The sequence below is a fragment of the Pantoea wallisii genome (genome assembly GCF_002095485.1).
Lineage (GTDB): Bacteria > Pseudomonadota > Gammaproteobacteria > Enterobacterales > Enterobacteriaceae > Pantoea > Pantoea wallisii.
Genome location: NZ_MLFS01000013.1, coordinates 1 through 57,671, shown reverse-complemented (window position 1 = coordinate 57,671; position 57,671 = coordinate 1). Strand labels below are relative to the sequence as shown.

Below are 57,671 nucleotides of genomic sequence, written 5' to 3'. Positions count from 1 at the left end.
GCGGTCTCGTAGCTGCCCGACCAGTCGCGCAGCGCCTCATTACAGGCATCTTTCAGGGTGGCAGAGCCACTGTGTACCGGAATCACCTCTGCACCCATCAGGCGCATACGGAATACGTTCGGCGACTGGCGCTCCACGTCTTTCGCGCCCATATAGATACGGCACTTCATGCCGAGCAGCGCACAGGCAAGGGCGGACGCCACACCGTGCTGACCGGCGCCGGTCTCGGCGATGATCTCATTTTTGCCCATGCGTTTAGCCAGCAGCGCCTGGCCCAGAACCTGGTTGGTTTTGTGCGCGCCGCCGTGCAGCAAATCTTCACGCTTCAGGTAGAGGCGGGTTTTCGTCCCTTTAGTCAGGTTGCTGCACAGGGTCAGCGCGGTTGGGCGACCGGCATAGTTCTTCAGCAAATCGGTAAATTCAGCCTGAAACTCAGGGTCACGCTGGGCTTCGACAAACGCCGCTTCCAGCTGGCGCAGTGCCGGCATCAGGATCTGCGGCACATACTGGCCGCCAAACTCACCAAAATAAGGGTTCAATAACGTGGTCATGTTCTCATCTTCCTTATCTGCCTGCGCAGTGCAGGCAAGCGAAATTAGTAGGCGCGCAGCGTGCGGAAAACCGCTGCGACTTTAGCGGCATCTTTGATGCCTGGCGCGGACTCCACGCCGGAGTTGAAATCAAGACCGGCACAGCCGAGCTGAGCGGCTTCGACGCAATTATCGGCGCTCAGGCCACCGGCCAGCAGCACATCACTCAGATCCTGCTGCTGTAACAGCGACCAGTCAAAGCGCTGACCGCTGCCGCCCTGGCCGTTATCAAAGACGTAACGGTCTACGTGCGGCCAGTCGCGGGCCGGAAGACGATCGCTGATGCTCAGCGCCTTCCAGATCTTCACCTCAGCCGGCAGGGCATGACGCAACTCGGCGACAAATGCCTGGTCTTCATCGCCATGCAGCTGCACGGCTGCCAGCTGCAGCACCCGGGCTAACGTGACAATGTCACCAATGCTGTTGTTACGGAACACGCCAACATACTTCAGCGGGGCCGCTGCAATCACCGCCAGCGCCTGCTCACGGCTGACTTTACGCGGTGAGCCTTCGGCAAAGATAATCCCGCCATAGAGCGCGCCCGCCTCATGCGCGATACGGGCATCCTCGGGGCGCGTCAGACCACACACTTTGTTATCACCCAGCAGTACGCGGCGCACGCCGGCATCAAGATCGGCCTCCTCCATCAGTGCGGAGCCGATAAGAAAACCGTTAGCAAAATTGCTCAGTTCACGCACCTGCGCATAATTGTGAATACCGGATTCGCTGATCACGGTAACACCATGGCCCAGGCGCGGTGCCAGCTGGCGGGTGCGGTTGAGGTCAATGGAGAGATCGCGCAGATCGCGGTTATTGATGCCAACGACTTTCGCCTCCAGCGCAATAGCGCGCGCCAGCTCCTCTTCATTACTCACTTCTGTCAGCACGCCCATCTTCAGGCTGTGCGCAACGGCTGCCAGCTGACGATACTGTTCGTCATCCAGCACTGAGAGCATCAGCAGAATGGCATCGGCCTGGTAGTGGCGCGCCAGGTAAATCTGGTAGGCATCGATGATGAAATCTTTGCACAATACCGGCTGAGTAATGGCGGCACTGACAATCGGCAGGAAGGCGAAGTCACCCTGGAAGTACTTTTCATCCGTCAGCACCGATACCGCTGAGGCATGGTGACGATAAACGCCGGCGATAGTGGCGGGATCAAAATCTTCCCGAATCACGCCTTTTGATGGCGACGCCTTTTTGCACTCCAGGATGAATACGGTGCGCGTGCCACGCAGCGCATCGTAAAAGTGGCGCTCGGCCAGTTGCAGATCGGGCTGAAAGGTTGCCAGCGGCTGCTGTGCCTTACGTGCTGCTACCCAGACGGCTTTATCCTGCACGATTTTCTCTAATACGGTGCCCTTAATACTCATCTCATCCTCTCGCTGCCAGTGCTACAACGCGCTCGTACACCTGTCCGCTGCGAATGGCAGCAATGGCGCGCTGAGCGTTGTCGCGCAAATCTTCATTTCCGAATACTTTCAGCAACATTGCGACGTTCACCGCAACGGCCTGCTCGTGGGCGGGCTGGCCTTTACCCTGGAGTAAACGCGCCAGAATGTCACGATTTTCTTCCGGCGTGCCGCCCGCCAGCGCCTCTTTCGCGTGGAAGCCAAAACCAAAGTCCTCTGGCGTCAGCTGGTAACCGGTGATCTCGCCGTCCCGCAGCTCCGCTACCTGCGTCGGGCTGTGCAGGGCAACTTCATCCATACCGCCGCCGTGCACTACGGCAGCGCGCTGATAGCCGAGTACTTTCAGCGTCTGTGCAATCGGCAGTACCAGCTCCGGACTGTACACCCCGATAACGGCCAGTGGTGGGCGCGCCGGGTTAATCAATGGGCCGAGGACGTTAAACAGCGTGCGTGACTTCAGCTGCTGGCGTACCGGCATCGCATGACGGAACCCGGTGTGATACTGCGGGGCAAACAGGAAGCAGACATTCAGGTCGTCCAGCGCCTGACGGGCCCGATCGGCAGGCATGTCAAGGTTGATACCAAAGGCCGCCAGCAGATCGGAAGAGCCGGACTTGCTGGAGACGCTGCGGTTACCATGTTTTGCCACCTTCAGGCCACAGGTCGCTGCGACAAACGCACTGGCCGTTGAGATATTGATGCTGTTACTGCCGTCACCGCCTGTACCCACAATATCTGCAAAGGTATAGTCCGGGCGCGGAAACGGTTTGGCATCGGCCAGCAGCGCTGAAGCGGCACCGGCAATCTCTTCCGGGCGTTCACCGCGTACTTTCATGGCGATCAGCGCGGCCGCTAACTGCGTAGGCTCCAGCTGGCCGGTAATAATGGCGCTGAATAGCTGGTGGCTCTCCGCCTGGCTCAGCGTCTGCGCCTGATAAAGTTTTTCCAGAATAGTATGCATTTTAAGCTCCCTGATACTGCGCCAGCGCCCAGCTCAGCGTCTGCTCTAACAGACGTGCGCCCTGGGTGGTAAGGATTGATTCGGGGTGAAACTGGAAGCCGCACACGCGATCGGCATCGTGACGGACGGCCATCACCATACCGTTATAACTGGCGTTGACGGTGAGCTCCGCCGGCGTATTGCTGCCGACCAGCGAGTGATAGCGTGCAACCGGCAAGGGATTGCTCAGGCCGGCAAACATCGCTTCGCCATCATGCGTAATCGCTGAAGCTTTACCGTGCAGGATCTCGCCCGCCTGGCCCACATGGCCGCCATAGGCTTCCACAATCGCCTGATGACCGAGACAGATCCCGATAATGGGCAGACGACCGCGTAGCGTTTGCAGCAGCTGCGGCATGCAGCCGGCATCTTTTGGTGCGCCCGGGCCCGGTGAGAGCATCAGCACCGGGTTCTCCATCTGCTGTAGCCGTTCGGTCAGCACCTCTGCCGGGACGTTGTTGCGGTAGATCACCACGTTGTGGCCAAAAGTACGCAGCTGATCAACGAGGTTGTAAGTAAAGGAGTCGATATTATCGAGCAGCAGGATGTCGGCCATCAGAAGATCTCCTTGCAGTGATGGGCGGTGGCAATTGCGCGCAACACGGCGCGCGCTTTGTTGCGGCTTTCGTCCGCTTCAGCCTGGGGCTGAGAGTCCAGCACCACGCCAGCACCGGCCTGCACGGTGGCGATACCGTTTTCCACCCATGCTGAGCGGATTACGATGCAGGTATCCAGATCGCCCTGCGCGGTGAAGTAACCGACGGCCCCGCCGTAACTGCCGCGGCGCGTGCCCTCCTTTTCGGCGATCAGCTGCATGGCGCGCACCTTAGGCGCGCCGCTCAGCGTGCCCATGTTCATGCAGGCCCGATAGGCGTGCAGCACGTCGAGGTCCGCACGCAGTGTGCCCACCACGCGTGAAACCAGGTGCATCACAAAGGAGTAGCGGTCCACTTTAGTCAGGTCGGCGACATAGCGGCTACCCGGCTCACAGATACGCGCCAGATCGTTACGCGCCAGGTCGACCAGCATCAGGTGCTCGGCCAGCTCTTTATGGTCAGTGCGCATCTCCAGCTCAATTCGGCTATCGAGATCGCGATCCAGCGAGCCATCAGCGTGACGGCCACGAGGGCGCGTACCGGCGATGGGGTAGATCTCAATCTGACGCGAAGGGGCGTCATACTTCAGCGAGCTCTCAGGCGAGGCGCCAAACAGCGCGAAATCCTGATCCTGCATGAAGAACATATAGGGGCTGGGATTGCTGTTTTTCAGCGTATCGTATGCCGCCAGCGGCGAGGGACACGGCAGTGAGAAGCGGCGCGACGGCACTACCTGAAAAATTTCACCGATGCGAATGGCCTGTTGCAGTTCGCTGACGACGCTGCAGTACTCTTCGTCGCTCTGGCTGGTCCTGAGCGTCATCTGCTCCACATGCTGCACCGGCAGCGCAGGCGCAGGCTGAGTCATCTGACCGTGTAACTGCTCAATACGGCGTTGCAGACGCTGAAACTCGCTGGTTGAGGGGGCAAACAGACTGGCCTGTAATCGCGCGCTGCGCTGCTGGTGATCGATGACCAGCAGGGTTTCCGCCAGGTAGAAGCAGTAATCCGGGCAGCATTGTTCATTGCGCAGTGCCGGCAGATCTTCAAAGCCGGCCACCAGATCGTACGCAAACAGACCGCCCAGCAGCATGGCTTCACGCTCCTCGGCCGGGCTGTTGACCAGTTGCGGTATCAGTCGCAGCGCATCAAAGACGGAGAGCGCTTTCAGGCGTGAGTCCTCATCCTGCAGGTCGTGAGAGGGCGTGAAATGCAGTTCGCGGCCATCAGGGCGGACGGCAATACGTACGCTCGTGGGCAGGGCTTCATCCAGCAGCGGCAGCAGGGCGCGGCCATTTTCGGAGAGCGCCTGCAGGGTAACGACATTACCCAACGCGCTGATGCGCAGCGCGCTATCAACGATTAACAGACTCTTAAGGTTCTTTTTACTGTCGATATCCGCCGATTCAAGCAGCAGAGTGGCCGGACGTGCGCCGCACAGTTGATGAAACACTGCGGCCGGATCTTCGCGATAGGGCGCAGTACCGGTAATCAACTTCAATGTAGGTTTCGCATTTGCCATAGTGGATTCTCTGAATTTCGCCTAAAAAAAAGCCCGCTCGGTGGCGGGCTCAGGTATCTGCACAGCGGTTACGCAAATTGTGCACGACGACGTTGCCCGTGTAAGGGATCATCGCGCCACCAACCATTTAACAGCGTAACAATGTAAGCCATGATTAAATACCCGTCAGGTGTGAACTTGTGTACTAGTTAACTGGTTCAGGTGAAAAAAGTCAATACCCTTTTTCAGTTAACAACAAAATCGTTATGATGCCAGCCAGTTTTAAGCCGTTTCCGGAGTGCTCTTGTCAGATATCGCCCGTTTTCCCCTCTATGATTTACACAGCCATACTCAGGCCTCTGACGGTTTGCTCACGCCGACTGCGCTGGTGCAGCGCGCGGTTGAGATGAAGGTGGGCGTACTGGCCATCACCGATCACGATACTGTCGCCGGGGTAGCTGAAGCGCAGGCGGCAGCGCGCACATTGCCGATCAGCGTGCTGTCGGGGCTGGAAGCCTCAACGCTGTGGGAAAATCATGAGATTCATATCGCCGGACTGAATGTTGATTGTCAGCATCCGGCGCTCACTGCCTTTCTGGCGCGCCAGCATCAGTGTCGTCTGGCACGGGCGCACCTGATTGCTGAACGACTGGAGCGCGCACGTATTCCCGACGCGCTGGCCGGGGCAGAGCGCCTGGCGCAGGGCGGTGTGATCACCCGCGGCCATTTTGCCCGCTATCTGGTGGAGATTGGCAAAGCGGATAATATGGCGCAGGTGTTTAAACACTATCTGGCGCGCGGGAAAACCGGCTACGTGCCGCCGCAATGGTGTACAATTAAACAAGCCATTGATGCTATTCACGATTCTGGTGGTGTTGCCGTGCTGGCGCATCCGGGCCGCTATGGCCTTTCAGCCAAATGGTTGAAGCGCCTGATCGCCCATTTCGCGGCATCCGGCGGCGATGCAATGGAGGTGGCGCAGTGTCAGCAGGCGCCAAACGAACGCACGCAGCTGGCGAGCTATGCGCGGGATAATCAGCTGGCGGCATCGCAGGGATCGGATTTTCACCAACCCTGTCCGTGGATTGAGCTGGGGCGCAAATTGTGGCTGCCGGGTGGCGTTGAACCGGTCTGGGAACGCTTTCCTGCGCTGGCGCCTGCAACGGCTACTGCAGACAGGGAACAGGAGGTTTTATGAGTCAACTTTTTCACATTCATCCCGATAATCCGCAGCCGCGCCTGGTGAATCAGGCGGTGGATTATCTGAATAAGGGCAGTGTTATTGTCTATCCGACCGATTCCGGCTATGCGCTGGGGTGCCGGCTGGAAGAGAAAAACGCCATGGAGCGTATCTGCCGCATCCGTCAGCTGGATGGCAACCACAACTTTACGCTGATGTGCCGCGATCTGTCGGAGCTGTCTACCTATTCGCAGGTGGACAACAGCGCGTTTCGTATCCTGAAAAATAATACGCCGGGCAGTTACACCTTTATCCTGAAAGCGACCAAAGAGGTGCCGCGTCGCTTGATGAATGACAAGCGTAAAACCATCGGCCTGCGCGTGCCCTCCAATCCGGTGGCGCTGGCACTGCTGGAGCGGCTGAACGAGCCGATGATGTCAACGTCTCTGATGCTGCCGGGTAATGACTTCACCGAGTCGGATCCCGAGGAGATTCAGCACGCTATCGGCAAGCTGGTCGATCTGATCATTGACGGTGGTACGCTGGGACAGCAGCCGACCACCGTTGTCGATCTCACCAGCGATACGCCAGTGGTAGTGCGTGAAGGAGTGGGCGACACGCGCCCGTTCCTGTAATCACGCGTGGTCAGGCGCCATGCCCGGCGTCTGGCCAATATTGCGCTCCAGCCAGGTTTTAAAATCCCCGTACGGAATATAGAGTGAAACATCTTTTAAGATGACGCGCTTACTGCGCACATTTGAGATGTTATGGCTATAACCCACAATAACGCCGCCAATGGTTTGGTCTGCGTTATATACCGCGCCACCGGACATTCCCTGCACTACGCCGGCATTGGATGCCATTGCCATACAGGGCTTTTTATTCCAGCTATTGGTAATGGCCGTGCGCGCTAAATTAACGCCGCTGGATTCAACCGGCATGGCGGAAATAAAACTGTAGCCATACATTTTAATAGGCTCGCCTACGGCGCTGGTGCGGAATTTCGCCAGCGTATCCGGGCTGTTTTTATGATAGATAATGGCAACATCACAGTAGGGGTGATAAGCCTTTACGCGCTGAACGGCGGTTTTAGCCACGTGCGCCGCGGTGAGGCTATATTCCGGCGTTAAGGGAATGGTGGTGCCGAGGATGCCCAAACCCAGCACAGTCGGGATGCCGGTCACGCTCATATCTACGTGCTGCAGCGCCGTACGACTGTACTCAGTGTGGCCCACGGAACAACCGCTCAAAGCCAGCGCCGCAAGGGCAGGCCAAAGCAGAGAGGTTCTCATGATAGTAGTCTTCATTTAATGCATGTCAGTAAAATCCCTGGTGAAGACTTTCGACATGCCAATTTAACGTAATCCATGCATGAATAAACGCGTCGTATCCCGTGCGCGTCGTTTTATATTATCAGGCAGGCTACTGCTTTAATCGTTAATAACCTGTTATGAAATCGAGTATAAATAGTAAATGTAATGCTTTTAATTAATACGACACATATCTGATGTGGCTTAAATTCTACACAGTTTTTTTATCAGAACAATTAATGAAATTTAAAGTTTCACAAATAAGCCGAAAAATACAGACTTAATCCAACCTGTAGCGCCAATGCACTATTGATTTCTATTTGGGGGCATCATACTAAGGCGCTAAATATGTTCTGCAGAGTATTGTGCTGTTTATGTGTTTTTTGTTGGTTTTTATGTTTGCAAATGTTTTTTCGGGTGGCGGACTAAACTGATCGGCCGGTGGTGAGCTGCGCTAATGTGTTGAGTCATTATCGTTCAGTAAAAAACGGATGGGACGCATCTTAAACAAACTGACCGTAATTCAGCCAGTTAAGGCGACGATGTCGTGAGATGAACGGGCCAATCGATAAGCCTGGCTGCGCTGTGGATCACTTATCCGCCGTGCGGTGCCTATTCGCAGGCCCCCTATTATCGGCAGGCAAGGAAAAGGTGTTAACGAAACTTTAGCTGGTGTAAAATCGCGGGCCGTCTGCGAAGCAAGCACCGCTGCGCAGCGATTACAGATTCTGATATGGGAACTGGTAACGCCTGTATCTTACCTCTTCTTTACCACGACGCCTGGGAAGGCGACAACGAGGCAGCTCCATGAGCGAGAAATTACAGAAAGTATTAGCGCGTGCCGGACACGGTTCGCGTCGTGAAATCGAAACAATGATTTCAGCCGGACGCGTCAGCGTCGATGGCAAACTGGCGACGCTTGGCGATCGCATCGAAAATGACAAATCCCTGAAAATCCGTATCGATGGCCATCTGGTATCGATTGCTGAATCGGCAACCGAAGTATGCCGCGTGCTGGCGTATTACAAGCCAGAAGGGGAGTTGTGTACGCGTAACGATCCGGAAGGGCGTCCGACCGTCTTTGATCGCCTGCCGCGCCTGCGCGGTTCACGCTGGATTGCCGTCGGTCGTCTGGATGTGAATACCTGCGGTCTGCTGCTGTTCACCACCGATGGTGAACTGGCAAACCGCTTAATGCACCCCAGCCGCGAAGTGGAGCGTGAATACGCCGTGCGCGTATTTGGCGAAGTGGGCGACGATAAAGTGCGCCAGCTGAGTAAAGGCGTACAGCTGGAAGATGGCCCGGCCTCGTTCAAAACTATCAAGTTTGCCGGCGGTGAAGGGATCAACCAGTGGTACAATGTGACGCTGACCGAAGGGCGCAACCGCGAAGTGCGTCGTCTGTGGGAAGCAGTCGGCGTGCAGGTAAGCCGCCTGATGCGCGTGCGCTACGGTGATATCCAGTTGCCGAAAGGTCTGCCACGCGGCGGCTGGATGGAGATGGAGCTGCCTGCGGTCAACTATCTGCGCACGCTGGTTGGTATGCCGGAAGAGACGGTGACCAAAGTGGCGGTAGAGAAAGATCGTCGTCGTACTAAAGCGAACCAGATTCGCCGCGCGGTAAAACGCCACAGCACGGTGAGCAGCAACAGCCCGCGTCGTAACAGCAGCAAACGCGGTGCCTGATGCACCCCAGTGACGCCGTTTAGCGCGGCGTCACAGTCTTACCAGTCAATGCCCTGCTGCGCCTGAATGCCGGCATCAAACGCATGTTTGACCGGGCGCATTTCGGTTACCGTGTCGGCTATCTCCTGAAGCGTACGGTGACAGCCGCGACCGGTAATGATCACGCTCTGCTGGCGGGGACGCTGCTGTAGCGCGCTGACCAGTTCATCAAGGTCGAGATAGTTCATGCTCACCATGTAGGTGATCTCATCCAGAATCACCAAATCAACCTGTTCATCCGCCAGCATGCGTTTCGCATGTTGCCACACCTGCTGACAGGCCAGGGTATCAGTTTCGCGGTTTTGCGTATCCCAGGTAAAGCCGGTAGCCATAACCTGAAATTCAACACCGTGCTGCGCCAGCAGATTGCGTTCGCCATTGGCCCACTCACCTTTGATAAACTGCACGGCCGCAGCCTTTTTACCGTGCCCGCAGGCGCGCAGGGCCGTACCGAACGCCGCCGTGGTTTTGCCTTTGCCGTTGCCGGTAAACACCATCAGAATGCCGCGTGATTCAGTGGCCGCCTTGATGCGTGCATCAACCTGCTCTTTCAGGCGCTGCTGGCGCTGTTGATGGCGATCGCTCATGCGCTGGCCGGTCCGGGTTTGCGGCCGGGCTGCGCATCAAAGCTCATGCCGGTTTTCCGCCGGCTGTCGTCACCCATTAAATAGAGGTAGAGCGGCATCAGATCGGCAGGGGTTTTCAGCAGGCTGGCATCCTCTTCCGGGAAGGCGCTGGCCCGCATCTTTGTCCGCGTACCGCCCGGATTGATGCAGTTAACCCGCAACGTGCGATTTTTATACTCGTCCGCCAGCACCTGCATCATGCCTTCGGTAGCAAATTTTGAGACGGCATAGGCACCCCAGCCGGCCCGGCCGGTGCGGCCAACGCTGGAGGTGGTAAAGACCAGCGAACCGGCATCCGATTTCAGCAGCAGGGGTAGCAGCGCCTGGGTTAAATAGAGCGTGGCATCAAGGTTAATCTGCATCACCTGACGCCAGATTGCGGGATCGAGTTCCGCCAGCGGCACAATCTCACCCAGAATTCCGGCGTTATGCAGCACGCCATCAAGGCGCGGCACCAGGGCAGCAACCTGGTCGGCCAGCTGCTGGCAGCTCTCCGGCGTGGCGTGGGATAAGTCCAGCAGCAGCGAGGCGGCAGGCTGCTTATTCAGCTGATTAATGGCGGCTTCGGTCTGCTGCAGCGTCGCAGCATTACGGCCCAGCAGAATGACGCGGGCACCGTAGCGCGCATAGGTCAGCGCGGCTTCACGGCCAATGCCATCTGAAGCGCCGGTGACAAGAATGATGCGATTTTCCAGCAGATCGCTTTTCGGTTGATAATGCACAGCGATGTCCTTTGGCAGGTCAGAAGGTTTTTGGCTTTATGCCTCAATTTTCCGTCGGGCGCAATCGCCGTAACGCGCATTCTGTGCCGCCTGCAGGCAATTCAGGCGACGAATGCCGGTAAAGCGGGTAAACTCAGCGCTTATCTGTAATTTACTGTTTAATAAGGCGGCAGAATGGATTTACTCTCCAGTTATGGATTATTTCTGGCCAAGGCCATCACCGTGGTGGTGGCGATCGCAGCTATTGTTCTGATTGTGCTCAATGCCGCGCTGCGTAAACGTCAAAGCGGTGGTCAGCTGCGCTTAACGCATCTGGATGAAGAGTATCGCCAGATGAAAGAGGATTTGCAGCTGGCGAAGATGAAGCCGCATGCGCAAAAAGCGTGGCTTAAGCAGCATAAGAAAGAGGAGAAGCTCAAAGCCAAAGCGGAAAAGCGCAATGCCAAAGCCGGCGTAACGGAAGCAGAAAAGCCTACGCTCTACGTGCTGGAATTTAAAGGCAGCATGGACGCCGGTGAAGTGAGCTCACTGCGCGAAGAGATTTCAGCAGTGCTGGCAGTCGCGCAGCCGGGCGATGAAGTCTTACTGCGCCTGGAGAGCCCGGGTGGCGTGGTGCACGGTTATGGTCTGGCGGCTTCGCAGCTGCAGCGTTTACGTGATGCCGGCCTGCAGCTTACTGCGGTGGTGGATAAAGTGGCAGCCAGCGGCGGTTATATGATGGCCTGCGTGGCCGATCGCATCGTGGCGGCACCGTTCTCCATCATCGGCTCCATTGGCGTGGTCGCCCAGATTCCGAACTTCAATCGTTTACTGAAGCGCAATAATATTGACGTTGAGCTGCATACGGCCGGCCAGTATAAGCGCACGCTGACGCTGTTCGGTGAGAATACCGATGAGGGACGCGAGAAATTTCAGGAAGATCTCAACGAAACGCATCAGCTGTTCAAAGATTTTGTGCAGCAGATGCGTCCGGCACTCAACCTGGAAAAAGTCGCCACGGGTGAACACTGGTACGGTCGCCAGGCGCTGGATTTAGGACTGATTGATGAGATCGGCACCAGCGATGCGTTGATTATTCACCATATGGATCGCTTTACCGTGCTTGGCGTGCACTATGCGCGCAAGAAAAAGATGATGGATCGCTTTACGCAGAGCGCCAGCACCGCAGCAGAGCGGCTGATTCTGAAAATCTGGCAGCGGGGCGATAAGCCGCTGTTATGAAGAGACCCGGCGCTGGCCGGGTTTTTTTATGCCAGGTGATAGCGCGGCGAGAGCACCACGGCAAGGTGTTTAAACACATTGAATACCGCTGTGGTTTTCGCTGTAGGCAATCCCTGATCGTCCAGAAACCAGGGGCCGCGAAACACCAGCACATCGCCCTGCTGAATCACCTCATTTGCTTCCATACCGGAGAAATATTCATCGTGCTCGCGGATGAGCTGATTTGCCATTTCCAGTAGTGCCTCGTGTGAAATGGATTCCGTTTCTGCTGACATAAGTGACTCCTTTTTTGACAGCCTAATGCTTCCTTCTATATTACTTGCCTGAGAGTCCGTTCAGCAAATCAGCATTTGCCAGCAAAACTGGCGCAAAATTAAACAGAATGCTAATTAAGTTGCGTAACAGATTTTATCAGGTAGAGTGTGGGCGATTCAGCTTTCAGGGAGATCACACCCGGATGTGTGATACCGTCAGACGGAAAACCCGCTTCTAATCATGAAGTTGCAAATATCGATACAATCTGACCTGAGATTGCCCCCGCTGGCTTGAAAACAAAAAAGCCGGCAACAATATTAACCCGTTGGGTTTTGGGGCCTTCAATCCTCTCCCGTTTATCAGGACGTTTCAATTAGGTAAAGGTACATATGGGTAAAGCACTCGTCATCGTTGAGTCCCCGGCAAAGGCCAAAACAATCAATAAATACCTCGGTAATGACTACGTGGTGAAATCCAGCGTCGGTCATATCCGTGACTTGCCGACCAGTGGTTCAACGACCCGTAAAAGTGCCGACGGAGAAAAGGCCAAAACCGGCAAAAAAGTAAAAAAAGATGAGAAGGCCGCGCTGGTCAACCGCATGGGCGTTGATCCCTGGCACGGCTGGGAAGCGGATTACCAGATTTTGCCGGGTAAAGAGAAAGTGGTCGCCGAGCTGAAAAATCTTGCCGCCGATGCCGATCACATCTATCTCGCAACCGACCTTGACCGCGAAGGGGAAGCCATTGCCTGGCACCTGCGGGAAGTGATTGGTGGCGACGATAAACGCTTTAGCCGCGTCGTGTTTAACGAAATCACCAAAAATGCGATTCGTCAGGCGTTTGAGAAGCCGGGCGAGCTGAATATTGAGCGGGTGAATGCCCAGCAGGCGCGTCGCTTTATGGACCGTGTGGTGGGTTATATGGTTTCACCGCTGCTGTGGAAAAAGATCGCCCGCGGCCTCTCTGCAGGACGCGTGCAGTCCGTGGCGGTGCGCCTGGTGGTAGAGCGCGAGCGCGAGATCAAAGCCTTCGTACCTGAAGAGTACTGGGAAATTGATGCCGACTTCTCCACGCCGAAAGGCGATAACCTGGCGATGCGCGTCACGCATCAGCATGACAAAGCTTTCCGCCCGGTTAATCGTGAGCAAACGCAGGCTGCGGTAGCGATCCTTGAGAAAGCCCGTTATGAAGTGCTGGATCGTGAAGATAAACCGACCAGCAGCAAGCCCTCTGCACCCTTTATTACCTCGACGCTGCAGCAGGCGGCGAGTACGCGCCTCGGCTTTGGCGTGAAGAAAACCATGATGATGGCGCAGCGGCTGTACGAAGCGGGCCACATTACTTATATGCGTACCGACTCCACTAACCTGAGTCAGGATGCGGTGGCGATGGCGCGTGGCTATGTAGAGAGTAATTTCGGTAAGAAATACCTGCCGGAAGCGCCCAATACTTACGCCAGCAAAGAGAACTCTCAGGAGGCGCACGAAGCGATTCGTCCTTCTGACGTGAATATTGCCGCCGAACAGCTCAAAGATATGGAAGCAGATGCGCAGAAGCTCTATCAGCTTATCTGGCGCCAGTTTGTTGCCTGCCAGATGGTGCCGGCACAGTATGATTCGACCACGCTGACCGTCGGTGCCGCGGAGTTCAAACTGAAAGCCAAAGGCCGTACGCTGCGTTTCGACGGCTGGACGCGCGTGATGCCTGCGCTACGTAAAAATGATGAAGATCTGACGCTGCCGCCGGTAAACGTTGGCGATATGCTTGATCTGAAAGCGCTGCAGCCCGGCCAGCACTTCACTAAACCGCCTGCGCGCTTCAGTGAAGCGTCACTGGTGCGTGAGCTGGAGAAGCGCGGCATTGGCCGTCCATCGACCTATGCCTCCATCATCTCGACGATTCAGGACCGTGGTTACGTCCGGGTGGAGAACCGTCGTTTCTACGCTGAGAAGATGGGTGAGATCGTCACTGACCGCCTGGAAGAGAACTTTCGTGAGCTGATGAACTATGACTTCACCGCGCACATGGAAGATAGCCTTGACCAGGTCGCCAACAACGAAGCGGAGTGGAAAGCGGTACTGGACTCCTTCTTCAGCGACTTCAGTCAGCAGCTGGATCAGGCTGAGAAGGAGCCGGAAGAGGGCGGCATGCAGCCGAACCAGATGGTACTCACCTCTATTGATTGTCCGACCTGCGGCCGCAAGATGGGTATCCGCACCGCCAGCACCGGCGTGTTCCTCGGGTGCTCTGGCTATGCGCTGCCGCCGAAAGAGCGTTGCAAGCAGACCATCAATCTGATTCCGGAAAACGAAGTGCTCAACGTGCTGGAAGGCGATGACGCTGAAACCAACGCGCTGCGTGCACGTCGTCGCTGCCAGAAGTGCGGCACCGCCATGGACAGCTATCTGATCGATAATGGTCGTAAGCTGCATGTCTGCGGGAATAACCCGGAGTGCGATGGCTACGAAATCGAACAGGGCGAATTCCGCATTAAAGGTTACGATGGCCCGATTGTTGAGTGCGAGAAGTGTGGTTCTGAAATGCACCTGAAAATGGGGCGCTTTGGTAAATACATGGCCTGCACCAACGACGAGTGCAAAAACACCCGTAAAATTCTGCGTAACGGTGAAGTGGCGCCGCCGAAAGAGGATCCGGTTCCGCTGCCAGAGCTGCCTTGTGAAAAATCGGATGCTTACTTTGTACTGCGTGATGGCGCGGCGGGTGTTTTCCTTGCGGCGAACACCTTCCCGAAATCGCGTGAGACCCGCGCGCCGCTGGTGGAAGAGCTGCAGCGCTTTGCCGATCGTCTGCCTGAAAAGCTGAAATATCTGGCCGATGCGCCTGCTGTCGATCCGGAAGGTAACAAAACGCTAGTGCGTTTTAGCCGTAAAACCAAACAGCAGTATGTGTCGTCTGAAAAGGATGGCAAGGCAACTGGCTGGTCAGTGTTTTACATTGACGGCAAGTGGCAGGAAACCAAAAAGTAATTCCCCCCTCAAGGCCAGCATCTGCTGGCCTTTCTCTCTGCCTTATAGCTAATCGTTCTACATTCTTCCTTTAACTGATATAGTAGTTATAGATTTTTTCATCTCACTGACTCACTTTCCCAGCCAAACCTGCATATGAGGCGGAGACACGCCTGCCGGGAATACACCTCTGTCGCTATCGGGAAGATATAACTATGAAATTGCAGCAGTTGCGTTACATCGTCGAAGTGGTTAATCACAACCTGAATGTGTCCTCGACCGCAGAAGGGCTTTATACCTCTCAGCCGGGTATCAGTAAGCAGGTGCGCATGCTGGAGGATGAGCTGGGCGTACAGATTTTTGCCCGTAGCGGTAAACATCTGACGCAGGTTACGCCGGCCGGTGAAGAGATCATTCGTATTGCGCGCGAAGTGCTGTCAAAGGTCGATGCCATCAAATCCGTCGCTGGTGAGCATACCTGGCCGGATAAAGGCTCGCTTTACGTGGCGACCACCCACACCCAGGCGCGCTATGCGCTGCCAGGCGTAATCAAAGGGTTTATCGAGCGTTACCCGCGCGTCTCTCTGCATATGCATCAGGGCTCACCGACGCAAATCGCTGAAGCGGTATCCAAAGGCAACGCTGACTTTGCGATTGCGACAGAAGCGCTGCACCTTTACGACGATCTCATTATGTTACCGTGCTATCACTGGAACCGTGCCATCGTGGTGACGCCGGATCATCACTGGCGGGTAAATCGAATGTGTCGATTGAAGAGCTGGCTGACTTCCCACTGGTGACCTACACCTTTGGCTTCACCGGGCGCTCTGAGCTGGACACCGCATTTAATCGTGCAGGGCTTACGCCACGCATTGTCTTTACGGCAACAGATGCTGATGTGATTAAAACCTATGTGCGGTTGGGGCTAGGCGTAGGCGTTATCGCCAGTATGGCCGTTGACCCGGTTTCCGATCCGGACCTCGTACGCATTGAAGCATCAGAGATCTTTACCAACAGCACCACAAAAATCGGTTTCCGGCGGAGCACCTTCCTGCGTAGCTACATGTATGATTTCATTCAGCGTTTCGCTCCGCATCTGACGCGCGATGTGGTCGATGCTGCAGTGGCGTTACGTTCGAACGAAGATATCGAAGCGATGTTCCGCGACATCAAGCTGCCGTTCCGGTAAGTCTAAGTCATTATTTTCTTTGGGTGTCCAGTGGGCACCCGCTGTTTTTCTCCCCGCTTAGCGCCAGCCGTAGTTCAAAAATTCCATTCTTTTTTTGTAAATGAAACATCGGTCACATGTTTTTTTATTGTTATCTCTTAAATGCGAAACAGCACACATTTTTTACGTCGCTACTTTGCGGACTGCCAGGAATATTCCCATACTCCAGTTAAGAGTTGATGAGAAAGGCCTTTTACACTGGCCTGTTGAATTAAACTCAAATTTAAACTGGATCTAATTTTGTTTTAACGCAAATTTACAACGTCTCGATTTAATTAATAGTTTGCTGGGTTATTAAGTGTGGCTCATCTATTTTTTGCATTTTGATAAATAGCGTTAATCGTTGTGCTCAATAAAAATAACTGGATTTTTGGACTTAACAAGTTTAGGATTCGTCCTAAATCTTCATCGTTGTTATCAATCGTTTTATTGAGAGTGATTATCAAAAACTATGACTACGAGATTAACTGTACAACCGGACTTCCGGGCTAAAAGCACCAAGGTTGAGCGTTCTGGTAACATTCGTCGCAAAGCCTGGCTCACTGTCTTCGCTGCTTCAGCACTGTTCTGGGTAGTGGTGGCGTTAATGATTTGGCGTATGTGGGGTTAAGCCATGTGGGCAAATACACTCAGTCGTAAACTTCCGGTCTCAGCACGCCAGCCCAAAACGCCTGCGTGTAAAGTGAATGACGTACCGGCTACCGCACAGCAGGTGGCGATCCCCGCATCGTGGGAACTGAGTGACAAGCAGCGCAGTTTTATTGAATCATTTATGGATCCTAAATCTAAATAACGCCGATTGCGTACAGTTCTTATTAAGATAATTTCATCCCTCATTTTACCGGATTATCCGGTGGGCACCTTATAAGCCCGTCCTTTAACACTCAGCATTAAAAAACGGTGTCATCAGTACTCAAGCTGAAGACGTGGCCTTTTTATGCCCGGAATCCGGGAGGGAGTGACAAATGAACACAACAACTTTTTCATGGTTTAGCGTGTACGCGTTTTCCTTTGCGGTATGGTCTGCAGCCGTGTGGGCAGTGATGTAATCCGATAACAAAAAATTTTCACCAATGCCTTTGAATGCCCTGACAATTGTCGGGGCATTTTTGTTTGTGCATTAATGTGTCAATTCGTGTTGTTATCAAAACGTTAACGAAAATGTGGTCTATCTTTAAGCTAAACCTTTCACTCTCTAAGGCTTAGTTGAAAGGCCCATAAAAAGGAGGAGTTATGTCGTTAACGTTACGTGAGCAAAGTCAGGACGCGCTGGAAGTCGGGGCACAAAAATATCATTACTACAGCTTGCCCAAAGCCGCCCATCAGTTGGGCAATATTGATCGCTTACCCAAATCCATGAAAGTGCTGCTGGAAAACTTACTGCGCTGGCAGGATGGGGATTCAGTTACCGCCGAAGATATCCAGGCACTGGTCGACTGGCAGAAAGATGCACATGCCGACCGCGAAATCGCATACCGCCCGGCGCGCGTGCTGATGCAGGATTTTACCGGGGTACCGGCGGTGGTCGATCTGGCCGCCATGCGCGAAGCGGTGAAACGTCTCGGCGGTGATGTGGCGAAAGTTAATCCGCTGTCGCCGGTCGATCTGGTCATTGACCACTCAGTTACGGTCGATCACTTTGGTGACGATGACGCGTTTGAAGAGAACGTGCGTTTAGAGATGGAACGCAACCACGAACGCTATGTGTTTCTACGCTGGGGGCAAAAAGCGTTTAACCGTTTCCGCGTGGTGCCGCCGGGCACCGGGATCTGCCATCAGGTTAACCTCGAATATCTTGGCAAATCGATCTGGCATGAGAATCAGAACGGCCAGGAGATTGCCTATCCTGATACGCTGGTTGGTACCGATTCACACACCACTATGATCAACGCGCTGGGCGTGCTCGGCTGGGGTGTGGGCGGCATTGAAGCGGAAGCGGCAATGTTGGGACAGCCGGTTTCCATGCTTATCCCGGATGTGGTGGGCTTTAAGCTCACCGGTAAACTACGCCCGGGTATCACCGCCACTGACTTAGTGCTGACCGTGACGCAGATGCTGCGTAAACATGGCGTCGTCGGCAAATTTGTTGAGTTCTACGGTGACGGGCTGGCCGATCTGCCGCTGGCCGACCGCGCGACCATCGCCAATATGGCACCTGAATATGGCGCGACCTGCGGCTTCTTCCCGATCGATGAAGTGACGCTGAGCTACATGTCTCTGACCGGGCGTGATGAAGAGCAGGTTAAGCTGGTAGAAGCTTACGCTAAAGCGCAGGGAATGTGGCGCAATGCGGGTGATGAACCCATCTTTACCAGTATGCTGGCGCTGGACATGGCTGACGTAGAGTCGAGCATGGCGGGTCCGAAACGGCCACAGGATCGCGTCTCGCTGGGGGATGTCCCGGCTGCGTTTGATGCCAGCAATGAGCTGGAGGTGAATCAGGCGCAAAAAGCACATAAGACGGTCAGCTATCTGGATAGCACAACCGGTGAAAATCATCCGCTGGAGGAGGGCGCGGTGGTCATATCGGCCATCACTTCCTGCACCAATACCTCCAACCCCAGCGTACTGATGGCGGCCGGCCTGCTGGCAAAAAATGCTGTCGAGCGTGGCCTCACGCGCAAGCCCTGGGTAAAAGCCTCACTTGCACCGGGATCTAAAGTGGTCTCTGACTATCTTGCCGTGGCGCGCTTAACGCCTTACCTCGATGAGCTGGGCTTTAACCTGGTAGGCTACGGCTGTACCACCTGTATTGGTAATTCAGGCCCGCTGCCGGACCAGATCGAGAGCGCCATTAAAGAGGGCGATCTCACGGTGGGCGCGGTGTTATCCGGTAACCGTAACTTTGAAGGCCGTATTCATCCACTGATTAAAACCAACTGGCTTGCCTCACCGCCGCTGGTGGTTGCTTACGCGCTGGCTGGCAATATGAAGATCAATCTGCAAACCGATCCGATCGGTCAGGATCAGCAGGGCAACGATGTGTTCCTGAAAGATATCTGGCCGTCGCCGGAAGAGATTGCCGAATCAGTACAGAAAGTGACCAGTGATATGTTCCATAAAGAGTATGCCGAAGTGTTTGACGGCACGCCGGAGTGGCAGCAGATCAAGGTCAGTGAAGCCGCAACCTATGACTGGGACGAGGGCTCTACCTATATTCGTCTGTCACCCTTCTTTGATGACATGGAGAAAACGCCGAAGCCGGTGCAGGACATCAAAGGCGCGCGCGTTCTCGCCATGCTGGGGGATTCCGTAACCACCGACCACATCTCTCCGGCCGGCAGCATCAAAGCCGAGAGCCCGGCAGGACGTTATCTGCTGGCGCACGGTGTGGAGCGAAATGACTTCAACTCTTACGGCTCACGTCGTGGTAACCATGAAGTGATGATGCGTGGCACCTTTGCTAATATCCGTATCCGTAATGAGATGGTGCCAGGCGTAGAGGGCGGTTACACCAAACACTTCCCGAGTAATGAGCAGTTGTCGATTTATGATGCTGCCATGAAGTACCAGGCGGAAGGCGTACCGCTGGCTGTGATTGCAGGTAAAGAGTATGGCTCAGGTTCCAGCCGTGACTGGGCCGCCAAAGGGCCGCGACTGCAGGGGGTGCGTGTAGTGATTGCCGAATCCTTTGAGCGTATTCATCGCTCAAATTTGATCGGCATGGGCATTCTGCCGCTGGAGTTCCCGGCAGGCGTAACGCGTAAAACGCTACAGCTTACCGGTGAAGAGCGCATTGATGTGGCTGACCTGACTCAGCTGAAACCGGGATGTACCGTGAAGGTTACGCTGACACGCGCCGATGGCAGCCAGGAGACGCTGGATACGCGCTGCCGCATCGACACCGGTAATGAGCTCACCTATTACCAGAATGACGGTATTCTGCACTATGTCATCCGCAACATGCTGAACTGATTAAAAAAGCCGGGTCATAACCCGGCTCTCTTTTATGACTTAGGCAGCAGATGGCCCATTTTTTCCGCTTTAGTATCAAGGTAGTGCGCATTTTTAGGATTGCGTCCCACAATCAGCGGCACTCGCTCAACGATGTTGATACCGGCTTCACTCAGAATTTCCACTTTGCGTGGATTGTTGGTCAGCAGGCGCACTTCGTTCACGCCCAGCAGTTTGAACATATCCGCGCACAGCGTGAAATCACGCTCGTCAGCAGCAAACCCCAGTTGGTGATTCGCTTCAACCGTATCGTACCCTTTATCCTGTAACGCATAGGCACGGATCTTATTCAGCAGACCGATGTTGCGTCCTTCCTGGCGGTGATACAGCAGCACGCCGCGACCCTCTTCAGCAATCGCCGTCAGCGCCGCTTCCAGCTGGAAGCCGCAGTCGCAGCGCAGGCTGAACAGCGCATCGCCGGTGAGACACTCGGAGTGAACGCGCGCCAGCACAGGGTGGTGATCGCTAATGTCGCCATAAACCAGCGCGACGTGGTCGTGTCCGGTTGCCAGTTCTTCAAAACCAACCATCAGGAAATCTCCCCATGGCGTGGGCAGTTTGGCTTCTGCTACCCGTTTAAGCTGCATGTGACTCTCCAGAACCTTCAGAGGATGCGCTATCATCATGATAACGCACGGGCCCGGTTGGCCCGACAAAACTGACAATATTGTGCCACAACCTTTACCAGGCTCGCTAATCAGTCAGAGTGATTGTAGTGATAAAGCACAATTATCCAAGCCGCAACGGGTATGTTATTCTTTTTTCAGCTAAAGTTATGCGTCACGCATGACATCAGGCGGATTGTATAAGGGAAAAGGATGTTAAAAATTATTCAACGCACCACGCTCGGTACGATTTTGCTGCTGCTGATGCCACTGAGCGTATGGCTGTCAGGCTGGGCGTGGCAGCCCGGCGAAAGTGGACAGCTGCTGCGCATTCTCTTCTGGATCACAGAAACCGTCACCAGCCCGTGGGGCATACTCACCAGCGTGATTCTCAGCGCCTGGGTGCTATGGTGCCTGCGTTTTCGTCTCAAGCCCGCGATTCTGCTGATTATCATCATGAACGGTGCCATTCTCGCCGGCCAGTACACCAAATCCTTTATCAAAGAGCAGGTACAGGAGCCGCGCCCATATGTCGTGTGGCTGGAGCACCATCGCGGCATTGATGAAACGCAGTTCTATCAGCTCAAACGCCAGGAGCGCAGTGAGATGGTCTCCGCGCTGCTGGCTAACGATACGCAGCTGCCTCAGTGGCTGAAAAATCACTGGGCCTTTGAAACCGGTTTTGCCTTCCCCTCCGGGCATACTATGTTTGCCGCCAGCTGGGCGCTACTGGTTATTGGCCTGCTGTGGCCGCGCCGTCACTTCATTACTATTGGCGTGCTCTTTGTCTGGGCCACGCTGGTGATGGGCAGCCGTCTGGTGCTGGGCATGCACTGGCCGCGCGATCTGGTTATGGCAACGCTTATTTCCTGGCTGCTGGTAACCCTGGCCACCTGGCTGGCGCAGCGCTTTTGCGGACCGCTCAGCGTGCCGCCGCAGGAGCAGCAGGAGATTGCGCAGCGTGATGATGGATTGTAATTTTCACCTGCGCCCCCATATTATTGATTGCGCTTGCGGAAAGGGCAGTAACTGATGTGCTGAGTAGCAGCATCGGACGCGCTTTTTTGGCATACTCTACCGGATAACCTCACAACAGGACGCCTTGTGAAATATTTGCTGATTTTTCTCGTGGTATTGGTCATCTTCATCATCTCTGTGACGCTTGGCGCGCACAATGACCAAATCGTCACCTTTAATTACCTGCTGGCGCAGGGCGAGTTCCGCATCTCCACACTGCTGGCCAGCCTGTTTGGCGCGGGCTTTCTGCTGGGCTGGGCTATCTGTGGTCTGTTCTGGCTGCGTATCCGCGTTTCGCTGGCACATGCGCAGCGTAAACTGAAGCGGATGCAGGCGCAGAATGAAACCTCCACCGCGGTAACCTCATCGACTGCAGGTCGTCGGGATTAATGTTCGATGCTTGAATTGCTGTTTCTGCTTCTTCCTGTCGCGGCGGCGTATGGCTGGTATATGGGCCGGCGCAGCGCGCATCAGGATAAGCAACAGGAGGCAAATCGCCTGTCACGTGAATATGTGGCGGGGGTTAACTTTCTGCTCTCTAACCAACAGGATAAAGCGGTCGATCTGTTCCTCGATATGCTGAAAGAGGACAGCGGCACGGTTGAAGCCCACCTGACGCTGGGTAACCTGTTCCGCTCCCGTGGAGAGGTCGATCGCGCCATTCGCATTCACCAGTCTTTAATGGAGAGCGCTTCGCTCAGCTATGAACAGCGTCTGCTGGCTATCCAGCAGTTGGGACGCGACTATATGGCAGCCGGTTTATATGATCGCGCAGAAGATATGTTCAGCCAGCTGATCGATGAGACCGACTTCCGCATCGGCGCCCTGCAGCAGCTGCTGTTAATTCATCAGGCCACCAGCGACTGGCATAAAGCCATTGAGGTCGCTGAGCGGCTGGTGAAACTGGGTAAAGATAAGCAGAAGGGCGAGATTGCACATTTCTACTGTGAACTGGCGCTCCAGGCACTGAGCAGTGACGATCTGGATCGCGCCATGAGTCTGCTTAAAAAAGGGGAGTCGGCCGATCATCAAAGCGCGCGCGTCTCGATTATGATGGGCCGCATTCTGATGGAACAGGGCGAGTATGCCAAAGCGGCGCAGCGCCTGCAGCGCGTACTGGAGCAGGATAAAGAGCTGGTGAGTGAGACACTGCCGATGCTTGAAACCTGCTATCAGCGCCTGGCGGAGCCGGAGAGCTGGGCACAGTTTCTGCAGCGCTGCGTGGATGAAAATACCGGTGCCGCCGCCGAACTCTATCTCTCTGATATCCTTGAACAGCAGCAGGGCCCGGAAGCGGCGCAGCTCTATATCAATCGTCAGCTCCAGCGGCATCCCACCATGCGCGTGTTCCACCGGCTAATGGATTTCCATCTGCATGAGGCGGAAGACGGACGCGCTAAAGAGAGCCTGATGGTGCTGCGTGATATGGTTGGCGAGCAGATTCGTACCAAGCCGCGGTACCGCTGCCAGAAATGCGGCTTTACCGCCCACGCGCTCTACTGGCACTGTCCCTCCTGCCGGGCGTGGTCTTCAGTTAAACCTATCCGCGGACTGGACGGCCAGTAATGGCCGCCGTTTACTCTTTTCTGATTTCGCTTTGTAGTTACAACATACTGTTTAGTTAAAATATAACGACCAGTCAGCACTGTGCAACCATCAGTCATACAGACGGCGGAAGGCCGCTGCGTGATTGTCGTGACCGGATTGCGCGGGTAGAATGCTTGCCGTTTGTCCATCGCGCCTGCGGGTGCCAGCCTCTGAGGAAACGTTATGCCTGTAACCCCTTCACCGATTCTGGTGGCACTCGACTATCATGATCTGAATAGCGCACTGCAGTTCGTTGACCGTATTGATCCCCGCCAGTGCCGCCTGAAAGTCGGTAAAGAGATGTTCACGCTGTTTGGACCTGCGCTGGTGAAAACTCTGCAGCAGCGCGGTTTCGAGGTCTTCCTCGATCTGAAGTTTCACGATATCCCGAACACCACCGCGCATGCGGTAGCGGCCGCCGCCGATCTCGGTGTGTGGATGGTGAACGTCCACGCCAGCGGCGGGGCGCGCATGATGAGTGCCGCGCGTGAAGCGCTGATGCCGTTCGGTGATGATGCTCCCTTGCTGATTGCGGTAACGGTTCTGACCAGCATGGACGAAGAGGATCTGAAAGGTCTGGGGATTATGCTGTCGCCGGCGCAGCAGGCAGAGCGCCTGGCTAAACTGACCCGTGAGTGCGGCCTTGATGGCGTGGTCTGTTCTGCGCAGGAAGCCGCGCATTTTAAACAGACCATCGGTCAGGATTTTGCGCTGGTAACCCCAGGCATTCGTCCGGCGGGCAGTGACGCCGGCGATCAACGTCGCATCATGACGCCGCAGCAGGCGCAGCAGGCAGGCGTGGACTATATGGTGATCGGGCGTCCTATTACGCAATCTGCCGATCCGGCTGCGACGCTGCAGCAGATTCTGCACAGTTTACAGGAGGTCTAATGGCTCAGGACAATCCACTGGTTTATTCGACCGAAACCGGGCGCATTGCGCAAACGGAAGCGAAGCCACAGCGGCCAAAAGGCGATGGTATTGTACGTATTCAGCGTCAGACCAGCGGTCGCAAAGGCAAAGGCGTTTGCCTGATCAGCGGCATTGATCTGGATGACGATGCGCTCAGCAAGCTGGCTGCCGAGCTGAAAAAGAGATGCGGATGTGGCGGTGCGGTAAAAGAGGGCATAATCGAAATTCAGGGCGATAACCGGGATCTGCTCAAACAGCTGCTGGAAGCCAAAGGCATGAAGGTGAAGCTGGCGGGCGGTTAATGAGAAGCGGGCCACCTGAGTGGCCCGGAATAGTGTAGATGCGCTGCGTAGCCTGAAGCAATATTGTTATTAGTCAACCTGATGGCCGATGATACCGCCAACGGCTGCACCGCCTACAGTACCTAATCCGCTACCATTGGTGAGGATGGACCCCCCAATCGCACCGGCACCGGCACCAATCGCAGTGTTGCGGTCACGTTTTGACCAGTTTGAACAGCCGCTCAGCGCGACCACTAATGTTGTCGCCAGAACGGCAACGGTCACTCGTTTCATTGTTGTAGTCATAAACTTCTCCTTGATGGTTTACTCAGAGGCAACGTGATAAGTATAGATGTTGCGCTGCAAAGTTCTCTCCCCACAGTGGCGAATGGCTCTCTTTCCGGCAGAGATGTCCGGCACTCCGCCAGGCATCATGGGGGCCGGGTCCGATGTCGGCACCCGTGCTCCGGTCCAGCGCGGACCCTGATAAAGTTTAGGCATTGCAAAATATTACCGGAGGGAGAAAACTCTTAATTCGCGCCACATTTTAAATCTGTCAGCCACTTTCCGCAGCTTATCCAGCCATTCCCTCCATAACGTTTTTGCCGCGCGCTCCGCACAATTCAGCTATCACAGTGAGCAGGAGAAAAAATCATGCTGGAAGCGCTGAAAAAGCAAGTGCTGGAAGCCAATCTTGACCTACCGCGTTACAACCTCGTCACTTTCACCTGGGGCAATGTCAGTGCCGTAGACCGCCAACAGGGGCTGCTGGTGATTAAGCCGTCAGGGGTGAAATACAGTCAGATGCAGCGTGACGACATGGTGGTGGTTGAGCTGGAGAGCGGCAAGATTGTAGAGGGAAAAATGCGGCCCTCATCGGATACCGCCACGCATCGTGCGCTCTATCTCGCCTGGCCGGAAGTGGGCGGTATCGTCCACACCCATTCACGGCATGCCACCATCTGGGCGCAGGCGGGGCGCGATCTGCCAGCCTGGGGTACCACGCACGCCGACGACTTTTACGGCACCATCCCCTGTACGCGCGCGATGGAGCGGGAAGAGATCGAGCAGGAGTATGAGTGGCACACCGGGCAGGTCATCATTGAAACGCTGGCTCAGCGTGGGATTGCACCAGACGCGGTACCCGCCGCGCTGGTGAATTCCCACGGTCCTTTTGCCTGGGGCAAAGATGCCGATGCCGCCGTACACAGCGCTGTGGTACTGGAGGAGGTCGCTTATATGGCGCTCCATACAGAGCAGTTGCGCGCAGAGTTACCGCCGATTTCGCAAACCTTGCTGGATCTGCACTACCTGCGTAAGCATGGCAAAAATGCCTGGTATGGCCAAAAGTAGCGACAAAGGCACTATTCAGGGCACCTGCGGGTGCCCTTGTTATTTGGGGCATCGTCAACTGGTATGGCGACGCGCATCAAATAATCAAAATGAATGATCAATAAAAATAAAACAGCGTTTCATAAATACTCGTGCGATCACTTTTTTTGCGCTGCCGTGCGGTTATCTTGCCTGCCATGCCTGACGGCAAAACATCACGCACCTCCTTCTGGCTCAGTTAAGGTGATCCACATATGCATATCAAACGTGCTATCGATAAAATTCCTGGCGGTATGATGCTGATTCCGCTGTTTCTCGGCGCGCTTTGTCATACCTTTGCCCCCGGTTCAGGCAAATATTTTGGTTCATTCACTAACGGTTTGATGACGGGCACCGTGCCGATTCTGGCGGTGTGGTTCTTCTGCATGGGCGCATCGATCAAGCTCAGCGCGACGGGTACCGTGCTGCGTAAATCGGGCACGCTGGTGATCACAAAGATTGCTGTCGCCTGGGTGGTTGCCGCCATCGCCTCGCGCGTTATGCCGGAGAATGGCGTCGAGGTGGGCATGTTCGCCGGCTTATCAACGCTGGCGCTGGTGGCGGCGATGGACATGACCAACGGCGGTCTGTATGCCTCCATCATGCAACAGTACGGTTCAAAAGAGGAGGCGGGCGCCTTTGTTCTGATGTCACTGGAGTCGGGCCCGCTCATGACAATGGTGATTCTGGGCACCGCCGGCATTGCATCGTTTGAGCCGCATGTGTTTGTTGGCGCCGTGCTGCCGTTTATTGTCGGCTTCGCTCTGGGTAACCTCGACCCTGAACTGCGCGAGTTCTTCGGCAAAGCGGTGCACACGCTGATTCCCTTCTTCGCGTTTGCGCTGGGGAATACCATCAACCTGGCGGTCATTGCCGAAACCGGCATGCTCGGTGTGCTGCTGGGCGTCTCCGTCATCATTATCACCGGCATCCCGCTGATCATCGCCGATCGGTTGATTGGCGGCGGCGACGGTACCGCCGGCGTAGCCGCGTCCAGCACTGCCGGGGCGGCCGTCGCCACCCCCGTGCTGATTGCCGAGATGCTGCCCCAGTTTAAACCGGTCGCGCCAGCCGCAACTGCGCTGGTGGCCACCTCAGTGATCGTGACCTCAGTGCTGGTGCCTATTATTACTGCTGTCTACTCAAAACGCGTTAAGCGTTCTCATGTGGCGGTGGGCCAGCACGCAGCCATCAAGTAAGTGCGCTAATCTTTCCCCGACCCCCTGGTCGGGGATATCTCTGGATTTTACTTTATAAATCAAACTCTCATTTGGTCTGGACTCACTCTGGATTACGCTGATGTGGCGTTTAACGCATCATATAACCAGAGGATGAGACGATGACAGTAATTAACCAACCAACTTGCAGACTGTTCACAGAAGCCGGACAAACCACTCAGTTAGTCGCCTATTATGAGGAAGGGCGCCACACCATGTGGATGATGTTACGTGCGCAACCCCGCCCGAGTTTCAACCACGAATTAATTGAGGAGATCATGAACCTGAGCTATACCGCTCAGCGCTCCGGCCTGCCGATTGATTTTTGGGTTACCGGGTCGTTAGTGCCACAGATGTTCAATGCCGGGGGCGATTTACGCTTCTTTGTTGAGTGCATCCGTAATAACCGGCGCGAAGCGCTACGTGCCTATGCCCGTGCCTGCGTGGACTGCATTCACTCGGCGGCGCGCGGTTTTGATACCGGTGCAGTGACGCTGGCGATGATTGAGGGCAGTGCGCTGGGCGGCGGCTTCGAAGCGGCGCTGGCGCACCACTTCATTCTGGCGCAAAACAGCGCGCGCATGGGCTTCCCGGAGATCGCGTTTAACCTGTTCCCCGGCATGGGCGGCTATTCGTTAGTGGCGCGCCGCTCTGGCATGAAGCTGGCGGAAGAGCTGATCTGCGAAGGGGAGTCGCACAGCGCTGAGTGGTATGAGACCCGTGGCCTGGTGGATAAGGTGTTCCAGCCGGGCGACAGCTATCGCACAACGCGTACCTTTATCGATACGCTGCGGCCGAAACTCAATGGCGTTCGTGCCATGCTGAAGGCGCGTCAGCGCGTGCTGCAGCTGTCGCGGGCAGAGCTGATGGATATCACGGAGGACTGGGTCGATTATGCCTTCACGCTGGAACCGAAAGATATTGCCTACATGGAACGTCTGGTGCAGCTGCAAAACCGTCATAGCGCATCACTGCGTAAAGCCGGATAACAGTAAACACCAGCGTTAGACGCGGGCAGGATGCTTAGCCAGCCAATGCCCGAGCTGTTCTGCGGGCATTGGTTTGGCATAATAATAGCCCTGACGTCCATCCACACCACTGTTCAGCACAAATTTCTCTTCGGCTTTGGTTTCAATGCCCTCGGCAATCACCTGCAGATCAAGGGCCTTGGCAACCGCGACAATCGCACGCACCAGTGATTGCGCCACCGGTTGCTTATTGATATTACGCACAAAGCTTTGATCCAGCTTGATGGCATCAATGGGCACGCGCGCCAGCTGCGACAGTGAGGAGTAGCCGGTGCCGAAGTCATCAAGGTGTACCTGCGCCCCCAGCTCCTGGAACTGCTTCATGAGCTTCAGCGCCCCGGCTTCGTTTTCGATTAAGCAGCTCTCGGTCAGCTCAATATCGATCGGGCAGTCGGTGATGCCAGCTTCGCTCAGCGCCTTTTTCAGATCGCTGTAGATGCTTTCATCGATCAGCTGTTTAGCCGAGACGTTAACGGCGACGCGCAGATAGATGCCTTCGCGGCGCCACTGCACGATCTGCTGCAGCACATTGAGCATCACCCAGCGGCCAAGCGGCACAATCAGGCCGGACTCCTCGGCATAGGAGATAAAGTCCCCGGGCGGCACCAGACCGCGCTCGGGCGAATTCCAGCGGACCAGCGCTTCGGCGCTGCGCACCTCGCCATCGCGATCGAGCTTCGGCTGGTAGTGCACCACCAGATGATCCTGCTCCAGCGCTTTGCGCAGATTGGTATCGAGCCACAGATACTCAAACACGCGCTGATTCATCTCACTGGCGAACACGCAGAACTTACCGCGGCCGTTCTCTTTGGCGTGATACATCGCGGTATCGGCATTACGGATCAGGCTTTCGCGATCTTCGCCGTGCAGCGGGGCGAGGGCGATACCGATGGAACAGCCGCTGTAGACTTCGATCAGGCCAATGCGGAACGGCTGACGCAGGCGATCCAGAATGCGCGACGACATCGCTTCCAGCGATGCCTGGCTGGTGTTCTCCGCCAGCACCACAAACTCATCGCCGCCAAGACGCGCTAACGTCTGATCTTTACCGAGGCAGCTGAGGATCGCCAGTGATACCGCCTGTAGCAGCTGATCGCCAAACATATGGCCATAGGCGTCGTTAACTTTCTTAAAATTATCCAGATCGAGATAAACCACACCGGTCTGGTTGCCATTCGCCAGCTCCAGTGCCAGGCTAATTTGCTGGTGAATGGCGTTGCGGTTAGGTAATCCGGTCACCGTATCGGTGTTTGCCAGCACGCGCAGGCGCTCCTGGGCGCGTCGCTCCTCTGTGATGTCCGTTCCAGAACAGATGAGGAAAATTTCATTTTTCCCACTACCGCTGTGGACAAACTTATTACGAAACAGAAACAGTCGCTGGCCTTTTCTGGTTTTCACCCAGCGCTCCACCTCATACGAGTTGCCGTCACGGAAGAAACCGGCAATGTTGCGGCGCGATGCCTGCGCCTCCTGCTTCGTCATAAACAGCTGAAACACATTCCGGCCAATGACTTCCTGCTCTTTCAGGCCGGTATACTCTTCGCTTAAGCGGTTAAAGCGCTGAATATTGCCGCGCTGATCGAGAATCACGATCACCGAGTTGGCTTCAGAGACGACCTGTTCGGCAAAGGAGAGGCCCAGCGTTAAATCCCGCGCAACGGAGGAGGTATCACCCCATGCCGAAGCGGTGCCGGCCCAGGCGGACTGATTAACTTTGCGTCCCACAAAGTGCATGGGTACCGGCGAACCGTGCAGAGAGAGCGTCAGGTTGATGCTGGAAGTGATCACGGTCATGGCGCGTAACAGACTGGCCTGCGCAGGGGTAAGCGGAACCGCCAGGTTTGTATTGGCTTTCTCATCTTCGGCAAAATGCAGTGCATCGCTATCAGAAGTTAAACGCCAATGAGGGCTGGTGGTGCCAAACAAGGTATATAACAGCGTTTGCCCTTGTTCATCGGTCATGGAAACTTCCTCCGGGGAATGCTCTGCAGGCGGTATCTCATTATTTTAGCAACAGTATTCAACCTCCTGCTTCAGCACAAGATGCAAACGTAATATATTTTTGTTTTTAATAAAGAATGGCACGAAAAAGCCCCGAAAATCGGGGCCTGGATAGTTTAGCAGGGGCACTTTCCTATTTTCCCGGCCTGGCTGGGGAAGCGGGCGTCAAGGCAGTAACGGTGAAAGGCACGCTCGTCCATGGGCTGCTGCCCGGGATGTTTTTCACGCATATGCTTCAGATAAGTTTGATAGTCGTGCACGCCAACCATTAACCGAAAACTTTGCTGCAATCCCTGCCAGATACGCTGCCAGCGACCACGAGGCTGCACTCGGGGTGCGGAAGCGATCGGTAAGCAGCGCTGAATATGCCAGCGGCCAGACGGTTTTCTCCAGTGCAGAATGGACTCAGACATTACGCACCTCTTTACGCACTGATACCTCTGATTCATGGGTGGTCGGCACCGTACTGTGTAGCGCCCGGCGGATCACAAAGAAGGCGGCAATCAGCATGGTAACGGCTACCAGCATAAAGAAGCCGCACAGGGCCGCGTTAATCTGATTGCTAAAGACGATGGTTTGCATGTCGGCAACCGTTTTGGCCGGCGCGATGATCACACCCTCATCAATGCCTTTGCGGAATTTATTCGCCTGAGCCAGGAAGCCAATGGCCGGCTTCTCGTGAAAAATCTTCTGCCAGCCCGCCGTCATCGAGGTAATGAACAGCCAGGCGGTCGGGACGATAGTGACCCAGGCGTAGCGCTGCTTCTTCATCTTAAACAGCACCACGGTGCCGAGAATCAGCGCCATTGATGCCAGCATCTGGTTGCCGATACCAAATAGCGGCCACAGCGTATTAATGCCACCAAGCGGATCGACCACGCCCTGATACACGAAGAAGCCCAGCCAGCGACAGCTACAGTGGTGCCGGCCATATTGCCCAACCAGGAGCGGTTGTTCGCCATTGATGGCACTACGGTCCCGACCAGATCCTGCACCATAAAGCGACAGGCCCGCGTGCCGGCGTCCACCGCCGTGAGAATGAACAGCGCCTCAAACAGAATGGCGAAGTGGTACCAGAAGGCCATCATTGCCCGGCTGTTAAATACCTCCGTGATGATGTGCGCCATGCCGACCGCAAAGGTTGGCGCACCCCCGGCGCGCGAAAGGATGGTACTTTCACCCACTTCGCCGGCAATGCCGCTGAGCATCTCCGGCGTCACCACAAAGCCCCAGCCGTTGATCACCTGAGCGGCATTCTCAACCGTTGTGCCAATCAGGGCCGCCGGGGCGTTCATGGCAAAGTACACGCCCGGGTCCAGCACCGAGGCACAGATCAGCGCCATGATAGCCACAAAGGACTCCATCAGCATGGCGCCGTAGCCGATAAAGCGAATGTGGCTCTCACGCTCAATCAGCTTCGGCGTGGTGCCGCTGGAGACCAGCGCATGGAAGCCGGAGATGGCGCCGCAGGCGATCGTAATGAACAGGAACGGGAACAGCGAGCCGGAAAATACCGGGCCGGTGCCATCAATGAATTTGGTCACCGCCGGCATCTTCAGCTCCGGCATGGCGAACACAATACCCACCGCCAGACCGACAATCACCCCGATTTTTAAGAAGGTGGAGAGGTAGTCGCGCGGTGCCAGCAGCAGCCACACCGGCAGTGACGACGCCACAAAACCGTAGATCACCAGCACCCAGGTCAGCTCCGTGCCTTTCAGGGTGAAGATCGGTCCCCAGTAAGGATCGGCCGCCACATTCCCGCCGTAAATGATCGCTGCCATCATCAGAACAAAGCCAATGACCGAGACTTCCGCGATCTTACCGGGGCGCAGGAAGCGCATATAGACGCCCATGAACAGTGCGATCGGTATCGTCGCGGCGATGGTGAACAGGCCCCAGGGGCTGTTGGCCAGCGCTTTTACCACCACCAGCGCCAGCGCCGAGAGGATAATGATCATTACGCCCAGCGCGCCCAGCATCGTCACCACACCGGCGAACGAACCCAGCTCCTGGCGCGCCATCTCCCCCAGCGAGCGGCCATCGCGGCGCGTGGAGATAAACAGCACGAGAAAATCCTGTACCGCACCGGCCAGCATCACACCGACCAGAATCCAGATGGTGCCAGGCAGGAAGCCCATCTGTGCCGCCAGAATAGGTCCCACCAGCGGGCCTGCACCGGCAATGGCCGCAAAGTGATGGCCAAACAGGACCCACTTATTGGTAGGGACATAGTCCAGCCCGTCGTTAAGACGTTCCGCCGGCGTACGGCGATTGTCATCCAGCTCAAAGATACGCTTTGCGATAAACAGACTGTAGAAGCGATAAGCAATGCTGTAGCAGGCAACCGAGGCAATCACCAGCCAGACAGCATTCACATGCTCGCCACGGCTGAGGGCCAGCATGGCAAACGCCGCTGCACCAATTAACGCCACCGCTAACCAGATCAATCCGGTTTTGACGTTGTTCATGAGTTAACTCCTTGTAGGGACCGGGAAAAACAGGCGATCGAAATACAACAAGTTAAAAGTAATGTAATGGAATGTTAGCGAAAGTGAATCAGGGCAGAAGTGTGAAGCGGGAAACAAATTTAACAATTGCGGGTTCTGGCGGGGAAAAATGCGGGATAACAGCTGTTATCCGCGGGCATTCATGCTCAGGCAGCGGGGCGGGCGACCACGCTGCGGGTCTCCATGCGCACTTCGGCGAGTGTCACATCAATTATGTTCGTCACGCGGTAAGCGACTTCACCCTTGATCTGAACGGTGCCGCTCTCCTGCGAGCACACCAGTTCATCACGTACCGCGTGAATGAACGGCGCCGGGATAAAGGCTACCGCACCATTTTCCAGCAGGCGCACGCGCATGCCGCCACGCGAGACGTCGATGATCTCGGCGCTGAACTTCCGGTCGCTGCCGGCAAACGGGGCGAGGAAACGAGCATACAGCCAGTCACCCACGTCGCGCTCTGCCATACGGTTCAGACGGCGACGCTCGCCCATGGTGACGGTCACGTCATCTTTGGGACGCGCCACGCTCTCACCGCGCACGATGGCTTTCAGCAGGCGGTGATTAACCATGTCGCCAAACTTACGGATCGGCGAGGTCCAGGTGGCATACGCCTCCAGACCCAGGCCAAAGTGCGGGCCCGGCTCCGTGCTGATCTCAGCAAAACTCTGGAAGCGGCGAATACGGCTATCCAGATATTGCGTCGGCTGGGCATCCAGCTCACGGCGCAGCTGGCGGAAACCCTCCAGCGTGGTGATGGCCTGCGGATCAACGGTGATACCGTGTCCGGCCAGCACGCCAGCGGCTTGCTCAGCGTTAGCCAGATCGAATCCGGTATGCAGGTTGTAGATACCGAAGCCAAGCTTCTCCCGCAATACCTTGGCCGCACAGACGTTTGCCAGAATCATTGACTCTTCAACGATGCGGTTAGCAATACGGCGTGGCTCAGCCACGATATCCAGCACTTCGCCTTTCTCACCCAGCACAAAGCGGTAGTCAGGACGATCTTTAAAGACCAGCGCATGGGTCTGGCGCCATTCGCTGCGCACCTGACACAGGCGGTGCAGCAGACGGATTTGCTGAGCAATAGCGTCGCTGGCTGGCTGCCAGCTGCCGCTGTTTTCCAGCCAGTCAGACACTTCGTCGTAAACCAGTTTGGCTTTGGACTCAATCCACGCCGCAAAGAAGTGCACGTCATCCGCCAGGCTGCCATCAGCCAGTACGGTCACGCGGCATGCCAGCGCCGGGCGTTTGACGTCAGGGCGCAGCGAGCAGACATCGTCTGACAGCTCACGCGGCAGCATCGGGATGTTGAAGCCAGGCAGGTAGTTGGTGAAGGCACGCTGGGCAGCCAGCTTATCCAGCGCGCTGCCTTCAGCTACGTAAGCGGTCGGATCGGCGATGGCAATCGTCAGCAGCAGATTCCCGTCTGCGGTCTCTTCTGCATACAGCGCATCGTCCATATCTTCAGTGCTGGCGCTGTCGATCGTGACGAAGTTAAGCGCGGTGAGATCCTCGCGCTGCAGATGTTCGTCGAGCATCTCGCCAAAGGCGATCTGCGGCGCTTCACGCTCCAGATTATGGCGTGAAAGCGTAACCCACCACGGCGCGAGGTGATCGTCCGCGGTGACAATGAATTCGGTCAGTTCGGCATAAAAACCGCGATCGCCTTTCAGCGGATGGCGGCGCATCTCTGCAACGGCCCAGTCGCCGTTCTGGAAATCGTGCGTCAGACCACGCACCGCACGGCACTGGATGGCGTCTTTCAGCAGGGGGTGATCCGGCACAATGGAGAGGCGGTCATCTTTCTTCTGCACGCGACCAACAAAGCGCGTCAGAAACGGCTCAATCAGGCTTTCCGGCTCAGCGCTTTCGCGATCTTTATCGGTATGGATCACCGCGGAAATGCGGTCACCGTGCATCACTTTCTTCATCTGCGGTGGTGGGATGAAGTAGCTTTTCTGTGCATCAACTTCGAGGAAGCCAAAACCTTTTTCCGTGCCTTTCACTACACCTTCGGCGCGCGGAGTCTGCGCGTGAAGCTTCTCTTTCAGCTGCGCGAGCAGCGGGTTATCCTGGAACATAATATATTCAGTTTCGTGGCCTAAGAGCGGTGGACAGTTTTACGCGAATCAGGTGCGCGCGGCAAGGCCAAAACAGGTGAAAAAGCCGCTTTACGCGGCTTTGACCTTGATGTAACGCCGGGCTCAGGCGATGCGCTGTGTCGGCACTGCGGCACTCAGTGCCAGTTTAACCGGCACAGATTTTGAGGTCGGCGTACCGCTGCCGTCGCCATAGCTGGAGAGCGGGACCAGCGGGTTGGTTTCCGGATAGTAGGCTGCCAGGTTACCACGCGGAATATTGTACGGCACCAGTTTAAAACCGCTGACCCGGCGCGTCAGGCCATCGTTCCACAGGGTTTCAATATCCACCAGCTGGCCTTCGCTGAAGCCAAGTGCGGACATATCCTCCGGGTGAATAAACACCACTTCGCGCTGGCCGTAAACGCCACGGTAACGGTCATCGAGGCCGTAAATCGTGGTGTTGTACTGGTCGTGCGAACGCAGGGTTTGCAGCGTAAACGGCACCTCCACATCGGCACCCAACTGCGGGAACAGCGAATCCGGCAGGGCGGCGGCGCTGAACTCGGCCTGCGCCGATGGCGTGTTGAAACGCAGTTCGGCCGCAGCATTACCCAGATAGAACCCGCCCGGCTGGTCACACTTGTTGTTGAAGTCGGCGAAGCGGGAATGGTGGCGGCGATGTGCTCGCGAATCACATTGTAGTCTGCGGCCATGCCCTGCCAGTCGATCTTATCGCTGCCCAGGGTCGCGTGAGCGATACCCGCAACAATTGCGGTTTCAGAACGCTGCGTCTCGGCCAGCGGAATGCCCACGCCTTCCGAGGCGTGAACCATGCTGAAGGAGTCCTCAACGGTAATGAACTGATTGCCGCTTGCCTGACGATCGCGCTCGGTACGGCCCAGCGTCGGCAGGATTAACCCTTCATGACCCGGCACCAGGTGGCTGCGGTTCAGTTTGGTGCTGATGTGCACCGTCAGGCCGCAGTGCTGCAGCGCCTCTTCGGTGACAGGGGAGTCCGGCGCCGCTGCGGCCAGATTGCCACCTAAGGCAATCAGCACTTTGACTTCATCACGCAGCATGGCGTTCAGCGCTTCAACCGTGTTGTGACCGTGCTCGCGCGGCGGTTCAAAACCAAAGTGGGCGCCCAGCGCATCGAGGAACGGCTTATTTGGCTTCTCATCGATACCCATCGTGCGGTTGCCCTGCACGTTACTGTGGCCGCGCACCGGGCAGAGACCCGCGCCTTTTTTACCCAACTGACCGAACAGCAGCTGCAGGTTGGTGATTTCACGCACCGTATCCACAGAGTGTTTATGCTGCGTGATGCCCATCGCCCAGGTGATGATCACACGTTCAGCGCTCTGATAAATTGCCGCAGCTTCACGAATCTGCGCTTCACTCAGGCCCGACTGGCGCACAATATCATCCCAGCGGGTGTTATCGACCGCTGCCAGATACTGCTCAACGCCCTGGGTATGCGCATCAATAAAGGCCTGATCAAAAATACCTTTCTCGCCGTTATCCAGCCGCTTGCGTTGCTCTTCCAGCAGCGCTTTCACCATACCGCGCACGGCTGCCATATCACCGCCGAGGTTCGGCTGGTAATAGGCAGAGCTGATGGTGCCTGCCATTGAGGTCACCACTTCCAGCGGCTTCTGCGGATCGGCGAAACGCTCCAGCCCGCGCTCGCGCAAAGTGTTAAAAGTGACGATCTTCGCGCCATGGTCCGCGGCGTGACGCAGGCTGTGCAGCATACGCGGATGGTTGGTTCCCGGGTTTTGACCAAAAACAAAGATCGCGTTCGCGTGGTCGAAATCGTCGAGGCGAATGGTGCCTTTACCCACGCCAATGCTGCGCTTCAGGCCGGTGCCGCTGGCTTCATGGCACATGTTGGAGCAGTCAGGGAAGTTGTTGGTGCCCATAACGCGGCCAAACAGCTGATAGAGCCAGGAGGCTTCGTTACTGGCACGGCCGGAGGTATACAGCTCCATCTGATTCGGGTGATCCATCGCCTTGAGGTGCTGTGCAATCAGCGCAAACGCCTCGTCCCAGCTGATGGGCTCATAGTGATCGGTTTCGCTGTTGTAGCGCATCGGGTGGGTCAGACGGCCCTGATACTCAAGGAAGTAGTCGCTCTGCTGATAGAGCGTGCTGACGCTGTGTTGGGCGAAAAACTCAGGCTCCACGACGCGGCGCGTCGCTTCCCATGTCACCGCTTTGGCGCCGTTTTCACAGAAACTGAAGGTACTTTTGTTGTCATCGCCCCATGCACAGCCCGGGCAGTCGAAACCGCGCGCTTTGTTCATGCGCATCAGGTTGCGCATATTTTTCAGGGCGGCTTTGCTGTCAAGAACGAAACGGGTGGTGGCTTCCAAAGAGCCCCAGCCGCCAGCGGCGGCGCGATAAGGCTGGATCTTACGTTTAAATTTCATAGTCGTTGCAGGCTTATTGTTTATGAATTGTTATCAGAATATGTCTTCTGTTGGAGGGAAGTGTGCGACTGGCGGCAAAAGTTGTCTAATTGATTGACTTAATGGTGCGATAGTTAACGTTTATCGCTGCCAGCAGTGCTGAAACGTGATGGGCTTCAAACTTTATCGGCCGCTACAGCGCTGCAACTGCATGGGTTACACATAACTGGCTAATAATTGCTCTTTCGGCCACAGAAAGGGCACGCCGCATGAAGAATCTGACCAGCCAAATTCACGCCTTCGGTAAAGCATTGATGATGCCGATCTCCGTCATCGCCGCCGCCGGGATATTCCTCGGCCTGGCAGCCGCCATGCAAAATCCAGCCGTCACCGGCGATGCCTTTGCGCATATGCAGGTGCCGCAGTTAATTATCGGCTTTATCCGTAAAGTAGCCGCCGCACTGTTTGCCAATCTGCCGGTATTTTTTGCCGTTGCCAGCGCCATCGGACTGGCAAAAGCTGAGAAGGCCACGGCGGCATTTGCGGCGATCATCGGTTATATTGCGCTGAACGTGGGCATCAGCGCCACGCTGGCGGCAAAAGGGCTGACCGCTGCGACCACCACGCCGGAGGCGCTGCAGCAGGCGGGGATGGACCAAACCACGGCGATGATGACCTCCGCGGAATATATCGAGATGCTGGGCATCTTTACCTACAACATGAGCGTGCTGGGCGGAGTGATTGCCGGGCTAATGACGGTGGTGCTGCATAACCGCTTCTATACTCAGCAGCTGCCTACGGCGATCAGTTTCTTTGGCGGTCGTCGCTTTGTACCGATTGTCACCATTCTGGTGCTGCCGCTGATCGGCGTGCTGCTGGCGCTGATCTGGCCGACCATTGGCGCTGGCATCGCTGGGTAGGTCAGATGATTGGTAAGAGCGGGCAGTACGGCGCCTTTCTGCTCGGAACGGGCGAGCGCCTGCTGATTCCTACCGGTTTACACCACATTCTGAATGAGACCGTGCGCTTCACGCCCATTGGCGGCATGGCCACCGTTGACGGGCAAACCATTGTCGGCGCGCTTAACATCTTCAACACCTCACTGACTAATCCCGGGGCCATTCCGGATGAGACCGTGCGCAGCGCCACCCAGTTTCTGGCGCAGGGTAAAATTCCGGTAATGATGTTTGGCCTGCCGGCAGCGGCCCTGGCGATGTACCACACGGCGAAGCCGGCACACAAACAGCGCGTGAAGGCGCTGGTACTGGCGGGGGCGCTAACCTCATTTACCACCGGCATCACTGAGCCGCTGGAGTTCTGTTTTATCTTCGTTTCACCGGTGCTCTATATCCTGCATGCACTGCTTACCGGGCTTTCATTCATGCTGATGTCGATGCTGCACCTGATGATCGGTAATGTGCAGGGCGGCATTATCGACCTGGTAGTATTTGGCGTGCTGGGCGGCAGCAAAACGCACTGGTGGTGGACCCTGGCGCTCGGCGTTGTCTATGCGCCGCTCTACTACTACGGTTTCCGCTATGTGATTACACGCATGAACGTAGAAACGCCGGGACGTGAGAGTGACGAAGAGGAGAAGCCGCAGCAGGTCGCTGCCGATGAGCGCACCCGGGTTATCATCAGCGGTTTGGGCGGCGAGGCCAATATAGAGGACGTCGATTGCTGCTTTACGCGTCTGCGCGTGCGCGTTAAAGAGATGAAAGAGGTGGTAGATAAGACGCTGCTCACCACCGGGGCGAATGGCGTGAACCGCGTAAGCGAGCATGACGTTCAGGTGATTTATGGCCCGCAGGTGGAGAAAATTGCCAATGAGGTGAAAAGCGCGTTAGGTGTGGCGTAACACGCCGGATCAATTTGTGCCTGGGTTTGCTAACATACCCGCGATTCAATAAGCCATGAGTGGGTGAGAAAATAGACATCAAGCAATTGATCTACCTGTGCAACCTGGAGCGTGAGCGTCATTTCGGCCGTGCAGCGGAAGCCAGTTTTGTCAGTCAGCCAACGCTGTCGATGCGGCTGAAAAACCTGGAGCGTGAGCTGGGGCTTTCGCTGATCAACCGCAGCAATAACTTCGATGGCTTTACGCCGGAGGGCGAGCGCGTGCTGACGTGGGCACGCGAAATCGTTTCGGTCTATCAGGGGCTGAAGCTGGAGGTTGAGTCGCTAAAGCACGGCGTTAACGGTACGCTGCGGCTGGGCGTCATGCCACAGTGCAGCGTGGCGCTGCCGGCCCTGCTGAAGGCGGTAGAGGCGCGCTATCCGCAGCTCGATTACCGGGTCTCAGCGATGAGTGCCGATCAGCTGCTGGAGGCGCTCAACAGCCACACCGTGGATGGCGGTATTGGCTTCTTTGAGCTTACCTCACTGCGTGAGCTGCACTTTCAGACCGCGCTGCTGAAAGATCGCGGCGTGGAGGCGGTTTTTAATCCGCACTGCTTCCCGGCATTACTGGAGAACGCAACGGTTTCTCTGCATACGCTGGCCCGCCAGCCGCTGTGCCTGGCTGAGCCGACGCGCTATTTCCGCCGCTATCTGGATGGACAGCTGCGGGAAACCGGCGTGCTGCCGCGCGTGATTGTCGAAAGCGCCTCCATCATGCAGCTTCTGCAGAGCGCGCAGGTAGGATTAGGCGTGATGGTAGCGCCCTGCGGCACCTGCTGCCGGAGATGCTGCAAACCTGGCGCGCAGGCCGATTGAGATGGCGCCCATGGGCCGCCAGGCGGCGCTGGTGATTGCCGAGCCGGGCAGGGCATCGCCGCTGGCTCAGCATTTCTTTGATGAAGCGCGCCGGCACCTGCCGGATTAGCGCGTTTCGCCCAGCGTCATCAGTAAGCGATCCTGCCAGCTGGCGAAAGCCACAGCCTGCAGCAGCGTAAACAGACGCTCGCTGCTCCAGCCAGCATTGAGGAGCGGCTGCAGGTGGGCCGCGCTAAAACGCTCCGGCAGGCGGGTGAGCTGAGCGCTGAGCGCGACGATCTGCTGCTGTGCGCGCGTGCCGGCAGTATCAATATCCTGCAACAGCGCTGCCCGCCATGTACCGGATAAGCGGTTGAACTGGCAGCGGCAGCCCAGCAGACGGGCGCTGACCGCCTGCGCCAGCCTCTCATCAGCCATAAAATGCTTATCAAGATGCTGTTTCAGCGTGGCCCAGCCATAGAGCGCCTGCGCATCGTGCACCAGCAGCCACAGGGCGTCATCAACTTCACTGATATCCTTGCAAAGGGTGATGGCCGCCAGCTGATCAGCGCTGGCATAGCGCAGCTCGACCGGCTTCAGGACCGGCTGCGCGCCAGCGTCGGCGCTAAACAGCGCGGCGCTGGCATCTGGTGGCGGCGTGACGCCGGGCACCAGCGTACCGGCAGCCCCATCATCGCCTGCAGCCCTGCGGTGACGCGCGCCTGATAGCTGACAAACCCCACCAGCTGATTGAGCGTCACAATATCCGGTTCGGTCAAACCTACGGCATCCAGCGCCTTAATGCTTTGCCGGGTAATCAACGCCGGCTGCATCGCCAGCTGGCGGGCATACTGCGTGATTTGCGTCAGGCGATTGTTGCTCTCCCGCGAGGAGTCGGGCCCCGGCAGCGGGTTGAGACGCGCCGCGTAGTGATTACACAGGCGCTGAACCCCTGCAACCTGTGCAACCGTAAGCGCGGTGCTTAGCCGATCGTACAGCGTTAACGTATGGGTGAGCGAGGTATGGACGCTATCGGGAAACAGAATCTGGCTTACATCACGTGCCGCCAGCAGTACCGGCTGAAAACTTTGGAACAGCGGCTGCAGGGCAGTGGCTTCCTGCTGCAGACCCAGCAGAAAGCGATCGTCAATATGGGCGGCTTCGGGCACCAGCGGTGCAGCAGCGGAGGCGTGCGGACGAGTCTGGCTTTCATAAAACCAGTGATCATGGCCGGGAAAACGGCGTTGTTCCATGGTCATTCCTTGCGCAAAATTCGGACTGAATCTCCGACGGGTAATTCTGAAAAGGCCGTCGTGATTCAAGGGCAAGCTTATCGTCGCTGAACCCCCGGCTGCGGCAAAAGATTGATGCGGAATAATTAATAGCGACCAGGTATAAGAGAGGTGTTGCTTATGGCGGCCCGGCGGGTGCCAATTCAGGGTATAGCAATTGAAAAACCTGAGCTTCGAAGTAAGCAGGTCAAATCAGAGAAAAGCAGAAAAGGCGCAGGGCGAGAATAAATCCGGAGAGAAGGGCGCACCGCAGTGCGCCCGGAGGCGACCAGGCGGCCGCCCTTACATCATTACTTCAGTTCCAGCTCGTTCATCGCGGCAATGCTGAAGCCGCCATCAACGTGTACCACTTCACCAGTGATACCGCCTGCCAGATCGGAGCACAGGAAGGCCGCAGAGTTACCGACGTCCTCGATGGTCACGGTGCGGCGAATCGGGGTAACGGCTTCGCAGTGGGCCAGCATCTTACGGAAATCTTTGATGCCAGACGCCGCCAGCGTACGGATTGGACCGGCGGAAACGGCGTTCACGCGCGTACCTTCCGGGCCCATTGCGTTCGCCATGTAGCGCACGTTTGCTTCCAGTGACGCTTTCGCCAGGCCCATCACGTTGTAGTTCGGGATAGCGCGCTCTGCACCCAGGTAAGAGAGGGTCAGCAGGGCTGAATTCGGGTTCAGCATCGCACGGCACTCTTTCGCCATGGCAACAAAGCTGTAGGCGCTGATATCGTGGGCAATCTTGAAGCCTTCACGGGTTACCGCGTTAACGTAATCGCCATCCAGCTGATCGCCTGGTGCGAAACCGATTGAGTGCACGAAACCGTCAAATTTTGGCCAGGTTTTTGCCAGTTCAGTGAACAGGGCGGTAATGCTCTCGTCTTCTGCCACATCGCATGGCAGAACAATGTCTGAACCCAGTTCTTTAGCGAACTCTTCCACGCGACCTTTCAGTTTGTCGTTCTGGTAGGTGAAAGCCAGTTCTGCGCCCTGTTTATGCATCGCCTGCGCAATACCGTAGGCGATGGAAAGTTTACTGGCAACGCCAGTAATCAGAATGCGCTTACCGGAAAGAAAACCCATAGCTGTAATCCTTATGGTCATTGTTGTTGGCGGTCGCAATGTTTAAAAAGTGAGCGACCGACGTTAATCGACGTGCGGATTCTAGCACGTCTGAATCAAATGCGGTAAATCGACCGCGTTTTCCGTGACGGCTGAATCTCAGCGCTCGCGCCGCCACGCTTCAGCGGTTAACGCTTCACCAAAGTGGCTGGTAATCAGGCGCTTCGTCAGATCGTGCAGAGGCGACGCCAGGACATCAGCCGTGCCGCCGCGCTCCACCACTTCGCCCTGATGCATCACTAAAACCTGATCGCTGATGTGCTTCATCATGCCGAGATGCTGGGTAACATAAATATAGGAGATACCGTGCTTCTCCTGCAGCTCCAGCATCAGATTCACCAGCTGAGAGCGCATGGTCATGTCCAGCGAGGCGAGGGCTTCATCGGCCACAATGACCTTGGGTTGCAGGATCAGCGCGCGCGCCAGCGCCAGACGCTGCTTCTGTCCGGGCGCCAGCATGTGCGGATAGTAACCGGCGTGATCGCGCAGCAGCCCGACCTGGCGCAAAGTGGCGATAATGCGTTTTTCGCGCGCCTCGTCCGCCAGATCGGTATTGAGCCGCAGCGGAAAATCAAGGATCTGACTGACGCGCTGGCGCGGATTGAGCGAGGTTGAGGGATCCTGAAAAATCATACGAATACGCTGGCTGCGATAGCCGTAATCGCCATACTCAAGCGGATGATCGTCAATCAGCATCTGTCCCTCAGTCGGCGCAACCATGCCGCTGAGCATCTTCGCCAGCGTCGATTTGCCCGAGCCGTTCTCACCGATAATCGCCAGCGTCTGTTTCTCCCGCAGGGTAAAGCTGACGTTTTTCACCGCTTCGACATGCTGACGACGAAACAGCCCGGTGCGGTAGCGGAATGTCTTGCTCAGGTTGCGCACTTCCAGCAGGGTTTCCATGATCAGTTCTCCATGTTGAGCGGGAAGTGGCAGGCGAACAGGTGCGCTTTATTACCGCTCAGGCGCGGCGTTTCAATGCATTTACGCTGCGCGTAGGGGCAGCGCGGACCCAGACGACAGCCTATTGGCAGATGCTCCAGAGAGGGAATCGCACCTGACAGCGTATTAAGGCGGCTTTTATGCGGCAGTGCGCTGCCAAAATCGGGCATCGCACGAATCAGCGCCTGGGTATAAGGGTGGTGCGGCGTCTCCATCAGGTCGTCGCTCTGCGCGGTTTCAACCGTTTGCCCGCAATACATGACGTTAATGCGATCTGCCCACTGGCTCATGGTGCGCAGGTCGTGGCTGATCAGCAGAATCGTGGTGTTGTTGTTCTGATTCAGGCGGCTCAGCAGGCGGAAAATCTGCGCCTGAGTGGTCGGTTCCATGGCGTTGGTTGGCTCATCGGCAATCAGCAGGCGTGGCTGATTGGCCAGCGCGATGGCGATCATCGCTTTCTGACACTCACCCTCCGTAAGCTCGTACGGGAAACTGCGCATAATGTCTTTGTGATCTTTTATGCCGACGCGGTGTAACAGCTCAATGGCGCGTGCTTTGCGCCAGAACCATAGACGCTGATACCAGCGGCCCTTAAACGTCCAGCGCGGGATCGCCTGCATCAGTTGGCGACCAATACTCTCCGAAGGATCCAGACACGATTGCGGTTCCTGAAAAATCATGGAGACGTTATGGCCCACGATACGCCGCCGCTCGCGCGGTGACAGGCGCAGCAGATCGATGTCATCAAATACCATACGGTCGGCGGTGACGCGCCAGTTATCTTTGGTCACGCCGCAGATGGCTTTTGCCACCAGGCTCTTGCCCGAGCCCGATTCGCCTACCAGCCCACGTATTTCGCCTTCGCTCAGCGTCAGGTTGATGCGGTCCACCGCTTTAACCGGTCCCTCTGAGGTCATAAACTCAATGGTCAGATTACGGATATCCAGTAACGGCATTATTCAGCTCCCGCTTCAACGGCGCGACGGATGCCATCGCCCAGCAGGTTAACAATCAACACGCTAACCATCAGCGCGGCGCCCGGCAGCATCACCGTCCAGGGGGCAACATAGATCAGCTCCAGCGCATCCCCCAGCATCGCACCCCACTCCGGCGAGGGCAGCTGTGCGCCCAGGTCAAGGAAACCGAGCGCGGCAATATCCAGAATGGCGATCGACAACGAGCGGGTAAACTCACTGACCAGCAGCGGCAGCACGTTCGGCAGCAACGCATTCCACAGAATGTTCAGATTACGGGCACCATCAAGCGCAGCGCCACGACATACTCTTTTTCCATCTCATCATGGACTGCCGTATAGATTTCCCGCACCAGGCGTGGAATCAACGCCAGCAGTACCGCCAGCATCGCATGCTCCAGGCGCGGCCCCAGGAACGCCACAACGATAATCGCCAGCAGCAGGGAGGGGATCGACAGCAGAGTATCGAGAACATGGTTCATCACCGCCGAACGCAGCCCGTGAGTGATGCCAGCCAGCACGCCAAGCACCAGCGCGCACAGTGCCGCAAGCAGGGTGACCAGCAGCGCAGAGCCGACCGTCGGCGCTACGCCGCTCAGCAGGCGACTCAATACATCGCGGCCCAGATCGTCTGTGCCAAGGAAAAACGAGACGTCACCGTAGCGCGACCACGAAGGCGGCAGCAGCTGATAGCCGAGGAACTGCTGGTCAATACCGTACGGCGCGAGCAGGCCACCAAACAGACACAAAAACAGCAGCATGCCAAAACCGTATAAGCCGATCATCGCGCCCGTATCACGATAAAACCGCTGCCAGCTGAGACGGAAAGCGCCTGGTAACCTTTTCTCGGCGTAAACGTTATCAAATGGCATAGGCAATCGCTGGGTGTGAGTTAAGCGTTGGCTGATAGTGTCGGTACAAAGTCTTCATATCAATGCATTGCCTTGATTATATGCGTATTCATGTGTGCTCGCTGTGACGATTGCGCAGCGGCTGGCGCTGGACCGCAGGTTGACCTGCGTGCCGGCGCCGCTCTGTAAAAGATTATCCGCCGATATCCCGTGCCCAGGCAAGGAAACGGCGTCAGCAATTTCATTTACGGGTCATGAACGGTTAAGATTGCGGCACTCGCCCCCATTGCCGGCTCAGGCACCCGGGCGCCGGTACGGTTAATTACCGGGACGCGTAATTCTTAAAGCGGGTGTTCACGATAAAACAGGCCGGTTATTCTTTTAAGGATAAGTTCAAAAAATTAATTTCTTTTATATATTGCTTTTAATTTGTCCGCGTGAGTAAATGGCTTCCCGGTCTGATAAGCAGACAGTCTCATTGTTGGTTCCCATTTATCTCTCAGCTATGTAAGCGCCGCTCTTCAGCCTTCCATTTGAGTTTTATCTCAAGTTCTGATGTGTCTCTGCATTCAGCCCTCATCGCCAAACGGCTAAAAATAAAAGGTAATAATATGTCTGGTAAAATTTCCGGTACGGTTAAATGGTTTAACAATGAAAAAGGTTTTGGCTTTATTACGCCAGAAAATGGCAGCAAGGATGTTTTCGTGCACTACTCCTCTATTCAGGGCAGCGATTTCCGCTCGCTGGATGAAGGTCAGAAAGTCGAATTTAATGTAGAGGATGGTCCTAAAGGCCCGTCAGCTACCAACGTTACAGGTCTATAAGTTATTTCAGCTATCTATTTTATGAGGTGCTCTCACTGTCAGGGCTCTCAATATCGACGCTCCGTTTTTGATATCACGCTTAAAAACCCGCTCGGCGCAAAATGTATTTTTTGTAAGTCGAATATGGTTTCAGTCACGCAATTATCAGTTAACGGCTAATGCTGCGTCTGTTGACGACATTGTGGCCGCTGCGCCATAAATGCATATTGCCAGGTCCGCAGGTGTGCGCACCTGGCAAATTCTCTCTCTTTTTCCTTAAAGTATTTGTGCCCGTCCGGGCCACTCACGCTATTTAGCGCAGGGCATACCACTCTTTATGTTTTAGCGGATTTAGCGCCGCGCCCAGAATATCCGACAGCACACTCACCAGAATGACCAGTCCGCCAACCACCATCACGCCGGCCGAGATCGCCGCGTAATCCTGCTGACGAATGGCATTAATCAGCCAGCGTCCCAATCCCGGCCAGTTAAACACCATTTCAGTGATCATCGCCAGGGTTAACATGGTTGAAAATTGCAGGCCAAGGCGCGGGATCACCGGCGGCAGGGCATTGTGCAGCACGTGACGACGAATCACGGTCAAGCGCGAAAGTCCGCGTGTGGCAGCGGCCTTAACGTAATTCTTATCCATGACCTCGCTGGTGCTGCTGCGCAACAGGCGGATCACTTCTGTGGTTGGCGCCACAGCCAGTACCAGCACCGGCAGGATCAGGTGCGTTAACGCGCTCACCAGCATTTCATGACGCCACGGCGAGGGGCTCAGCCATGCATCGATCAGGGCAAAACCGGTGACATTCTGCACCGGGTAGAGCAGGTCAAAGCGGCCCGATACCGGCAGCCAGCCGAGCGTTAGCGAGAAGAACAGGGTAAAGAGCAGCGCCAGCCAGAAGATCGGCATGGAGAAGCCCAGCAGCGCCAGCGCGCTGATGGCTTTATCCTGCCACTTCTTGCGCATTACGCCGGCGGTAATGCCCAGCGGAATGCCCACCAGCAGCGCCAGCGTAAAGGCCAGCACGCACAGCTCCAGCGTGGCGGGAAACACTTCGCGCAGTTGCAGATCGATAGACTGACCATTGGTACTGGACACCCCGAAATCGAACTGCAGCAAGCCTTTAAACCAGAACCACCAGGCATCAAACAGCGAAGCGCCCTCCAGCGGGGCGTTGGGCGTGAAGTAGCTGAGGCTGAAGCTCACCAGCGAAAGCAGAAACAGCGTGATGATCAGCAGCAGTAACCGACGTAAAAGATAGATAATCATGCTTACTCCTCGCCGTTCTCATCGCGGTAGACGCCTGCAAACGAGGCATTACCGAACGGACTCAGCACCAATCCTTTTATATCATGTCGATAAGCCTGCAGGCGCAGCGAGGATGCCAGCGGCAGTACCGGTAGCTCCTGCGCCAGAATCTGCTGGGCACGATCGTAGCTGTCGATGCGCGCGGAGAGCTGCTGTGACAGCAGGGCGCGCTGCAACGCTTCATCGAATGCCGGCGAGCACCAGTGCGCATAGTTGGTTTGCGAACGAATTGCGGCGCAGCTCAGCAGCGGACGAAAGAAGCTGTCAGGATCGTTGCTGTCCGTCGCCCAGCCGGTAAGCGTCAAATCGTGGTTCATGGCCATCAGCTGTGCCTCCTGAAAGCGACCTTCCACGGGCGCAATGGTCACGGTGACGCCCACCTGCGCCAGATCGGCCTGCAGCAGTTCGGCGGTTTTCAGCGGGCTGGGGTTCCATGACATCGAAGTGGTTGGCACCACCAGCCGCAGGTGAAGATCTTCAATGCCCAGCGCCTTAAGAGCTTCACGCGCTTTGTCCGGATTGTACTCGGTAACGCGTGCATCATTATCATAGGCCCACGACGCGCGCGGCAGGATCGACGCGGCGGTTTCTGCCGTACCGTAATAGATGGACTCCATCAGGCGCTCATTGTTGATCGCCAGCGCCAGCGCGTGGCGCACTTCCGGGCGATCCAGCGGCGCTTTGCGGGTATTGAACGCCAGATAGGCGATATTCATGCCGGGGCGCAGCGTCATGCGCAGGCGCGGGTCATCCCGCAGAATGGAGAGCTGGCTGGCCGCCGGATAGGCCAGCACATCACACTCTCCGGTCAGCAGTTTGGATAAGCGACCGGTACCGCCAACGCCCAGGTCGATCACCACCTGCTGCAGGCGCGGCACGCCACGCCAGTAGCGCGGATTGCGCGCCAGACGCAGATACTGTCCGGTGCGGTATTCGCTCAGTTGATAAGGGCCGGTGCCCACGGGCTCGCGATCCAGCTGCTCCTGCTGGCCTTTGGCGCTGAGCTGGCTGGCATACTCCTGCGACAGTACCGGCGCATAGTGGGTGGCGATATGCCACAAAAATGAGGCGTCCGGGCTGTTGAGGCGAATCTCTACCGTATCGCTATCGAGTTTTTTTACGCTCTGGACAGAGTCGGCAAACTGCAGGCTGTCGAAGTAGGGGTAGCTGCCGCCATTCACGTTATGCCAGGGATGCCGGCGATCAAACATACGTGCAAAGCTGAACACCACATCATCGGCGTTCATTTTACGGGTTGGCGTAAAAGTATTGGTGTGCTGGAAAGAGACGTTTTTACGCAGGTGGAAACGGTAGGTTGCGCCGTTATCACGCACTTCCCAGCTCTGTGCCAGATCGGGCACTAAACGATAGGTATAGGGATCAACATCCAGCAGGCGGTCATAGAGTTGCGCAGCCAGCGTATCCACCACCAGGCCGCTGCTGACCATCTGCGGATTAAAGGTGTTCACCGTACCGTTCACGCAGTAGACAAAGCCGCTCTGACGAATAGTGTCCACCGGAGCGGCGAACGCAGACGCACTCATTACGCTGAGACCAAGCAGCAGCGAAGGGAATAATTTTGGCATAGAACTCAACGATTCTCAGGCAATAGCCTGAGTGTATCGCAAAGGTTGCGCACTCCCCAAATCGGCAACGGTTCTGCCGGCATTTTAGGCAGCGAGTGCGACAGGAGAGCACAGTGTTAGTGTGGAAATGAGAAAAATTCTCAATTAGGGCTTTACAGATGATAATAAGAATGATTATTATTCTTCTGCGCTTCGACGGTGGCTCTACCGAAGAAGAGCACGACATTGCTCACATTGCTTCCAGTATTAAGTTGCCCGCCTATCTGTGCGGGCTTTTTTTTACCTGCTTCTGACTGCTGCGGTCTTAAAAAAACAATCTGCACCCTTCAAACGTCTTTCAATTCTCGTCACGCGCCTGTATACCGTGCTTCTTCATCATGGCGCGCAACTGGTGGTAGGTTACCCGCAATAACTCTGCGGCACGGCGCTGGTTGTATTTCGCCTGTTGCAGGCTCGCATCCACCAGATTGCGCTCCTGCTGGTTTTGCCACTGGCGCAGATCGAGCGGCAGGGCGGGCAGGGCGGGCAGGTCGCTGGCAGGTGCCGCTTCACTGCCCGCCGGCGCGTTGCGGCGGGCAAACGGGTTGATGATGACGTTATCCAGCGCTTCGTCACTGCTGTGATGGCGATACACCGAGCGCTCCACCACGTTTTTAAGTTCACGCACATTGCCGGGCCAGCTGTGGTTAAGCAGCGCCTGTTGTGCAGACTCCGTGAAGCCGGGAAACAGCGGCAGGCCCAGCTCACGGCACATCTGAATAGCGAAATGCTCAGCCATCACCAGAATATCGCTGCGGCGCTCGCGCAGCGGCGGCAGCTGCACAACATCAAAAGCCAGGCGATCGAGCAGGTCGGCACGGAATTTTCCGGCGGCGGCCAGCGCCGGCAGATCTTCATTGGTGGCGCATACCAGGCGCACATTCACCTGCAGCGAGTGGTTACCGCCCACGCGCTCCAGCTGGCCATACTCAATCACCCGTAGCAGCTTCTCCTGCACCAGCATCGGCGCTGTTGCCAGTTCATCAAGAAATAGCGTGCCGCCATCTGCACGTTCAAAGCGGCCAAGATGACGCTTTTGCGCGCCGGTAAAGGCGCCCGCTTCGTGACCGAACAGCTCTGAATCCAGCAGGTTTTCATTCAGCGCGGCGCAGTTAAGCGAGATAAACGGCCCTTGCCAGCGGTCAGAGAGATAGTGCAGACGGCTGGCGATCAGCTCTTTCCCTGTGCCGCGTTCACCCACCACCAGCACCGGTTTCTCCAGCGGCGCCAGTCGTGAGACCTGTTCAAGGACTTCCAGGAAGTTGTTGGATTCGCCAAGCAGGTTGTCGTTGCCATTTGCCATGATGAATTTCGCCACAGATTAATGAATTTCACTACCTTAACGGAATCCAGCCCGACTGTAAAATCGCTAAGGCCTTTAAAAACAGACAATTAAAAGTTGGCACGCGATTTGTATTAGCTAAGAGCGTACTGCGCATAAACATGACAATCAGAGGAACATCATTATGGGTATTTTTTCTCGTTTCGCCGACATCGTGAACGCCAACATCAACTCCCTGCTGGAACGCGCCGAAGATCCGCAGAAACTGGTACGCCTGATGATTCAGGAGATGGAAGACACGCTGGTTGAAGTCCGTTCCACATCCGCTCGCGCGCTGGCGGAAAAGAAACAGCTACTGCGCCGTATTGAGCAGGCTGAAATTCAGCAGGCGGAGTGGCAGGAGAAAGCCGAACTGGCCATCAGCAAAGAGAAAGAGGATTTAGCCCGCTCAGCGCTGATTGAAAAACAGAAACTTACCGATCTGATCGCGGCGCTGCATCAGGAAGCCACGCAGGTAGAAGAGACGCTGGAGCGGATGAAAGGTGAAATCGCTGAGCTGGAGAAGAAACTGAGCGAAACCCGCGCCCGTCAGCAGGCGCTGACGCTGCGTCATCAGGCGGCCTCCTCATCACGCGATGTGCGTCGTCAGCTCGACAGCGGCAAACTGGATGAAGCCATGGCGCGTTTTGAGTCGTTTGAACGTCGCATCGATCACATGGAAGCAGAAGCGGAGAGTCAGCGCTTCGGCAAGCCAAAATCGCTGGATCAGGAGTTTGCCGAGCTGAAAGCCGATGATGAGATCAGCCAGCAGCTGGCGGCCCTGAAAGCCAAAATGAACCGCAGCGAGTAATGGCACCGGGCCTGGTCACGGGCCCGCTTATAATGGGTGTTAATGATTAAGGAGAGTCAATGAGCGCACTATTTCTGTCCATACCCTTAACGATCTTCGTGCTGTTTGTCGCGCCGATCTGGTTATGGCTACACTACAGCAATAAACGTAACGGCGGGGGCGAGCTCTCTGCCAGCGACATGCAGCGTTTGCAGCAGCTCACGCAGGACGCACGCCGCATGCGTGAGCGCGTTGAAGCGCTGGAAGCCATCCTGGACGCAGAACATCCGAGCTGGAGGCAGCCATGATGAACGGTCGCAAACTGTGGCGCATCCCGCAACAGGGTAAAGTGCGCGGCGTCTGTGCCGGGCTGGCAGAGTACCTTGATATTCCGGTGCGTCTGCTGCGCGTGATTGTTGTCCTGTCGCTGTTTTTCGGCCTGTTTATGTTCACCGTCACGGCCTACTTTATCCTGGGCTACGTGCTGGATGAGAAGCCAGCCGGTGTGCCGGACGCGCACACGCCCACGGCGCGCGAACTGCTGGATGAACTGGAAAGCACGCTGAAAAGCGATGAGCGTAATGTGCGGGAGATCGAGCGTTACGTCACTTCAGAGACCTTTAGCGTACGCAGCCGCTTCCGCCAGATTTAACCTTCCCGGGCCCCGCTGCGGGTCCGCTTCCACTACCGAAGAGGCACTATGCATACTCAGCGTTTTACCGCTCTGCGCCGTCGCGCAACGCCTGCGTTGAAGTCGGCGGGGAAATTCATCATCATCAATGCCGTAACCTATGCGCCCGGCGGCCTGGCTGGCTGGGCAGTGAAATCGGTGGCGCGCCGTCCGCTGCGCCTGTTGCTGGCGGCCGCCCTGGAACCGTTGCTGAGCAAGGCGTTTAAACGTCTGTCAGCACGCTTCATCAGGGAAAACGATGAAAAGATTGCAAAATGAATTGATTGCGTTGATGAACCGCGGCGTTGATCGCCACCTGCGCCTTGCCGTTACCGGTTTGAGCCGCAGCGGCAAAACCGCGTTTATCACCTCGCTGGTTAACCAGCTACTGAATGTGCACAGCGGCGCCCGATTGCCGCTGTTCTCCGTGGTGCGTGAAGAGCGCTTGCTGGGCGTCAAACGTGTGCCGCAGCGTGAGCTGGGCACGCCGCGCTTTACCTACGATGAAGGGCTGGCGCAGCTATATGGTACGCCACCCGTGTGGCCTACGCCGACGCGTGGCGTGAGTGAAATGCGGCTGGCGCTGCGCTATCGCCCGGATGCCTCGTTGATGCGTCACTTTAAAGATACCGCGACGCTTTATCTGGAGATTGTCGACTACCCCGGCGAGTGGCTGCTCGATCTGCCAATGCTGGCGCAGGACTACTTCAGCTGGTCGCGGCAGATGGTCGGATTGCTGCAGGGCGATCGTCAGCAGTGGTCGGCGCAGTGGCGCAGCCTGTGTCAGGATCTCGATCCTTTTGCTCCCGCCGATGAGAACCGGCTGGCCGACATCGCCGCCGCCTGGACTGACTATTTGCACCAGTGTAAACGCGAAGGGCTGCACTTCATTCAACCGGGACGTTTCGTCCTGCCTGGCGACATGGCCGGCGCACCCGCGCTGCAGTTCTTTCCGTGGCCGCAAATCGATACGCTACCGGCCAGCCAGCTGGCCCAGGCGCCCGCCGGCAGCAACATTGCCATGCTGCAGCAGCGCTTCAATTACTACTGCCAGCATGTGGTTAAAGGCTTCTACAAAAATCACTTCCTGCGCTTCGATCGCCAGATTGTGCTGGTTGATTGCCTGCAGCCGTTAAACAGCGGCCCACAGGCCTTCAATGATATGCGCCTGGCGCTAACGCAGCTGATGCAAAGCTTCCATTACGGCCAGCGCACGCTGTTCCGCCGGCTGTTTTCGCCGGTTATCGATAAGCTGCTGTTTGCCGCCACGAAGGCCGACCACGTGACGGCCGATCAGCACGCCAATATGGTCTCACTGTTACAGCAGCTGGTGCAGGATGCCTGGCAGAACGCGGCATTCGAGGGCATCAGCATGGATTGCCTGGGGCTGGCTTCTGTACAGGCGACAGAGAGCGGGCTGGTCGATCATCGCGGCGAAAAAGTGCCGGCCCTGCGCGGGCATCGGCTTGACGACGGCGAACCCCTGACATTCTACCCTGGTGAAGTGCCGCCGCGCCTGCCGGGCAACAGCTTCTGGCAGCAGCAGGGCTTTCAGTTTGAAAAGTTCCGGCCGCAGCAGCTGGATGTGGATCAACCGCTGCCGCACATTCGCATGGATGCTGCGCTGGAATTTTTATTGGGAGATAAATTGCGATGAGTGACGAAACGCCCCTGAAGCCGCGAATAGATTTTGCACGGCCGCTGACGCCGGAAACCGAGAGACCGCTGCGCGCGGCCCAGACCTTTAGCGCAGAAGCTGAAAGTGCCTTTAGGGTCAGCGCGGAAGTTGAGCCGCTGGAAGAGGGCGCCGGAGAGAAAATGGTGGATGCCGCACTGCGGCCGAAGCGCAGCCTGTGGCGCAAAATGGTGGGCGCTGGCCTCGGCATTTTTGCCGTCAGCGTGGTGGCGCAGGGCGCGCAGTGGTTGCATGATGCCTGGCTGACGCGTGACTGGTTTGCGCTGGGCACGGGCGCGGCAGGGGCAATTATCATGGCGGCCGGTGCCGGCGCCTTGATCGGCGAGTGGCGGCGTCTCTGGCGTTTGCGCCAGCGTGCAGAGGAGCGCGATATCGGTCGGGAATTGCTGCACAGCCACGGCATCGGCAAAGGGCGAGCTTTTTGCGAAAAGCTGGCGCAACAGGCGCAGCTGGATCAGGCGCATCCGGCGTTACAGCGTTGGCACGCGGCGCTGCATGAAACCCATAACGATCGCGAAATCGTGACGCTCTATGCCCAGCTGGTGCAACCGGTGCTGGATCGACAGGCGCGACGTGAGATTAGCCGGCATGCGGCGGAGTCCACGCTGATGATCGCCGTCAGCCCGCTGGCGCTGGTCGACATGGCCTTTATTGCCTGGCGTAATCTGCGGTTGGTTAATCGTATCGCCGCGCTCTACGGTATTGAGCTGGGCTACTTCAGCCGTCTGCGCCTGTTCCGCCTGGTGCTGCTGAATATGGCGTTTGCCGGGGCCTCCGAACTGGTGCGGGAAGTGGGCATGGACTGGATGTCGCAGGATGTTGCAGCGCGGCTCTCTGCACGCGCCGCGCAGGGTATCGGCGCCGGTTTACTGACTGCCGCCTGGGTATTAAGGCCATGGAGCTGTGCCGCCCGCTGCCCTGGCTGGAGGAGGATAAGCCGCGGCTGGGGGATTTCCGGCGTGAACTGATTGCCCAGCTTAAAGAGTCCCTGATGAAAAGCGGGGATAAAGCAGGGCAGTCTGCTAAATAATCGGCCTTCGTTCACCTTTTACGCTGCGCAGGGCGTAAAGGGTGAAATTATCTTTGTTAAGTGTGATATTCGGCGGGATTATTGATGGCCGTTCCGCTACACTTCTCCGCGTCACCTGCCTCAGGCTGTCAACTTTTCATGACAGAACCCTTCTGAGGCGCTGCAAGTTAGCGTATTATCACCAAAATCAAAACCTGACAAAGGCTCATCGCAATGCGTTTGGAAGTTTTCTGCCAGGACCGCATCGGTCTGGCGCGCGAGTTGCTCGACCTGCTGGTTGCCCGCAACATTGATCTGCGCGGTATCGAAATTGCGCCGCTTGGCCGCATCTACCTCAACTTTTCTGCGCTGGAATTTGAACAGTTCAGCAATCTGATGGCGGAGATCCGCCGTACGCCTGGCGTGACGGATGTGCGCACCGTCGCTTACATGCCGTCTGAACGCGAGCACCGCGCCTTGAGCGCGCTGCTGGTCGCCATGCCGGAGCCGGTACTGTCCATCGATCTGAAGTGCAAAGTAGAACTCGCCAATCCGGCGGCCCAAAACCTGTTCAATTTTGACGAAGCGAAGATCCGTAACCAGAACGCCAGCACGCTGATCAGCGGTTTCAACTTCCAGCGCTGGCTGGAGAGCGAGCGCGTTGACGCGCAGGCGCAGCATGTGGTCATTCAGGGGCGGGATTTCCTGATGGAAGCGCGCCCGATCTATCTGCCCGGTGAAGAGGGGCAGAACGATCAGCCGGTGGGCGCTATGATCACGCTGAAATCCACTGCGCGTATGGGGCGCCAGCTGCAAAACCTGACCGTTACCGACGAGTCCGAATTTGACCATATCGTCGCCGTGACGCCAAAGATGCGCCAGGTGATCGATCAGGCGCGAAAACTGGCGATGCACGATGCGCCGCTGCTGATTGTGGGCGATACCGGGACCGGTAAAGATATGCTGGCGCGTGCCTGCCATCTGCGCAGCGCGCGCGGCAAGAAGCCATTTCTTGCGCTTAACTGCGGCTCCATCCCTGACGATGTCGCGGAGAGTGAGCTCTTTGGTCATGCCGCTGGCGCCTATCCCAATGCGCTGGAAGGTAAAAAAGGCTTTTTCGAGCAGGCAAACGGCGGCTCGGTGCTGCTGGATGAGATCGGCGAAATGTCGCCGCGCATGCAGACCAAACTGTTGCGTTTCCTCAACGACGGCACCTTCCGTCGCGTCGGGGAGGATCACGAAGTGCATGTGGATGTGCGCGTGATCTGCGCCACGCAGAAGAATTTGATTGAGCTGGTGCAGCGCGGTGAGTTTCGTGAGGACCTCTTCTACCGGCTCAATGTGCTGACGCTCAATCTGCCTCCGCTGCGCGAGCGTCCGCTGGATATCCTGCCGCTAACTGAAATGTTTGTCGCGCGTTTTGCTGATGAGCAGGGCTTGCCGCGTCCGCGTCTGTCGCCGCAGCTGACGCCTTTTCTGACGCGTTACAACTGGCCGGGTAACGTCAGGCAACTCCGGAACGCGCTGTACCGTGCGCTGACCCAGCTGGAAGGCTACGAGCTGCGTCCGCAGGATATTGTGTTACCGGAACAGGCGCTGGATGTCTCGCTGGGGGATGAAGCGATGGAGGGATCGCTGGATGATATCACCAGCCGCTTTGAGCGCTCGGTGCTGACGCGCCTTTATCTCTCTTATCCCAGCACCCGTAAGCTGGCGAAGCGCCTGGGCGTATCGCACACCGCGATTGCCAATAAGCTGCGTGAATATGGTTTAGGGCAGAAGCGTGGCGAAAGCGAATAGCCGCGCTGCGAATCGCCTTATCGCATGGGCATAAGCCAAAAAAAAGCCGTCTTTAATGACGGCTTTTTCTCAGGCGCAGTTACTTCAGCGCGGCGAGCGCAGCATCGTAATCCGGCTCTTCAGTGATCTCGTTCACCAGCTGGCTGTAGATCACCTTATCGTTTTCATCCAGCACCACTACCGCACGGGCGGTCAGGCCTTTCAGCGCGCCATCAGCGATCGCCACGCCATACTCCTCTTTGAACTCTGCACCGCGCAGGGTAGAGAGCGTGACCACGTTATTCACATTTTCGGCACCGCAGAAGCGTGACTGGGCAAAAGGCAGGTCAGCTGAGATGCACAGCACCACGGTATTGTCCGCGTCGCCTGAACGCTCGTTAAATTTCCGAACCGATGCGGCACAAACGCCGGTATCAATACTCGGGAAAATGTTCAGAACTTTGCGTTTGCCTGCATACTTAGAGAGCGGCACATCACTAAGATCCTTGGCAACTAACGTGAAGGGTTTAGCCTGATCGCCCATCTGCGGGAAGTGGCCTGCAACCGGTACCGGATTGCCCTGAAAGTGAACATTCTGAGACATGGGATTTCCTTATTGACGATGGAAAAGGCTGGCGTGAGCCGTGCCAGAACAGATATAGCGTTTGTTTATGACATAATTTTTAAGGGTTTACGAGCGCATTTCGCGATGAAAACCGCGCCATCTCGCATTTACGTGAAGGTTTAAAGGAGAATCAATGAGAACAGTGAAAAGTTATCCGGAAGCCTGGCCGTTACATTCGCCGTTTGTGATCTCGCGCGGCAGCCGTACCGAGGCGCATGTGGTGGTGGTGGAGATTGAGCAGGATGGTATTAAGGGCGTCGGTGAAGCGACACCATACGCACGCTATGGTGAAAGTGAAGCCTCTGTGCTGGCACAAATTGCTTCTCAGCTGAGCGCGCTGCAAAACGGCATGACCCACGCCGAATTACAGCAGGCCTTGCCCGCGGGTGCAGCGCGCAATGCCATCGACTGCGCGCTCTGGGACCTGGCGCGCCAGCAGCAGCAAATAACGCTGACCGCCCTGTGCGGCGTACAGCTGGCACCGGAAATTTTTACCGCCCATACCATCAGCATTGATACGCCTGAGGCGATGGCCAGCAGCGCGCTGGCGCTGTGGCAGCACGGCGCGCGGTTACTGAAAATCAAGCTGGACGACCACCTAATCAGTGAACGTCTGGTGGCGATTCGCAGCGCCGTACCGCAGGCGACGCTGATTGTGGACGCGAATGAATCCTGGCACGCCGAAGGGCTGGCGGCGCGCTGTCAGCTGCTGGCGGATCTGCAGGTAGCGATGCTGGAGCAACCTCTGCCGGCCGATCAGGATGCCGCGCTAAGCAACTTTATCCATCCGCTACCCATATGTGCCGACGAGAGCTGCCACACGCGTGACAGCCTGGAGGCGCTGGCCGGCCGCTACGA

Annotated in this window: 43 protein-coding genes, 9 pseudogenes and 1 other annotated feature (1 of these 53 running past the window's edge); of the genes and pseudogenes, 28 read left to right on the top strand and 24 right to left on the bottom strand. The window is 56.5% G+C overall.

What is annotated here, in order from left to right; genetic code table 11:
• The 4 genes and pseudogenes from trpB to HA48_RS06920 all read right to left on the bottom strand — a co-directional run.
• A protein-coding gene (trpB, locus tag HA48_RS06940; protein ID WP_128600371.1) for a tryptophan synthase subunit beta crosses the window boundary here: on the bottom strand, positions 1-551 show its start. It extends 643 nt beyond the left edge of the window; 551 of the gene's 1,194 nt are visible here — the first part of the coding sequence; it begins with the start codon at positions 549-551; its stop codon lies off the left edge, out of view.
• Between the two features lie 44 nt (positions 552-595).
• Positions 596-1,963 carry a bifunctional indole-3-glycerol-phosphate synthase TrpC/phosphoribosylanthranilate isomerase TrpF gene (gene trpCF, locus HA48_RS06935; RefSeq protein WP_128600370.1) on the bottom strand — a complete coding sequence of 456 codons (1,368 nt, stop codon included), beginning with the start codon at positions 1,961-1,963 and terminating at the stop codon, positions 596-598.
• A gap of 1 nt (position 1,964) precedes the next feature.
• A pseudogene (trpD, locus tag HA48_RS22455) lies at positions 1,965-3,558 on the bottom strand (bifunctional anthranilate synthase glutamate amidotransferase component TrpG/anthranilate phosphoribosyltransferase TrpD).
• Positions 3,558-5,120 (bottom strand): anthranilate synthase component 1, encoded by a 1,563-nt coding sequence (locus HA48_RS06920; RefSeq protein ID WP_128600367.1) that lies wholly within the window; start codon positions 5,118-5,120, stop codon positions 3,558-3,560. The pseudogene trpD and the gene HA48_RS06920 overlap by 1 nt, the downstream one beginning before the upstream one ends.
• A 23-nt stretch (positions 5,121-5,143) precedes the next feature.
• Positions 5,144-5,248: a sequence feature (Trp leader region), on the bottom strand.
• Positions 5,249-5,403: 155 nt separating this feature from the next.
• On the opposite strand from HA48_RS06920, the gene rnm reads away from it, so the two are divergent.
• Together rnm and HA48_RS06910 are read left to right on the top strand one after the other, a co-directional pair.
• The gene (gene rnm / locus HA48_RS06915) at positions 5,404-6,297 is read left to right on the top strand and encodes an RNase RNM (protein WP_128600366.1); all 894 of its coding nucleotides are present in this window, start codon (positions 5,404-5,406) and stop codon (positions 6,295-6,297) included.
• Complete coding sequence (locus tag HA48_RS06910) at positions 6,294-6,914, top strand: L-threonylcarbamoyladenylate synthase (protein ID WP_128600365.1); 621 nt, start codon at positions 6,294-6,296, stop codon at positions 6,912-6,914. Before rnm ends, HA48_RS06910 begins: the two co-directional genes overlap by 4 nt.
• On the opposite strand, the gene HA48_RS06905 is transcribed toward HA48_RS06910, so the two are convergent.
• Entirely contained in the window at positions 6,915-7,571 is a 657-nt protein-coding gene (locus tag HA48_RS06905; protein WP_208613112.1) for a serine protease, read from the bottom strand.
• A gap of 825 nt (positions 7,572-8,396) precedes the next feature.
• On the opposite strand from HA48_RS06905, the gene rluB reads away from it, so the two are divergent.
• Positions 8,397-9,275 carry a 23S rRNA pseudouridine(2605) synthase RluB gene (gene rluB / locus HA48_RS06900; RefSeq protein WP_128600363.1) on the top strand — a complete coding sequence of 293 codons (879 nt, stop codon included), beginning with the start codon at positions 8,397-8,399 and terminating at the stop codon, positions 9,273-9,275.
• 38 nt (positions 9,276-9,313) lie between these two features.
• Here rluB and cobO read toward each other — a convergent pair whose 3' ends face one another.
• Positions 9,314-9,901 (bottom strand): cob(I)yrinic acid a,c-diamide adenosyltransferase, encoded by a 588-nt coding sequence (gene cobO / locus HA48_RS06895; protein WP_128600362.1) that lies wholly within the window; start codon positions 9,899-9,901, stop codon positions 9,314-9,316.
• The gene (locus HA48_RS06890; RefSeq protein ID WP_128600361.1) at positions 9,898-10,662 is read right to left on the bottom strand and encodes a YciK family oxidoreductase; all 765 of its coding nucleotides are present in this window, start codon (positions 10,660-10,662) and stop codon (positions 9,898-9,900) included. The genes cobO and HA48_RS06890 overlap by 4 nt, the downstream gene beginning before the upstream one ends.
• 174 nt (positions 10,663-10,836) lie before the next feature.
• On the opposite strand from HA48_RS06890, the gene sohB reads away from it, so the two are divergent.
• Positions 10,837-11,883, top strand: coding sequence for a protease SohB (sohB, locus tag HA48_RS06885; protein WP_128600360.1), 1,047 nt, complete (start codon positions 10,837-10,839; stop codon positions 11,881-11,883).
• 26 nt (positions 11,884-11,909) lie between these two features.
• Here sohB and HA48_RS06880 read toward each other — a convergent pair whose 3' ends face one another.
• Positions 11,910-12,158: a YciN family protein gene (locus HA48_RS06880; protein ID WP_128600359.1), complete on the bottom strand. Its 249-nt coding sequence runs from the start codon at positions 12,156-12,158 to the stop codon at positions 11,910-11,912.
• Between the two features lie 369 nt (positions 12,159-12,527).
• Here HA48_RS06880 and topA point away from each other — a divergent pair, with 369 nt between their 5' ends.
• The 4 genes and pseudogenes from topA to acnA all read left to right on the top strand — a co-directional run bounded on the left by topA (position 12,528) and on the right by acnA (position 20,247).
• Positions 12,528-15,125 carry a type I DNA topoisomerase gene (gene topA / locus HA48_RS06875; protein ID WP_128600358.1) on the top strand — a complete coding sequence of 866 codons (2,598 nt, stop codon included), beginning with the start codon at positions 12,528-12,530 and terminating at the stop codon, positions 15,123-15,125.
• Between the two features lie 194 nt (positions 15,126-15,319).
• Positions 15,320-16,293: pseudogene (gene cysB / locus HA48_RS22870) on the top strand (HTH-type transcriptional regulator CysB).
• Positions 16,294-16,783: 490 nt separating this feature from the next.
• A complete protein-coding gene (locus HA48_RS06865) occupies positions 16,784-16,942 on the top strand; it encodes a YmiA family putative membrane protein (protein ID WP_071813666.1) in 159 nt (52 codons plus the stop codon).
• 623 nt (positions 16,943-17,565) lie between these two features.
• Complete coding sequence (gene acnA / locus HA48_RS06855) at positions 17,566-20,247, top strand: aconitate hydratase AcnA (RefSeq protein WP_128600356.1); 2,682 nt, start codon at positions 17,566-17,568, stop codon at positions 20,245-20,247.
• Between the two features lie 32 nt (positions 20,248-20,279).
• Here acnA and ribA read toward each other — a convergent pair whose 3' ends face one another.
• Positions 20,280-20,873, bottom strand: coding sequence for a GTP cyclohydrolase II (gene ribA, locus HA48_RS06850; RefSeq protein WP_128600355.1), 594 nt, complete (start codon positions 20,871-20,873; stop codon positions 20,280-20,282).
• Between the two features lie 231 nt (positions 20,874-21,104).
• Between ribA and pgpB the strand changes: the two genes are divergently transcribed.
• The 5 genes from pgpB (at position 21,105) to yciH (ending at position 24,709) form a co-directional block, all read left to right on the top strand.
• Positions 21,105-21,869, top strand: coding sequence for a phosphatidylglycerophosphatase B (pgpB, locus tag HA48_RS06845; RefSeq protein WP_128600354.1), 765 nt, complete (start codon positions 21,105-21,107; stop codon positions 21,867-21,869).
• A 126-nt stretch (positions 21,870-21,995) separates the two neighbouring features.
• A complete protein-coding gene (locus tag HA48_RS06840; RefSeq protein ID WP_128600353.1) occupies positions 21,996-22,298 on the top strand; it encodes a LapA family protein in 303 nt (100 codons plus the stop codon).
• A 6-nt stretch (positions 22,299-22,304) separates the two neighbouring features.
• Positions 22,305-23,474 carry a lipopolysaccharide assembly protein LapB gene (lapB, locus tag HA48_RS06835; protein WP_128600352.1) on the top strand — a complete coding sequence of 390 codons (1,170 nt, stop codon included), beginning with the start codon at positions 22,305-22,307 and terminating at the stop codon, positions 23,472-23,474.
• Positions 23,475-23,678: 204 nt separating this feature from the next.
• Entirely contained in the window at positions 23,679-24,386 is a 708-nt protein-coding gene (pyrF, locus tag HA48_RS06830) for an orotidine-5'-phosphate decarboxylase (protein WP_128600351.1), read from the top strand.
• Positions 24,386-24,709, top strand: a complete 324-nt coding sequence (gene yciH, locus HA48_RS06825) for a stress response translation initiation inhibitor YciH (protein WP_128600350.1) — start codon at positions 24,386-24,388, stop codon at positions 24,707-24,709. The genes pyrF and yciH overlap by 1 nt, the downstream gene beginning before the upstream one ends.
• Positions 24,710-24,778: 69 nt before the next feature.
• Here the strand turns inward: yciH and osmB are convergent, their stop codons facing one another.
• Complete coding sequence (gene osmB, locus HA48_RS06820; RefSeq protein WP_128600349.1) at positions 24,779-24,994, bottom strand: osmotically-inducible lipoprotein OsmB; 216 nt, start codon at positions 24,992-24,994, stop codon at positions 24,779-24,781.
• Positions 24,995-25,342: 348 nt separating this feature from the next.
• Between osmB and araD the strand changes: the two genes are divergently transcribed.
• The 3 genes from araD to HA48_RS06805 all read left to right on the top strand — a co-directional run bounded on the left by araD (position 25,343) and on the right by HA48_RS06805 (position 28,265).
• Positions 25,343-26,041 carry an L-ribulose-5-phosphate 4-epimerase gene (gene araD / locus HA48_RS06815; protein WP_128600348.1) on the top strand — a complete coding sequence of 233 codons (699 nt, stop codon included), beginning with the start codon at positions 25,343-25,345 and terminating at the stop codon, positions 26,039-26,041.
• Positions 26,042-26,274: 233 nt separating this feature from the next.
• On the top strand, positions 26,275-27,258 hold the full coding sequence (gene kdgT / locus HA48_RS06810) for a 2-keto-3-deoxygluconate transporter (protein WP_128600347.1): 984 nt from the start codon (positions 26,275-26,277) through the stop codon (positions 27,256-27,258).
• A gap of 140 nt (positions 27,259-27,398) precedes the next feature.
• Positions 27,399-28,265, top strand: coding sequence for a crotonase/enoyl-CoA hydratase family protein (locus tag HA48_RS06805; RefSeq protein ID WP_128600346.1), 867 nt, complete (start codon positions 27,399-27,401; stop codon positions 28,263-28,265).
• Between the two features lie 15 nt (positions 28,266-28,280).
• Here the strand turns inward: HA48_RS06805 and pdeR are convergent, their stop codons facing one another.
• The 5 genes and pseudogenes from pdeR to HA48_RS06780 form a co-directional block, all read right to left on the bottom strand.
• Positions 28,281-30,266: a cyclic di-GMP phosphodiesterase gene (pdeR, locus tag HA48_RS06800; RefSeq protein WP_128600345.1), complete on the bottom strand. Its 1,986-nt coding sequence runs from the start codon at positions 30,264-30,266 to the stop codon at positions 28,281-28,283.
• A gap of 155 nt (positions 30,267-30,421) precedes the next feature.
• Complete coding sequence (locus HA48_RS06795) at positions 30,422-30,718, bottom strand: YbdD/YjiX family protein (RefSeq protein WP_128600344.1); 297 nt, start codon at positions 30,716-30,718, stop codon at positions 30,422-30,424.
• Positions 30,711-32,776, bottom strand: a pseudogene (locus tag HA48_RS06790) (carbon starvation CstA family protein). Before HA48_RS06790 ends, HA48_RS06795 begins: the two are co-directional and overlap by 8 nt.
• A gap of 185 nt (positions 32,777-32,961) precedes the next feature.
• Positions 32,962-34,896 carry an exoribonuclease II gene (locus tag HA48_RS06785; protein ID WP_128600343.1) on the bottom strand — a complete coding sequence of 645 codons (1,935 nt, stop codon included), beginning with the start codon at positions 34,894-34,896 and terminating at the stop codon, positions 32,962-32,964.
• 123 nt (positions 34,897-35,019) lie between these two features.
• Positions 35,020-37,328: pseudogene (locus HA48_RS06780) on the bottom strand (FdhF/YdeP family oxidoreductase).
• A 248-nt stretch (positions 37,329-37,576) separates the two neighbouring features.
• Between HA48_RS06780 and HA48_RS06775 the strand changes: the two are divergent.
• Positions 37,577-39,165 (top strand): annotated as a pseudogene (locus tag HA48_RS06775) (PTS transporter subunit EIIC).
• A 71-nt stretch (positions 39,166-39,236) separates the two neighbouring features.
• Positions 39,237-40,131 (top strand): annotated as a pseudogene (locus HA48_RS06770) (LysR family transcriptional regulator).
• Here HA48_RS06770 and HA48_RS06765 read toward each other — a convergent pair.
• From HA48_RS06765 to sapC, 5 genes and pseudogenes are all read right to left on the bottom strand, one after another.
• Positions 40,128-41,254: pseudogene (locus HA48_RS06765) on the bottom strand (CMD domain-containing protein). The pseudogenes HA48_RS06770 and HA48_RS06765 sit on opposite strands and share 4 nt — an antisense overlap.
• Before the next feature lie 329 nt (positions 41,255-41,583).
• A complete protein-coding gene (gene fabI, locus HA48_RS06760) occupies positions 41,584-42,372 on the bottom strand; it encodes an enoyl-ACP reductase FabI (RefSeq protein ID WP_128600342.1) in 789 nt (262 codons plus the stop codon).
• A 138-nt stretch (positions 42,373-42,510) separates the two neighbouring features.
• A complete protein-coding gene (gene sapF / locus HA48_RS06755) occupies positions 42,511-43,314 on the bottom strand; it encodes a putrescine export ABC transporter ATP-binding protein SapF (RefSeq protein ID WP_162288095.1) in 804 nt (267 codons plus the stop codon).
• A gap of 2 nt (positions 43,315-43,316) precedes the next feature.
• A complete protein-coding gene (sapD, locus tag HA48_RS06750; protein ID WP_128600340.1) occupies positions 43,317-44,309 on the bottom strand; it encodes a putrescine export ABC transporter ATP-binding protein SapD in 993 nt (330 codons plus the stop codon).
• Positions 44,309-45,198, bottom strand: a pseudogene (sapC, locus tag HA48_RS06745) (putrescine export ABC transporter permease SapC). The gene sapD and the pseudogene sapC overlap by 1 nt, the downstream one beginning before the upstream one ends.
• 590 nt (positions 45,199-45,788) lie before the next feature.
• Between sapC and cspE the strand changes: the two are divergent.
• Together cspE and ymcF are read left to right on the top strand one after the other, a co-directional pair.
• Positions 45,789-46,001 (top strand): transcription antiterminator/RNA stability regulator CspE, encoded by a 213-nt coding sequence (gene cspE / locus HA48_RS06740; RefSeq protein ID WP_128600339.1) that lies wholly within the window; start codon positions 45,789-45,791, stop codon positions 45,999-46,001.
• A 21-nt stretch (positions 46,002-46,022) separates the two neighbouring features.
• Complete coding sequence (gene ymcF, locus HA48_RS22440; RefSeq protein WP_244182811.1) at positions 46,023-46,160, top strand: cold shock small protein YmcF; 138 nt, start codon at positions 46,023-46,025, stop codon at positions 46,158-46,160.
• Between the two features lie 133 nt (positions 46,161-46,293).
• On the opposite strand, the gene sapB is transcribed toward ymcF, so the two are convergent.
• The 3 genes from sapB to pspF all read right to left on the bottom strand — a co-directional run bounded on the left by sapB (position 46,294) and on the right by pspF (position 50,226).
• Positions 46,294-47,259, bottom strand: a complete 966-nt coding sequence (sapB, locus tag HA48_RS06735; protein WP_128600338.1) for a putrescine export ABC transporter permease SapB — start codon at positions 47,257-47,259, stop codon at positions 46,294-46,296.
• A 2-nt stretch (positions 47,260-47,261) separates the two neighbouring features.
• Positions 47,262-48,884, bottom strand: a complete 1,623-nt coding sequence (sapA, locus tag HA48_RS06730; RefSeq protein ID WP_128600337.1) for an ABC transporter substrate-binding protein SapA — start codon at positions 48,882-48,884, stop codon at positions 47,262-47,264.
• Positions 48,885-49,221: 337 nt separating this feature from the next.
• Positions 49,222-50,226 (bottom strand): phage shock protein operon transcriptional activator, encoded by a 1,005-nt coding sequence (gene pspF, locus HA48_RS06725; RefSeq protein WP_128600336.1) that lies wholly within the window; start codon positions 50,224-50,226, stop codon positions 49,222-49,224.
• A gap of 163 nt (positions 50,227-50,389) precedes the next feature.
• On the opposite strand from pspF, the gene pspA reads away from it, so the two are divergent.
• The 7 genes and pseudogenes from pspA (at position 50,390) to tyrR (ending at position 56,209) form a co-directional block, all read left to right on the top strand.
• A complete protein-coding gene (gene pspA, locus HA48_RS06720) occupies positions 50,390-51,055 on the top strand; it encodes a phage shock protein PspA (protein WP_128600335.1) in 666 nt (221 codons plus the stop codon).
• Positions 51,056-51,114: 59 nt separating this feature from the next.
• Positions 51,115-51,342, top strand: coding sequence for an envelope stress response membrane protein PspB (gene pspB / locus HA48_RS06715; protein ID WP_128600334.1), 228 nt, complete (start codon positions 51,115-51,117; stop codon positions 51,340-51,342).
• A complete protein-coding gene (gene pspC, locus HA48_RS06710) occupies positions 51,339-51,686 on the top strand; it encodes an envelope stress response membrane protein PspC (protein WP_128600333.1) in 348 nt (115 codons plus the stop codon). Before pspB ends, pspC begins: the two co-directional genes overlap by 4 nt.
• A 48-nt stretch (positions 51,687-51,734) precedes the next feature.
• Positions 51,735-51,983, top strand: coding sequence for a phage shock protein PspD (gene pspD, locus HA48_RS06705; protein ID WP_128600332.1), 249 nt, complete (start codon positions 51,735-51,737; stop codon positions 51,981-51,983).
• Positions 51,964-53,361, top strand: coding sequence for a YcjX family GTP-binding protein (locus HA48_RS06700; protein WP_128600331.1), 1,398 nt, complete (start codon positions 51,964-51,966; stop codon positions 53,359-53,361). Before pspD ends, HA48_RS06700 begins: the two co-directional genes overlap by 20 nt.
• Positions 53,358-54,430: pseudogene (locus HA48_RS06695) on the top strand (TIGR01620 family protein). Before HA48_RS06700 ends, HA48_RS06695 begins: the two are co-directional and overlap by 4 nt.
• A gap of 213 nt (positions 54,431-54,643) precedes the next feature.
• Positions 54,644-56,209, top strand: a complete 1,566-nt coding sequence (gene tyrR / locus HA48_RS06690; protein WP_128600330.1) for a transcriptional regulator TyrR — start codon at positions 54,644-54,646, stop codon at positions 56,207-56,209.
• A 79-nt stretch (positions 56,210-56,288) separates the two neighbouring features.
• On the opposite strand, the gene tpx is transcribed toward tyrR, so the two are convergent.
• On the bottom strand, positions 56,289-56,792 hold the full coding sequence (gene tpx, locus HA48_RS06685; protein WP_128600329.1) for a thiol peroxidase: 504 nt from the start codon (positions 56,790-56,792) through the stop codon (positions 56,289-56,291).
• Positions 56,793-56,946: 154 nt separating this feature from the next.
• Between tpx and ycjG the strand changes: the two genes are divergently transcribed.
• The coding region (gene ycjG, locus HA48_RS06680) for an L-Ala-D/L-Glu epimerase (protein ID WP_128600328.1) at positions 56,947-57,671 on the top strand (725 nt) is incomplete at its 3' end.

Bases quoted from the DNA above. Each gene is read 5' to 3' on its own strand.
- trpCF (WP_128600370.1), bottom strand. From the start codon at position 1,963: ATGAGTATTAAGGGCACCGTATTAGAGAAAATCGTGCAGGATAAAGCC.
- HA48_RS06920 (WP_128600367.1), bottom strand. From the start codon at position 5,120: ATGGCAAATGCGAAACCTACATTGAAGTTGATTACCGGTACTGCGCCC.
- HA48_RS06910 (WP_128600365.1), top strand. From the start codon at position 6,294: ATGAGTCAACTTTTTCACATTCATCCCGATAATCCGCAGCCGCGCCTG.
- HA48_RS06905 (WP_208613112.1), bottom strand. From the start codon at position 7,571: ATGAGAACCTCTCTGCTTTGGCCTGCCCTTGCGGCGCTGGCTTTGAGC.
- rluB (WP_128600363.1), top strand. From the start codon at position 8,397: ATGAGCGAGAAATTACAGAAAGTATTAGCGCGTGCCGGACACGGTTCG.
- cobO (WP_128600362.1), bottom strand. From the start codon at position 9,901: ATGAGCGATCGCCATCAACAGCGCCAGCAGCGCCTGAAAGAGCAGGTT.
- sohB (WP_128600360.1), top strand. From the start codon at position 10,837: ATGGATTTACTCTCCAGTTATGGATTATTTCTGGCCAAGGCCATCACC.
- HA48_RS06880 (WP_128600359.1), bottom strand. From the start codon at position 12,158: ATGTCAGCAGAAACGGAATCCATTTCACACGAGGCACTACTGGAAATG.
- topA (WP_128600358.1), top strand. From the start codon at position 12,528: ATGGGTAAAGCACTCGTCATCGTTGAGTCCCCGGCAAAGGCCAAAACA.
- HA48_RS06865 (WP_071813666.1), top strand. From the start codon at position 16,784: ATGACTACGAGATTAACTGTACAACCGGACTTCCGGGCTAAAAGCACC.
- acnA (WP_128600356.1), top strand. From the start codon at position 17,566: ATGTCGTTAACGTTACGTGAGCAAAGTCAGGACGCGCTGGAAGTCGGG.
- ribA (WP_128600355.1), bottom strand. From the start codon at position 20,873: ATGCAGCTTAAACGGGTAGCAGAAGCCAAACTGCCCACGCCATGGGGA.
- pgpB (WP_128600354.1), top strand. From the start codon at position 21,105: ATGTTAAAAATTATTCAACGCACCACGCTCGGTACGATTTTGCTGCTG.
- lapB (WP_128600352.1), top strand. From the start codon at position 22,305: ATGCTTGAATTGCTGTTTCTGCTTCTTCCTGTCGCGGCGGCGTATGGC.
- pyrF (WP_128600351.1), top strand. From the start codon at position 23,679: ATGCCTGTAACCCCTTCACCGATTCTGGTGGCACTCGACTATCATGAT.
- yciH (WP_128600350.1), top strand. From the start codon at position 24,386: ATGGCTCAGGACAATCCACTGGTTTATTCGACCGAAACCGGGCGCATT.
- osmB (WP_128600349.1), bottom strand. From the start codon at position 24,994: ATGACTACAACAATGAAACGAGTGACCGTTGCCGTTCTGGCGACAACA.
- araD (WP_128600348.1), top strand. From the start codon at position 25,343: ATGCTGGAAGCGCTGAAAAAGCAAGTGCTGGAAGCCAATCTTGACCTA.
- kdgT (WP_128600347.1), top strand. From the start codon at position 26,275: ATGCATATCAAACGTGCTATCGATAAAATTCCTGGCGGTATGATGCTG.
- HA48_RS06805 (WP_128600346.1), top strand. From the start codon at position 27,399: ATGACAGTAATTAACCAACCAACTTGCAGACTGTTCACAGAAGCCGGA.
- pdeR (WP_128600345.1), bottom strand. From the start codon at position 30,266: ATGACCGATGAACAAGGGCAAACGCTGTTATATACCTTGTTTGGCACC.
- HA48_RS06795 (WP_128600344.1), bottom strand. From the start codon at position 30,718: ATGTCTGAGTCCATTCTGCACTGGAGAAAACCGTCTGGCCGCTGGCAT.
- HA48_RS06785 (WP_128600343.1), bottom strand. From the start codon at position 34,896: ATGTTCCAGGATAACCCGCTGCTCGCGCAGCTGAAAGAGAAGCTTCAC.
- fabI (WP_128600342.1), bottom strand. From the start codon at position 42,372: ATGGGTTTTCTTTCCGGTAAGCGCATTCTGATTACTGGCGTTGCCAGT.
- sapF (WP_162288095.1), bottom strand. From the start codon at position 43,314: ATGGAAACCCTGCTGGAAGTGCGCAACCTGAGCAAGACATTCCGCTAC.
- sapD (WP_128600340.1), bottom strand. From the start codon at position 44,309: ATGCCGTTACTGGATATCCGTAATCTGACCATTGAGTTTATGACCTCA.
- cspE (WP_128600339.1), top strand. From the start codon at position 45,789: ATGTCTGGTAAAATTTCCGGTACGGTTAAATGGTTTAACAATGAAAAA.
- ymcF (WP_244182811.1), top strand. From the start codon at position 46,023: ATGAGGTGCTCTCACTGTCAGGGCTCTCAATATCGACGCTCCGTTTTT.
- sapB (WP_128600338.1), bottom strand. From the start codon at position 47,259: ATGATTATCTATCTTTTACGTCGGTTACTGCTGCTGATCATCACGCTG.
- sapA (WP_128600337.1), bottom strand. From the start codon at position 48,884: ATGCCAAAATTATTCCCTTCGCTGCTGCTTGGTCTCAGCGTAATGAGT.
- pspF (WP_128600336.1), bottom strand. From the start codon at position 50,226: ATGGCAAATGGCAACGACAACCTGCTTGGCGAATCCAACAACTTCCTG.
- pspA (WP_128600335.1), top strand. From the start codon at position 50,390: ATGGGTATTTTTTCTCGTTTCGCCGACATCGTGAACGCCAACATCAAC.
- pspB (WP_128600334.1), top strand. From the start codon at position 51,115: ATGAGCGCACTATTTCTGTCCATACCCTTAACGATCTTCGTGCTGTTT.
- pspC (WP_128600333.1), top strand. From the start codon at position 51,339: ATGATGAACGGTCGCAAACTGTGGCGCATCCCGCAACAGGGTAAAGTG.
- pspD (WP_128600332.1), top strand. From the start codon at position 51,735: ATGCATACTCAGCGTTTTACCGCTCTGCGCCGTCGCGCAACGCCTGCG.
- HA48_RS06700 (WP_128600331.1), top strand. From the start codon at position 51,964: ATGAAAAGATTGCAAAATGAATTGATTGCGTTGATGAACCGCGGCGTT.
- tyrR (WP_128600330.1), top strand. From the start codon at position 54,644: ATGCGTTTGGAAGTTTTCTGCCAGGACCGCATCGGTCTGGCGCGCGAG.
- tpx (WP_128600329.1), bottom strand. From the start codon at position 56,792: ATGTCTCAGAATGTTCACTTTCAGGGCAATCCGGTACCGGTTGCAGGC.